The 57,671-nt window shown below is 58.6% G+C and carries 51 protein-coding genes and 4 pseudogenes (1 of these 55 only partly in view); 32 read left to right on the top strand and 23 right to left on the bottom strand.

Annotated elements, in window-relative coordinates; genetic code table 11:
- From RBH10_RS04340 to uxuA, 5 genes are all read right to left on the bottom strand, one after another.
- Positions 1-402, bottom strand: partial view of a hypothetical protein gene (locus tag RBH10_RS04340; protein ID WP_281039743.1) — the 5' portion only. It extends 648 nt beyond the left edge of the window; 402 of the gene's 1,050 nt are visible here — the first part of the coding sequence; its start codon is at positions 400-402; its stop codon lies beyond the left edge, outside the window.
- Complete coding sequence (locus RBH10_RS04335; RefSeq protein WP_281039744.1) at positions 395-1,381, bottom strand: ABC transporter permease; 987 nt, start codon at positions 1,379-1,381, stop codon at positions 395-397. Before RBH10_RS04335 ends, RBH10_RS04340 begins: the two co-directional genes overlap by 8 nt.
- Before the next feature lie 17 nt (positions 1,382-1,398).
- The gene (locus RBH10_RS04330; protein ID WP_281039745.1) at positions 1,399-2,901 is read right to left on the bottom strand and encodes a sugar ABC transporter ATP-binding protein; all 1,503 of its coding nucleotides are present in this window, start codon (positions 2,899-2,901) and stop codon (positions 1,399-1,401) included.
- A 64-nt stretch (positions 2,902-2,965) separates the two neighbouring features.
- Positions 2,966-3,916, bottom strand: a complete 951-nt coding sequence (locus tag RBH10_RS04325; protein ID WP_045023531.1) for a substrate-binding domain-containing protein — start codon at positions 3,914-3,916, stop codon at positions 2,966-2,968.
- A gap of 215 nt (positions 3,917-4,131) precedes the next feature.
- Complete coding sequence (gene uxuA, locus RBH10_RS04320) at positions 4,132-5,322, bottom strand: mannonate dehydratase (protein ID WP_281039746.1); 1,191 nt, start codon at positions 5,320-5,322, stop codon at positions 4,132-4,134.
- A 125-nt stretch (positions 5,323-5,447) separates the two neighbouring features.
- On the opposite strand from uxuA, the gene RBH10_RS04315 reads away from it, so the two are divergent.
- The 3 genes from RBH10_RS04315 to RBH10_RS04305 are packed head-to-tail and all read left to right on the top strand — an operon-like array spanning position 5,448 to position 7,684.
- Positions 5,448-6,164, top strand: coding sequence for a FadR/GntR family transcriptional regulator (locus RBH10_RS04315; RefSeq protein ID WP_306180433.1), 717 nt, complete (start codon positions 5,448-5,450; stop codon positions 6,162-6,164).
- 12 nt (positions 6,165-6,176) lie between these two features.
- Positions 6,177-6,962, top strand: a complete 786-nt coding sequence (locus tag RBH10_RS04310; protein WP_281039750.1) for an SDR family NAD(P)-dependent oxidoreductase — start codon at positions 6,177-6,179, stop codon at positions 6,960-6,962.
- Between the two features lie 23 nt (positions 6,963-6,985).
- Positions 6,986-7,684, top strand: a complete 699-nt coding sequence (locus RBH10_RS04305) for a D-lyxose/D-mannose family sugar isomerase (RefSeq protein ID WP_306180431.1) — start codon at positions 6,986-6,988, stop codon at positions 7,682-7,684.
- Positions 7,685-7,752: 68 nt separating this feature from the next.
- Here RBH10_RS04305 and RBH10_RS04300 read toward each other — a convergent pair whose 3' ends face one another.
- A complete protein-coding gene (locus RBH10_RS04300; RefSeq protein WP_281038888.1) occupies positions 7,753-8,208 on the bottom strand; it encodes an FGGY-family carbohydrate kinase in 456 nt (151 codons plus the stop codon).
- A 683-nt stretch (positions 8,209-8,891) separates the two neighbouring features.
- On the opposite strand from RBH10_RS04300, the gene RBH10_RS04295 reads away from it, so the two are divergent.
- From RBH10_RS04295 to RBH10_RS04280, 4 genes are all read left to right on the top strand, one after another.
- Positions 8,892-9,818 carry a sugar ABC transporter substrate-binding protein gene (locus tag RBH10_RS04295; protein ID WP_045024593.1) on the top strand — a complete coding sequence of 309 codons (927 nt, stop codon included), beginning with the start codon at positions 8,892-8,894 and terminating at the stop codon, positions 9,816-9,818.
- 86 nt (positions 9,819-9,904) lie between these two features.
- Positions 9,905-11,440: a sugar ABC transporter ATP-binding protein gene (locus tag RBH10_RS04290; RefSeq protein ID WP_306180430.1), complete on the top strand. Its 1,536-nt coding sequence runs from the start codon at positions 9,905-9,907 to the stop codon at positions 11,438-11,440.
- A gap of 35 nt (positions 11,441-11,475) precedes the next feature.
- On the top strand, positions 11,476-12,489 hold the full coding sequence (locus RBH10_RS04285) for an ABC transporter permease (protein WP_281038890.1): 1,014 nt from the start codon (positions 11,476-11,478) through the stop codon (positions 12,487-12,489).
- An 87-nt stretch (positions 12,490-12,576) separates the two neighbouring features.
- Positions 12,577-13,290, top strand: coding sequence for a sulfite exporter TauE/SafE family protein (locus tag RBH10_RS04280; protein ID WP_306180571.1), 714 nt, complete (start codon positions 12,577-12,579; stop codon positions 13,288-13,290).
- A 3-nt stretch (positions 13,291-13,293) separates the two neighbouring features.
- Here RBH10_RS04280 and RBH10_RS04275 read toward each other — a convergent pair whose 3' ends face one another.
- The 6 genes and pseudogenes from RBH10_RS04275 to iolG all read right to left on the bottom strand — a co-directional run bounded on the left by RBH10_RS04275 (position 13,294) and on the right by iolG (position 19,669).
- Positions 13,294-14,178, bottom strand: coding sequence for a MurR/RpiR family transcriptional regulator (locus RBH10_RS04275; protein ID WP_045024563.1), 885 nt, complete (start codon positions 14,176-14,178; stop codon positions 13,294-13,296).
- A 139-nt stretch (positions 14,179-14,317) separates the two neighbouring features.
- On the bottom strand, positions 14,318-15,442 hold the full coding sequence (locus RBH10_RS04270; RefSeq protein WP_281038892.1) for a Gfo/Idh/MocA family protein: 1,125 nt from the start codon (positions 15,440-15,442) through the stop codon (positions 14,318-14,320).
- On the bottom strand, positions 15,435-16,403 hold the full coding sequence (locus RBH10_RS04265; protein WP_281038893.1) for a hydroxyacid dehydrogenase: 969 nt from the start codon (positions 16,401-16,403) through the stop codon (positions 15,435-15,437). Before RBH10_RS04265 ends, RBH10_RS04270 begins: the two co-directional genes overlap by 8 nt.
- Positions 16,403-17,215, bottom strand: coding sequence for an HpcH/HpaI aldolase/citrate lyase family protein (locus RBH10_RS04260; RefSeq protein ID WP_045024569.1), 813 nt, complete (start codon positions 17,213-17,215; stop codon positions 16,403-16,405). Before RBH10_RS04260 ends, RBH10_RS04265 begins: the two co-directional genes overlap by 1 nt.
- An 11-nt stretch (positions 17,216-17,226) precedes the next feature.
- The gene (locus tag RBH10_RS04255) at positions 17,227-18,657 is read right to left on the bottom strand and encodes an NAD-dependent succinate-semialdehyde dehydrogenase (RefSeq protein WP_281038894.1); all 1,431 of its coding nucleotides are present in this window, start codon (positions 18,655-18,657) and stop codon (positions 17,227-17,229) included.
- 3 nt (positions 18,658-18,660) lie between these two features.
- Positions 18,661-19,669, bottom strand: a pseudogene (iolG, locus tag RBH10_RS04250) (inositol 2-dehydrogenase).
- Positions 19,670-19,774: 105 nt separating this feature from the next.
- On the opposite strand from iolG, the gene iolD reads away from it, so the two are divergent.
- The 6 genes and pseudogenes from iolD to RBH10_RS24855 form a co-directional block, all read left to right on the top strand.
- Positions 19,775-21,646 carry a 3D-(3,5/4)-trihydroxycyclohexane-1,2-dione acylhydrolase (decyclizing) gene (gene iolD / locus RBH10_RS04240; RefSeq protein ID WP_281038896.1) on the top strand — a complete coding sequence of 624 codons (1,872 nt, stop codon included), beginning with the start codon at positions 19,775-19,777 and terminating at the stop codon, positions 21,644-21,646.
- Between the two features lies 1 nt (position 21,647).
- The gene (gene iolE, locus RBH10_RS04235; RefSeq protein WP_281038897.1) at positions 21,648-22,541 is read left to right on the top strand and encodes a myo-inosose-2 dehydratase; all 894 of its coding nucleotides are present in this window, start codon (positions 21,648-21,650) and stop codon (positions 22,539-22,541) included.
- The gene (locus tag RBH10_RS04230) at positions 22,538-23,350 is read left to right on the top strand and encodes an SDR family oxidoreductase (RefSeq protein WP_045024579.1); all 813 of its coding nucleotides are present in this window, start codon (positions 22,538-22,540) and stop codon (positions 23,348-23,350) included. Before iolE ends, RBH10_RS04230 begins: the two co-directional genes overlap by 4 nt.
- Position 23,351: 1 nt before the next feature.
- On the top strand, positions 23,352-24,413 hold the full coding sequence (locus tag RBH10_RS04225; protein WP_281038898.1) for a sugar phosphate isomerase/epimerase: 1,062 nt from the start codon (positions 23,352-23,354) through the stop codon (positions 24,411-24,413).
- A gap of 23 nt (positions 24,414-24,436) precedes the next feature.
- A pseudogene (locus RBH10_RS04220) lies at positions 24,437-25,569 on the top strand (Gfo/Idh/MocA family protein).
- Positions 25,570-25,643: 74 nt separating this feature from the next.
- A pseudogene (locus RBH10_RS24855) lies at positions 25,644-25,823 on the top strand (hypothetical protein); the annotation flags it as partial.
- Between the two features lie 187 nt (positions 25,824-26,010).
- Here the strand turns inward: RBH10_RS24855 and RBH10_RS04215 are convergent.
- Positions 26,011-26,931 carry a LysR family transcriptional regulator gene (locus tag RBH10_RS04215; RefSeq protein WP_281038900.1) on the bottom strand — a complete coding sequence of 307 codons (921 nt, stop codon included), beginning with the start codon at positions 26,929-26,931 and terminating at the stop codon, positions 26,011-26,013.
- A 128-nt stretch (positions 26,932-27,059) separates the two neighbouring features.
- Here RBH10_RS04215 and RBH10_RS04210 point away from each other — a divergent pair, with 128 nt between their 5' ends.
- The 14 genes from RBH10_RS04210 (at position 27,060) to RBH10_RS04145 (ending at position 42,047) form a co-directional block, all read left to right on the top strand.
- Positions 27,060-28,610, top strand: a complete 1,551-nt coding sequence (locus tag RBH10_RS04210) for an ABC transporter substrate-binding protein (RefSeq protein ID WP_281038901.1) — start codon at positions 27,060-27,062, stop codon at positions 28,608-28,610.
- A gap of 23 nt (positions 28,611-28,633) precedes the next feature.
- Positions 28,634-29,515 (top strand): dihydrodipicolinate synthase family protein, encoded by an 882-nt coding sequence (locus tag RBH10_RS04205; RefSeq protein ID WP_281038902.1) that lies wholly within the window; start codon positions 28,634-28,636, stop codon positions 29,513-29,515.
- 40 nt (positions 29,516-29,555) lie between these two features.
- Positions 29,556-30,515 carry a nucleoside hydrolase gene (locus RBH10_RS04200; protein WP_045015515.1) on the top strand — a complete coding sequence of 320 codons (960 nt, stop codon included), beginning with the start codon at positions 29,556-29,558 and terminating at the stop codon, positions 30,513-30,515.
- Positions 30,512-31,492 carry a nucleoside hydrolase gene (locus RBH10_RS04195; RefSeq protein ID WP_281038903.1) on the top strand — a complete coding sequence of 327 codons (981 nt, stop codon included), beginning with the start codon at positions 30,512-30,514 and terminating at the stop codon, positions 31,490-31,492. The genes RBH10_RS04200 and RBH10_RS04195 overlap by 4 nt, the downstream gene beginning before the upstream one ends.
- A complete protein-coding gene (locus tag RBH10_RS04190; RefSeq protein WP_281038904.1) occupies positions 31,489-32,463 on the top strand; it encodes an ABC transporter permease in 975 nt (324 codons plus the stop codon). The genes RBH10_RS04195 and RBH10_RS04190 overlap by 4 nt, the downstream gene beginning before the upstream one ends.
- Complete coding sequence (locus RBH10_RS04185) at positions 32,463-33,401, top strand: ABC transporter permease (protein ID WP_045015518.1); 939 nt, start codon at positions 32,463-32,465, stop codon at positions 33,399-33,401. Before RBH10_RS04190 ends, RBH10_RS04185 begins: the two co-directional genes overlap by 1 nt.
- Positions 33,402-33,405: 4 nt before the next feature.
- A complete protein-coding gene (locus RBH10_RS04180) occupies positions 33,406-35,211 on the top strand; it encodes an ABC transporter ATP-binding protein (protein WP_281038905.1) in 1,806 nt (601 codons plus the stop codon).
- 12 nt (positions 35,212-35,223) lie between these two features.
- Complete coding sequence (locus tag RBH10_RS04175) at positions 35,224-36,123, top strand: ribokinase (protein WP_281038906.1); 900 nt, start codon at positions 35,224-35,226, stop codon at positions 36,121-36,123.
- 389 nt (positions 36,124-36,512) lie between these two features.
- Entirely contained in the window at positions 36,513-37,871 is a 1,359-nt protein-coding gene (locus tag RBH10_RS04170) for an NAD(P)H-dependent oxidoreductase (RefSeq protein ID WP_281038907.1), read from the top strand.
- 16 nt (positions 37,872-37,887) lie between these two features.
- Positions 37,888-38,193 (top strand): putative quinol monooxygenase, encoded by a 306-nt coding sequence (locus RBH10_RS04165; protein WP_281038908.1) that lies wholly within the window; start codon positions 37,888-37,890, stop codon positions 38,191-38,193.
- Positions 38,194-38,209: 16 nt separating this feature from the next.
- Entirely contained in the window at positions 38,210-39,094 is an 885-nt protein-coding gene (locus RBH10_RS04160) for an NAD(P)-dependent oxidoreductase (RefSeq protein ID WP_281038909.1), read from the top strand.
- Positions 39,095-39,142: 48 nt separating this feature from the next.
- On the top strand, positions 39,143-40,138 hold the full coding sequence (locus tag RBH10_RS04155) for a DctP family TRAP transporter solute-binding subunit (RefSeq protein WP_281038910.1): 996 nt from the start codon (positions 39,143-39,145) through the stop codon (positions 40,136-40,138).
- Between the two features lie 74 nt (positions 40,139-40,212).
- On the top strand, positions 40,213-40,764 hold the full coding sequence (locus RBH10_RS04150) for a TRAP transporter small permease (protein WP_281038911.1): 552 nt from the start codon (positions 40,213-40,215) through the stop codon (positions 40,762-40,764).
- 2 nt (positions 40,765-40,766) lie between these two features.
- Positions 40,767-42,047 carry a TRAP transporter large permease gene (locus RBH10_RS04145; protein WP_281038912.1) on the top strand — a complete coding sequence of 427 codons (1,281 nt, stop codon included), beginning with the start codon at positions 40,767-40,769 and terminating at the stop codon, positions 42,045-42,047.
- Positions 42,048-42,055: 8 nt separating this feature from the next.
- Here the strand turns inward: RBH10_RS04145 and RBH10_RS04140 are convergent, their stop codons facing one another.
- The 10 genes and pseudogenes from RBH10_RS04140 to RBH10_RS04095 form a co-directional block, all read right to left on the bottom strand.
- Positions 42,056-42,967: a LysR substrate-binding domain-containing protein gene (locus RBH10_RS04140; protein ID WP_281038913.1), complete on the bottom strand. Its 912-nt coding sequence runs from the start codon at positions 42,965-42,967 to the stop codon at positions 42,056-42,058.
- Between the two features lie 749 nt (positions 42,968-43,716).
- The gene (locus RBH10_RS04135) at positions 43,717-43,920 is read right to left on the bottom strand and encodes a cold-shock protein (RefSeq protein ID WP_045015529.1); all 204 of its coding nucleotides are present in this window, start codon (positions 43,918-43,920) and stop codon (positions 43,717-43,719) included.
- Positions 43,921-44,363: 443 nt separating this feature from the next.
- Complete coding sequence (locus tag RBH10_RS04130) at positions 44,364-45,779, bottom strand: hypothetical protein (protein WP_306180427.1); 1,416 nt, start codon at positions 45,777-45,779, stop codon at positions 44,364-44,366.
- 180 nt (positions 45,780-45,959) lie between these two features.
- The gene (locus tag RBH10_RS04125) at positions 45,960-46,442 is read right to left on the bottom strand and encodes a hypothetical protein (protein WP_281038915.1); all 483 of its coding nucleotides are present in this window, start codon (positions 46,440-46,442) and stop codon (positions 45,960-45,962) included.
- Between the two features lie 13 nt (positions 46,443-46,455).
- Entirely contained in the window at positions 46,456-47,499 is a 1,044-nt protein-coding gene (locus RBH10_RS04120; RefSeq protein ID WP_281038916.1) for an ABC transporter ATP-binding protein, read from the bottom strand.
- Positions 47,500-47,514: 15 nt separating this feature from the next.
- Positions 47,515-48,357: a carbohydrate ABC transporter permease gene (locus tag RBH10_RS04115; RefSeq protein ID WP_045015533.1), complete on the bottom strand. Its 843-nt coding sequence runs from the start codon at positions 48,355-48,357 to the stop codon at positions 47,515-47,517.
- On the bottom strand, positions 48,347-49,273 hold the full coding sequence (locus RBH10_RS04110; RefSeq protein ID WP_045015534.1) for a carbohydrate ABC transporter permease: 927 nt from the start codon (positions 49,271-49,273) through the stop codon (positions 48,347-48,349). Before RBH10_RS04110 ends, RBH10_RS04115 begins: the two co-directional genes overlap by 11 nt.
- 55 nt (positions 49,274-49,328) lie before the next feature.
- Positions 49,329-50,588: a sugar ABC transporter substrate-binding protein gene (locus RBH10_RS04105; protein ID WP_281038917.1), complete on the bottom strand. Its 1,260-nt coding sequence runs from the start codon at positions 50,586-50,588 to the stop codon at positions 49,329-49,331.
- Between the two features lie 29 nt (positions 50,589-50,617).
- Positions 50,618-52,228, bottom strand: coding sequence for an FAD-dependent oxidoreductase (locus RBH10_RS04100; RefSeq protein ID WP_281038918.1), 1,611 nt, complete (start codon positions 52,226-52,228; stop codon positions 50,618-50,620).
- A gap of 135 nt (positions 52,229-52,363) precedes the next feature.
- Positions 52,364-53,275, bottom strand: a pseudogene (locus RBH10_RS04095) (LacI family DNA-binding transcriptional regulator); the annotation flags it as partial.
- 431 nt (positions 53,276-53,706) lie between these two features.
- On the opposite strand from RBH10_RS04095, the gene RBH10_RS04090 reads away from it, so the two are divergent.
- Genes RBH10_RS04090 through RBH10_RS04070 form a run of 5 tightly spaced genes read left to right on the top strand, consistent with a single transcriptional unit; the run spans position 53,707 to position 57,650 of the window.
- Entirely contained in the window at positions 53,707-54,141 is a 435-nt protein-coding gene (locus RBH10_RS04090; RefSeq protein ID WP_281038920.1) for an acetyl-CoA carboxylase biotin carboxyl carrier protein subunit, read from the top strand.
- The gene (gene accC / locus RBH10_RS04085; RefSeq protein ID WP_281038921.1) at positions 54,141-55,529 is read left to right on the top strand and encodes an acetyl-CoA carboxylase biotin carboxylase subunit; all 1,389 of its coding nucleotides are present in this window, start codon (positions 54,141-54,143) and stop codon (positions 55,527-55,529) included. The genes RBH10_RS04090 and accC overlap by 1 nt, the downstream gene beginning before the upstream one ends.
- The gene (locus RBH10_RS04080; RefSeq protein ID WP_281038922.1) at positions 55,526-55,954 is read left to right on the top strand and encodes an acetyl-CoA carboxylase; all 429 of its coding nucleotides are present in this window, start codon (positions 55,526-55,528) and stop codon (positions 55,952-55,954) included. The genes accC and RBH10_RS04080 overlap by 4 nt, the downstream gene beginning before the upstream one ends.
- On the top strand, positions 55,951-56,658 hold the full coding sequence (gene pxpB, locus RBH10_RS04075) for a 5-oxoprolinase subunit PxpB (protein ID WP_281038923.1): 708 nt from the start codon (positions 55,951-55,953) through the stop codon (positions 56,656-56,658). Before RBH10_RS04080 ends, pxpB begins: the two co-directional genes overlap by 4 nt.
- On the top strand, positions 56,655-57,650 hold the full coding sequence (locus RBH10_RS04070; RefSeq protein WP_281038924.1) for a biotin-dependent carboxyltransferase family protein: 996 nt from the start codon (positions 56,655-56,657) through the stop codon (positions 57,648-57,650). Before pxpB ends, RBH10_RS04070 begins: the two co-directional genes overlap by 4 nt.
- Positions 57,651-57,671 lie beyond the last annotated feature (21 nt).

The following is a 57,671-nucleotide window of genomic DNA, read 5'->3' as shown; positions in this document are numbered from 1 at the left end:
GCTCTCTGGCGGATACTCGATGTCAGCGGTTAGCGTCAGGGTGTCGATTGATGTCACACGCCAATGGTTATTCGAGCCGAAGCCATGGGGATATGATCCGGAGACGTCCAACGGTTGCGTCGCGTGCGGATCTTCCTGTTGCCAGCGCTGTGGAAGCGCGGCCTCCGGCTGCATGCCGAACGGCACGCATGGCCACTCCCCACGCAACCGATGAAGGATAGGCGGCTGATCGCTCAGATCCTCGTTTTCCCAGGGAGCGACGTGCAAAGGCTGCACTTCGAGACCGTCCGGTAGCCGAAAGGTCACTGGCCCGAGCATACCGCCGAGGCTTTGCAGCGAGGCTTCGCCGCAATCCCAGGCAATATGTGCTGATGAATGGTCGGCGCCGTTGATGTTACGCATGGCCAAGCTGCGGGCGTTCGATGATCAGGTTGATGAAGACGGCGCCAAGGATCAGAATACCGCGGACCACTTGCTGGGCGTAAGGGTTGAAGCCCCAAAGCGTCATGGCGTTGAGGAGAACGCCGAGAAATAACACGCCAACGAACGCCCCCCAGATCGATCCCTTGCCGCCGAACAGGCTGACCCCGCCGATGATGACCGCCGAGATCACCTCCAGCTCCATCCCCTTTGCAATAGTCGGATTGCCGGAGTTGAGGAGCGAGGAGTAGACGATGCCCCCCAGCACGGCGAAGAGGCTGGTGATGACGAGGCAGGTCATTCTGGTTCGGTTGACGGCGAGGCCGGAGAGACGGGCAGCCTCTGCATTGCCGCCGATCGCGTAGACGGCGCGACCGAAGCTCGTGAAGTTTGCCAGCACATAGGAGAGAACGAAGGAGAGAAGCAGGAGATAGACCGGTACAGGGATGCTGAAGATCCGGCCGCTGCCAATAAAATAATACCACGAAGGGAAGGATTCGATCGGCGTGCCGTCGGTGATCATATTGGCAAGCCCGGCAAGCGTCGCCATCATCGCCAGTGAAGAAATGAAGGTCGGCACCATATATCGGTTTCTGAGCCAGCCATTGAAAATGCCGACAGCCGCGCCAAACGCGAAGGTCAGCACCATCGAGAGAACAACGACGAGGACACTCGGTTCGAAATCGCCGCCAGAGATCGCATTGACCAACCATGCAAGGATACAGGCAGATGCCGCCACCATGGAGCCGACCGACAGGTCGATCTCGCCAACGATGATCAGCAACGTCATGCCGAAGGCGATCATCCCCGGGACGGCAATGGTGCGCAGGATATTGAGCTGATTATCCAGTGTGAAGAAACCGCGAGCGGTGGCAGCAACCAGAATATAGAGGGCGATGAGGATGAGCAGCATCGAGTTCTGCCGCATGTATGCGCCGACTGTCCCGCGGGAAGTTGTCATCGTTGATATCCTCTTTGTCAGTTTGGCGTCCGACGCACCATGCAGCTCGCGTAGAGCGCCTTGGGGTCGAGCTGATCGTTGATGAATTCGTCGGCGATGACGCCGTCGCGTAAAATCAGGATGCGGTCGCAGCATTCGACCAGGTCTTCGAGTTCTGTCGATACGACGATGCTGGCAAGGCCGCGTGTCGCCTGTTCCCAGATGATCTGGTAGATCTGCTGTTTGGCGAGCACATCGACGCCACGGCCGGGCTCGTCGAAGAGCAGAATGCGCGGGTTGTTGTTCAGCCAGTTGCCGACGACGATTTTTTGCTGATTGCCGCCCGAAAGACTGGAAACAGGCAAAGAGGGATCGCCAACCTTGATCAGCAGGTCTTTGATCTGGCGGTCGACGAAAGGTTTTTCGCGCGCAGTGGAGACGAAGCCCATCCGGGCGATCGACTGCATTGCCGCCAGACAAAGGTTGGCGTGGCTCGACAGGATTTGAGCGAGCCCGCCGTGCTTGCGGTCTTCCGATGTGTAGCCGATTCCGAGTGCTTTCATCACCGGGATGGACACATCCTTGATGGTCTTGCCGTCGACGATGATCTCGCCTGTTTCCATCGGTCCCGCACCGTAGATGGCGCGCAGCAGTTCCGTCCGTCCCGAGCCAAGCATGCCGGCAATGCCAAGCACCTCTCCATGATGCAGATCGAAGGACACATCCTGAAGCTTCGGCGCAAGCGACAGATTGCGCACCGAAAGCACGGGTTTGCCCCTGTCCTTTTCGTGCGGCGGCCGGTTCACGGGCTGCATCTCGCCGAACATCAGCTCGAGGATCACGTCAGGCGTCGCTTCGGCGATCGGTCGCGAGCCGGTAAGGACGCCATCGCGAAGGGCGGTGACCGTGTCGGCAATCTCCGTCAGTTCTGCCAGTCTGTGGGAAATGTAGATGATGGTGACGCCGCGATCGCGCAGGCGCTTGATGAGCGTGAACAGCTGCTGCACCTCGGCCTGCGCCAGCGCCGAAGTTGGTTCGTCGAGCTGCAGGATCGATGGGTTGAACGACATCGCCTTGACGATTTCGATGACCTGTTGACGACCGATCGATAACGATCCGGCAGTCGCGTCCGGGTCAATGTCTCCGGCACCCATGTCGTCGAGCAGCGCACGCGCCTTGCGGCGAAGCGCTTTCCAGTCGATGAACGGCGTGCCTGAAATCTTGGGCAGGCGGCCGATGAAGATGTTTTCGGCAACACTCATATGTGGGACCAGGCTGAGTTCCTGGTAAACCGTGACGATCCCGGCATCCAGTGCTTCGGCTGGCCGCGCAAACCGGCAGGGTTTGTCATTCAGGATCACTTCACCGGCGGTCGGCTCCGTCGCGCCGGACATGATCTTGATGAACGTACTCTTGCCGGATCCGTTTTTTCCTAGAAGCGCGTGAACCTGTCCCCGCGCAAAGCTGTGACTGAAATCGTCGAGGGCGGTCACGGCGCCGTAGCGCTTTGTGAGTCCGCGCAGTTGAAGAACGGCCGACATGCCTGCTCCATTCAAGTCCGTGGAATTAGGCGGCGCATGCCCGCATGGGTGCGCCGCCAGATGTTTAGTTCTTCAGCGACTGGACGAAGGACTTGATGCCCTCAGGTTCGGTGCGCGAAAGCAGGATCGCCGGTACCGTGGTCTGCTGCTCGACCTTTTCGCCCTTGAGGATCGAAAGCGCTGCGTTGACACCTTCGGCGCCCATGGCGAAGGGAGACTGGGCGGTGACCGCCTGCAGCACATTGTCTTTCGCCATCAGGCCCTTGGCCAGTTGCTCGGAACCGTCGATACCGAATACATAGACCGACCCGGACTTGCCGGCATTGCGGACCGCCTGCATCGCGCCAACCGTGCCGCCTTCGTTGGCAGCATAGATGACGTTGACGTCAGGGTTTGCGGTCAGGATATCGGTTGCCACGGAGACGGCCTTTTCCGGCAGCCATGCATCCTGTTCGGTGACCACCTTTATCTGGTTTCCGGCTTCGGCGGCGGACTTGAAGCCGCCGGTGCGATCGCCGCTCTGCTCGGGCAACAACGACTTGAAACCGAGGATGGCGACATTTGCCTTGCCTGACAGCGTCGTCTTGATGAAGGCGGCAGCAGCCTTGCCGGTCGACATGCCGAGATCCTTGTTGGATGTCGAGAAGGTCGCCTGGGCGATTGTGCCGTCCGTCAGGCCGCCGTTCACAGCGACGACAGTGATGCCGGCGTCACGGGCGCGCTTCAAGGCGGCAGCCGAGTTCTTGGCGGAGACCGGTGCGATGACGATCGCGTTGACCTTGCGGGCGATATAGGTGTCGATTGCCTGCGATTCCTTGGCCTGGTCGCCATCGATGTTGGTTTCCAGGATCTCGGCGCCGGCCTTTTCGGCCGCGCTACGCATGCCGGCCTGCAACGACTTCATGAATTGATCGCCCTGGAAAACGATGCTGGCCACAACCGGCTTGTCAGCCGCGTGGACGAAGCTCGTTCCAGCCATCAGGCCCAACGCGGCAATGGTGAAAAATGTCCTCATAATTACTCCTCCCTTGAGTTGATATCGGACTGGCGGTGGATGTCATGCGTCTGGCCCGCCAGGGTTGAACGGCCGATCCGTCATCGCGAGACGAGGGGTCGGCGGGGTCTAGGCTTTGCATCCGCGGACAGCGTCACCATGCGCGTGATTGTTCGCAGTTGTCATGTAAAAATCTCGAAGCCGGATACCTTCGAGATTGTGATCCCGTTGGCCCATCAGGAGCCGATGCCGTACTCCAGTTGGTCAACGGCGGCGATGACGCCACGAAGTTCGGCCAGACCCTTCAGCCGGCCTATGCACGAATAACCTGGGTTGACCGCCTTGTTCTGGTCGTCGATCAGCAGATGCCCGTGATCCGGTCGGAACGGAATAATACTGTCCGTCCGCCCGGCGGCCACGCGGCACTGCTCCTCGCGCCGGAGTGCCGAGATCAGCGATACCATGTTGACATCGCCATCGAGGTGATCGGACTCGAAGAAGGATCCGTCCGTTTCCTTCTTCACATTGCGAAGGTGGGCAAAGTGAACGCGGCTGGAGAACCGGGTGGCCATCTCGGTCAGATCGTTGCCGGTACGTGATCCATAGGAACCCGCGCAGAGCGTAATCCCATTGACCTCATGATCGACCGCACCCAGGATCGCCTCTATGTCCCCAGAATGTGAGACAACACGCGGAAGACCGAACAGCGAGAAGGGTGGATCGTCTGGATGGATACCGAGACGGACGCCATATTCCACCGCGACCGGGACGATTTCCTTAAGGAACTCCACAAGGTTGGCACGCATATCGTCCGACGAAATATCGTCGAAACTGGCGATCTGAGCGCGGATTCCCTCGCGGGTGTGGGTGCCTTCCTTTCCGGGGAGGCCGGCAATGATATTGGTCTCGAGCGTCAGAATCTCTTCGTCCGACATTGCCTCGAACCGCTGCTGCGCCGTCTTGATCAATTCTGGCTGGTAGCTGTCTTCCGCCGCACGGCGTTTTAGTACGAACAGGTCGTAGGCGGCGAAATCCGCCATATCGAACCTCAACGCCAGGCCGCCGGTTTCCGTCGGGTAACGAAGGTTCGTACGCGTCCAGTCAACGACCGGCATGAAATTGTAGCAGACAACGGGAATTCCGGCGCGGCCGAGATTGGCCAGGCTGTCCTTCCAACTATCGACATATTGCCGCCAATCATCGTTACGCAGCTTGATCGCCGAGTTCACGGGGATGGATTCGCAGACCGACCAGACCATGCCGGCGCGCTCGATCGTCGCCTTATGCGTCAGGATGTCGTCGACGCTCCATGTGCGACCGTCATAGATGTGATGCAGTGCAGTCACGATACCGCGGGCACCGGCCTGGCGCGCGTGTGACAGGGTGACCGGATCGTTGTTTCCGAACCACCGCCAACTTTCCAGCATTGAAGTCTCCATCCCATAATGTTGGACAATAAAGACATCTGAGTCGAAAATTGGCAAGATAAAAATGGGTTTGCAAAAATAAGACCAACATATTATGCCGTACGGATGTGATGAGGAGATTTACAGTGAAAGCGCCAGATCAGGACATCAAGGCGTCTGCTGTCGATGAAGTTGTAGGCCAGATACGCGCTTTGATAAGGGAGCGGGGCCTGGGTGTCGGTGATGTGTTGCCCAGCGAGGTCGAGCTTGCCGAAATGTTCGCGTCCAGCCGCAACACGGTGCGCGAGGCGTTTCGCACGCTCAAGGCCTATGGCATCGCCGAATCTCGCCAGAAGCTCGGGGCTGTCCTGACCGACCAGCATCACAATGCGATGCGCGACCTGTTCGCCTTCGCGATGGATGTTTCGGCCGACGCGTTCCAGGACATTCAGGGTTATCGCCGGCTGACGGAAATGAACCTTTTCGATCTGCTCATCGAGCATCTGACGGCCGAGAAGCTGAGTGAAATCGAAACGGTCAATGCGTCGATCCTGACCGCGACAAGTGCCGAGGAAGCCTCCGAGATCGATTTCAAGTTCCACATGCTGCTGGTGACGGCTGCCGGAAACCGAACGCTGACGGAAACCTATGGCATGCTGAAGCCGGTGATCCAGCGGTTGATGATGGCGGGTAAATCGAAACGCTCGACCTTGAAGGGCGTATTCGGCGAACACCAGGCGATCATCGATGCATTGCGGAGTAAGGATCGGATCGCCTTCTCCTATCATATGGACCGGCATTTGAGTGCGGGTCTGGTGTTCATTCCGAACGCCACCGTGTCGCGAAATTCCAAAATCAAATAAGGGACTGGTATCGTGGGTGATTTTACCGACAAGATTGCTGTTGTGACCGGAACAACCGGTATTGGCCGCGCCGTAACGCTCAATCTTGCGCGCAGCGGGGCTCGCGTCGTCGCTCTTGGGATCGACGTTGCGGCCAATACCGAGCTCACAGGACTTGCAGCCGCCGAAAAGCTCGACGTTCTGGTGCTGGAGACAGACGTTGCCGATCCCGCAGCCGTGAGCATCTCTATCGGCAAGGCCGCAGAATTGGCCGGTGGCATCGATATCATCGTCAATTCGGCAGCAGTTCACCCCTATGGGGATGCGACCGAGACGTCTTTCGACACATTCATGCACTGCATGGCTGTCAATGTTGGCTCTATTCATCTTACCGCACAGTTCGGCGTTCCCGAGATGCGCAAGCGTGGCGGCGGCGTCATCGTCAACATTTCGAGCGTTCAGGGACATGCCTGCCAGAGTGGTGTTTCGGCTTACGTAGCGTCGAAGGGTGCTATCCATTCCATGACCCGCGCCATGGCGCTTGATTTCGCAGCCGACAAGATCAGGGTTGTTTCTGTCAGTCCGGGTTCGGTGCGTACGCCGATACTGGAACTGGCTGCGCGCACATTCGAAGGTGCGGATGCCGATATCGAGGCTGTATTCCAGCGCTTTGGTGCCGCCCATCCGCTCGGCCGCATTGGCGAACCGGAGGAGGTGGCCGATCTAGTCGCCTTTCTGGCCTCGGCTAAAGCGGCTTTCATCACCGGGACCGATCATCGCATTGACGGCGGACTGACCGCCGGCATCGGCGTGCACTAAGATCAAGCCGAAGGCGCTTCAAAATGACTACCAAACTGCTGAGAAGCGATATCAATCGTATTCTGCGTGAAGCAGAAACCTTCATGGCCTCATTCGGCTACGTGCTGCCACCGTTTGCGAACTGGACGCCAGCCGAGATGCGGGCGCGTGAGGGCGAGATCACCAATATCACGCGATCGGGTCTCGGCTGGGACATCACCGATTTCGGCATGGGAGACTTCGAAAAGACCGGTTTGTTGCTGTTCACTTCCCGCAATGGCAGGCTGGCCGATCTGAAGCGTGGCGGCGGAATGCTCTATGCCGAGAAGGCGATGATTTCGCGCCTTGATCAGATCACGCCGAGCCATACGCATATTCTGAAAACCGAAGACATCATCAATCGCGGCGGCGGTACGCTCGTTGTCGAGCTGTTCGGTGGAAGTAATGGATTGTGTGACCGCGACAGGGGCACATCGGTGGTTTGCGATGGCATCGAGAGGACGTTGCCGCCAGGTGCAAGGCTGCGGTTGCAGCCCGGTGAAAGCGTCACGTTGATGCCCGGTGACTGGCACGCATTCTGGGCCGAGACGTGCGATGTATTCGTCGCGGAAGTGTCTACCGTGAACGATGACGCGACCGACAACATCTTTGAAGACCCGAGGGTCACCCGGTTTTCCGGCATCGAGGAGGATGCTGATCCGTACCGGCTGCTGGTGTCCGACTACGCCACGTGGCTTACGTGATCATCGACGCTCTTCGGATGGTGTGATCGTGCCCGTTCTGCTTTTTGTACTTCAACGCCGGCAGCCCGTTAGAAATCCCTGATCCTGCGGAGATGCGCCTGTATAGCGCAGAAAGCCTCATAACGATTATTGTGGGTCGCCCGGATATCACCGGATACCGGTTGATAGACGCGGCCTGCCTTGCTGAGGGCCTGCATGGCCTGTTTCAGATCGGAGAAGGCATGCGCGGCTGTCGCACCCAGAAGTACTGCACCCAAAAGCACGGGTTCGGCCGTTCGGGGAGAGATGATAGGTTTGCCGCTCGTATCTGCGAGAATCTGCCGGGTCAGATCGTGCTGACCGGCTCCACCGCTGATGATGATTTGCTGTATGTCGGCGCCTGCTTTCGCCTGCGCTTCGATGATCTGTCGCAGACCATAGCCGATGCCGCAAAGACCCGCGACGTAGAGCGCCACAAGACTATCGAGATCTCTCTCCATTCCTAGCCCGGTAATGGCGGCGCGGGCGGGCGGCCAGAGCCACACCGCCCGACAGGACCACCGAAGCAGCAGTCAATGGCGCCGCTCCGCCAGTGCCAGCAACCATGTCTTTGCGCTGCTCTGCCTGGTTGGTAAGCGCTTTGCACTCTGCCTTCGCAACTTTATCGGAGGCGCCCAAGCGTCCGACCGATGGGACGTCGTGGCCGGAGCATTATCGTCCCGGCCGAATATGTTGCGTAGCTCCGGTCTCGAGTGGGCCTCAATCCGGTCGAATGGCGACGGCGGAACCTGGGCGCCCGTTGAACAGCTCGTTTGATGTCACGTAAGTGGTTTTTCGAACACGCCAACGAAGATGGCCGTCAGTGGTCTGCCTACCTAACTTTAGCCCTGGTCGTAGCCTGATAGTGTGTTCGACCCGTGTGAAAGCGCGCGTGAAACGGGAAGCATTATTGCTGTAAAAATAGTTTAGCAATTTTTATTGCATAATAGAATTTCCATCAGTATGTTGACGATGCGACGGGTCGAACCCGCCGCATGGGAGAGAAGCGCGAAGCGTTTTTAATGCTTCGCAGATGATGGTGCCGAGGAGGCCAATCGCGAGACATGATCACGTTCGAGGCGGAGCGTTTGCGCTCTACGCCAAGGCGAAGCCGTGTCTGGCGAGGAGCGGAACGAATGTTCACACCGCTTCGATGATTGCTGGGATTTAACGGAGGAAGAAATTCATGATGAAGAAGTTTGCAATGACTACCGCATTTTGCGCTCTGATGGCAGGAGCCGCGCAGGCCGAAACAATCGGCGTCGCAATGTCGTTGTTCGACGATAACTATCTCACTGTGCTTCGCCACAACATTGAGCGCCATGCAAAGGACCTTGGCGTCGAAGTCCAGATGGAAGACGCGCAGGGCGATATTGCTCGCCAGCAGTCCCAGATTGAAAACTTCGCTGCGGCAGGTGTCGACGGCATCATCACGATGCTCGTAGATGCCGACTCCGGCAAGGCAATGTCAAAGGTCGCAGAAAAGGCCGGAATTCCATTGGTCTTCGTAAACATGCTGCCTGCGAACATGGACACGTTCCCCAAAAAACAGGCTTGGGTCGGCTCCGATGAGGAGCAGGCCGGCGAGTTGCAGGCTACCGAAATCTGCAAGCTCGCAGGCGGCAAGGGCGACGCGGTCATCCTCATGGGCCAGCTCGGAACGACTGGCCAGCGCGGCCGTACGGCCGCCGTGGAACGTGTCCTGAAGAGTGATGCCTGCAAGGGCATCAAAGTGCTCGACCAGCAGACCGCAAACTGGATGCGCACCCCGGCACTCGATCTGATGACCAACTGGACGACCTCGGGCATCAAGCCAGCCATCGTTTTCGCCAATAATGACGAAATGGCGCTCGGCGCAATCCAGTCGCTCAAGTCTTCCGGCGTCAAGATGGATGACGTGATCATCGGTGGCGTCGACGCCACGCAGGACGCTCTCGCAGCGCTGGAAGCCGGCGACCTCGACGTCACTGTCTATCAGTCTGCGAAAGGTCAGGGCGAAGGCTCGCTCGATACCGTTCTCAAGATTGCCCGCGGCGAAAAGACCGAACAGCGGGTAGTCGTTCCGTTCGAGCTCGTAACGCCGGGGAACGTGGCTCAGTACAAGTCCAGCAACTAAGCACCGGGTAACGGCGACCGGGGATGTTCCCGGTCGCCACTGCCTTCGCCAACTTGGCGATGCCTGCCAGACACCACGGGTGATACATGATTTCTACCGCGACCTTGCAAGCGATCGAGCATTTCAAAGCGATCGCAGGACCGTATCTTCTGGAGATCGAAGGGATACGTAAGGAGTTTCCGGGAGTGGTTGCGCTGGATAACGTGCAATTTCGCCTCCGTCCGGGCACCGTTCATGCCCTGATGGGCGAGAATGGTGCGGGGAAGAGCACCCTTATGAAGATCATCGCGGGCGTCTATACGCCGGATGACGGCATTATGAAGCTGAGGGGCGAGGAAGTTCGTTTGAAAAGCCCAAGGGATGCCTTGGAGCGGGGGATCGCGATGATCCACCAGGAACTCGCCCTTATGACATCGATGACGGTCGCCGAAAACATCTGGATTCGGCGCGAACCAAGGAATGCGCTCGGCCTCATCGATCACAAGCGCATGATTGGAAATACGAGGGAGTTGTTCGCTCAGCTGAAGATCAAGATCGACCCGACCGCGGAAGTGAGTACGCTGACGGTGGCGCAAAAGCAGATGATCGAGATCGCCAAGGCAGTCAGTTACAGATCCAACGTCCTGATCATGGATGAGCCCACATCGGCCCTCACGGAATCGGAAGTGACGCATCTCTTCGAGATCATCCGGGACCTCAGGTCCCGAAACATCGGCATAGTCTACATCACCCATAAAATGAACGAACTGTTCGAGATCGCCGATGAATTCTCGGTGTTCCGGGACGGCCAATATGTCGGGACCCACGCCAGCACCGACGTTACCCGCGACGACATCATCCGGATGATGGTCGGACGCGAAATCACGAACATGTTTCCCAAGGAGGAAGCGCCGATCGGCGATGTGATCCTGGAAGTCAAAGACCTCGGGCTATGCGGTGTATTTAGCGGTGTCAGCTTCGACTTGCACCGCGGCGAAATTCTAGGCGTGGCGGGGCTGGTTGGCTCGGGCCGCTCCAATGTTGCCGAAGCCATTTTTGGTGTCGTGCCGGCCACGGAAGGATCGATCACGATCAATGGCAGGGAGACAACGATCAATTCACCCGCTGACGCGATGCGCGCCGGCATGGCGCTTCTTACGGAAGACCGCAAGGAAACGGGTTGCTTCCTGCCGCTGACCATTCTCGAGAACATGCAGATCGCGGCGCTACAACACGGCCATTCCCAGTTGGGTTACGTGGATGAGAGCGGTCTGCGCATTTTGTGCGACGAGATGAAAAAGGCGATGCGCATCAAGACACCAAACCTTGATGAACGTATCGAAAACCTTTCCGGCGGAAATCAGCAAAAGGTGTTGATCGCCCGATGGCTGCTGACAAAGCCGAAGATATTGATCCTCGACGAGCCGACGCGGGGAATTGATGTCGGCGCCAAGGCCGAAATTCATCGTCTGATTTCCAATCTGGCGAAGCAGGGCGTGGCCGTCATCATGATCTCGTCGGAACTGCCCGAGGTTCTCGGCATGTCGGACCGCATTCTCGTCATGCATGAGGGACACATGACAGGAATCCTGGATCGGGCCGACGCCGATCAAGTCAAGATAATGGAACTTGCGGCCCGCTGAGGTCGCAACGACGAAAATGCCGAGGAGGAAACAAGATGGAAAACGTGCAAACGGAGCCAGTCGGCCGAACCCAACGAAAACTGCCGCAGGAGTTGAACATCCTGACAGTGCTGATCGGGGTGGCGCTGGTTTTTGAACTCCTGGGCTGGTTCGTTCAGGGGCAGAGCTTTCTGGGAAATCCGCAACGTCTCACGATCATGATCCTGCAGGTCTCTGTCGTTGGCATCATCGCCATTGGAGTAACGCAGGTCATCATCACGGGCGGTATCGACCTCAGCTCCGGTTCTGTCGTTGCGATGACCGCGATGATCGCCATGAGCTTTGCGCAAACGAGTGAATTCGCCCGCGCCATCTATCCGGGGCTCACCGATTTGCCTGTAATCGTGCCTGTCATGATCGGCGTCGGTCTCGGATTGATCGCGGGAGTTATCAATGGCGCACTGATCGCAATGACCGGAATACCGCCCTTTATCGCAACCCTCGGGATGATGGTTACCGCGCGCGGTATAGCAAAGTGGTACACCAAGGGGCAGCCGATTTCATTCCCCACCGATGGCTTTGCGACCATCGGTTCGGGAGCGTGGCCAGTTGCCATCTTCCTGCTCGTGGCTGTGTTTTTCCATCTCGCACTTCGTTACACCCGCTACGGAAAGTTCACCTACGCCATTGGCGCGAATGCACAGGCTGCTCGTGTTTCGGGCATCAACGTGCAGGCGCACCTTGTTAAGGTCTACGCCATCGCGGGCCTTCTGGCTGGCCTTGCCGGGGTCGTAACGGCCGCCCGCGCCGAAACCGCACAGGCGGGCATGGGTATGATGTATGAGCTGGATGCGATTGCGGCCGCCGTTATCGGCGGGACATCCCTCTCGGGCGGACGTGGCCGGATATTCGGCACCGTCATTGGCACGATCATCCTCGGTCTGATGATGTCCGGCTTTACCTTCCTACGCGTTGACGCCTACTATCAGGAAATAGTCAAAGGCCTGATTATCGTTGCTGCTGTCGTAACCGACGTCTATCGGCAGAAGGCACGGGTCAAGAAGAGCTGAATTGTCTTCACCCAGAGCTTAACAGTCTTCGAGGCGCAACATGGCCTATGGGTTCTTTACCACCCCCTGGAATTGGCCGTCACAATAGTGGCGGTTTTCCTTGTGGGCCTTTCCAAGGGTGGGCTCGGCGGAATGAGCCTTCTCGGGGTGCCGTTGATGGCTTTGGTAATGTCGCCAATTACCGCGGCGGCAATCCTTCTGCCAATTCTGGTCGTCATGGACGTCGTCAGCGTCGCGGCTTGGAAGAATTGGGTGAGCTGGAGAATACTCCTGCTCGTTTTGCCGGCCGCGCTCGGCGGAATTGGACTGGGCTGGTTGACGGCCGAAATCACATCCGATGCGGCCGTGCGGCTGATCGTGGGATTGGTGTCTTTGGCGTTCGTTTTTCGCGCTGTCTTCGGAAGAAACGCGACCAAGGCGATCCCCGGTGAACGTCCAGTGGCTGCCAGCTTTTGGGGAACCCTCGCGGGCTATACCAGTTTCGTGGCACATGCGGGCTCTCCGCCTCTGCAGGTCTACATGTTACCGCTGCGACTTGACCCTAAGATCTTCACGGGTACGACGGTGATGTTCTTTGCGATCACCAACGCCCTGAAGCTGGTGCCCTATGCCGCGCTTGGCGGATTTGGTTTCCAGAATCTCGGCCGTGCTGCCATCATGATGCCCCTTGCGGTTGCTTCGACATGGCTCGGTGCGTGGACCGTCCGCCGCATGGACGCCGCCATTTTTTATCCGATGACCTACATCTCGGTCACCGTTGTCGGGGCAAAACTCGTATGGGATGGCGTGGTTGGCCTGTAGCCGCTAAAGCCCTGTCACCGTTGGAATTCGAGGAGCGGTCGTGTTCTTTTGAACCCGGGCCGCCACGGCGACAGTCAATGCCTGGGCGAGACACATGGGCGCGGCAAGCGAGCGGGAGAAGGTGTAGTCGTGTTCAGGAACAGCAAACAGGACCTTGGCGGACTTCGCCAGCGGAGAGAGTGTGCTGTCTGAGATCGCGACGACGGGAACGCCGATCTTCTGCGCCTCTTCAACGATGTTGACCACTTCGTTTGCGTAGAATCGGAACGATACCGCGATCAACGCATCGGTGCTCTTCATCGTGCGCGCCATGTGCGTGGCCAAGCCGCCACCGGGATCAAGCAGTACACAGCGCTTGCCAAGCATTGTGAGGATGTAGCGCAAGAGTTCCACGACGGGGGCCGAGCGTAACTGGCCGATCAGGTAAATCGTGTCGGCTCCATCGATGACGTCAGCGGCCATTGCGAGGTCTTCGCCACTGGTCCGTTCGAGTATGTCCTGCAGGGAGGCAATGTCGCGCACGACCAGATCGTGGAGAAAGCCGTATTCGGAACGGTCTTCTCGGTTCTGCAGTTCGTTGTCGAGTGCCCGGACCCTGGCCTCGAAGCCCGGCGCAGCCGTCGCCAGCCGCTTTTGAAACAGAAGCTGAAGCTCTTTGAAACCCTTATATCCAAGGGCCTGAGCGAACCGGACGAAGCTCGATGCGTGCATACCGCATCGGTCGGCGATCGTATTGACCGACTGAACGGCCACTTCATTGGGATTTTGAGTGAGATAGACCGATATCTTCTGATAGGTTTTGCTCATCTGATCATGGCGTTCATGGATCAGACGGATCAACTCTTCATAGTCCCTGGGCGATTCGGTGGGCGAGGGTTGTTGCTTCATGACAAAACCTTGCAATATCTGTTGCGAAAAACCAAGGGGTATCGGGTCTATTCGATCGCATCGGAGCCTTCATAAAGGAGCGGACGTCCGGGGGAGGGTCCGGACGTCCGGGAGTAGGGCATGCCGCCTTTCAAACCGCTCAGGCTGGTACGCCGATCCACTGACGCGTGGATGACGAGCGCTGGATCGTCTCGACCAGTGTTTGAATGCGAAGCCCGGCGGCGAAGCCGAACGGTTCTTCGATGGTGCCGGCGATCGCGTGGATGTAGCCGGCGACTTCGATTGCCTTGAGATCGTTGAACCCAAGCTGATGGCCGGGTGCTACGCAGAAGCGACCATAGGGCTCGTGGTCGGGAGCCGCCTCGATCTTACGGAAGCCGCGGCGTCCGACCGGGTCGCGGCTGGAGTAGAAGTGGAGCTCGTTGAAGCGCTCTTGGCTAAAATGGAGCGCACCCTCGGTGCCATAGACCTCGAAATCATGCTGCATCTTTCGTCCGGTGGCGATCCAGTTGCCTTCGATCGATCCCTGCGCTCCATTGGCGAAGCGGACAAAGGCGCGTCCGACGTCGTCGACTTCCACCTTTTTTGTGCCGCCCCTGCCGTCAGGACGTTCGCCGATCATGGTAATGCAATCGCCCATGACCTCGGTGATCGGGCCAAGCAGGAATTCAGCGGTTGCCAATGCATGCGATCCGATATCGGCAAGAGCACCCCCGCCGGCCGGATCGTGCCGGAAGGTGAACGCCCCTGCCGCATCGACCATGTAGTCTTCGGCATGTAACCCACGGTATCCGCGAATTTCACCCAGCTCACCGTTGACAATCATTTCTTTTGCAAGCCGAAGCATGGGATTGCAGAGGTAGTTGAAGCCGACCTGGGTTTTCACGCCCCGAGCTGACGCGGCCTGTGCCATCTCAAGGGCATCCGCAGCAAGCGGTGCCAGAGGCTTCTCACAATAAACATGCTTGCCAGCATCAATGGCCGCCAGGGCCATTTCCTTGTGCAGGGCGTTTGGCGCGGTGATATCGATGACGTCGATATCCGGATTGGTGATCAGCGACCGCCAGTCGGATGTCGAATGTGCAAAGCCGAAGTCGGCAGCCGCACGCGCCGCGGCCTCGTCGGTAATGTCGGCGACGGTGTGCAGCTCAATCTCATAGGGAAGGTCGAACACCTTTTGTGCGGAGGCGAAACCGAAGACGTGGGCTTTGCCCATGAAACCGGTACCGATCAGTCCAACGCGAAGAACAGGTTTGTTAGGCATATGTGTATTCCGGATTGACGATGAGGGCGCGGTCTATGGTGCCTGCCAGAAAATTCACGGCGTTCTGGATCGCGGCGATGGCCATGCGCTCTCCGCATTCGGCGGTGAGGCCAGCGATATGCGGAGACAGGATGGCGTTGTAGTGTGCAAGCAGCGGCGAATCGTTGGCCGGGGGTTCGTCGTCGAAGACATCCAGCCCAACCGCACCGATGCGCCCGCTCACCAGAGCCTCGTTCAAGGCACGTTCGCAGACCACGCCGCCCCGTGCGGTGTTCGCCAACACCACACCGCGCTTCATTGAGGCGATTTCCGCCACTCCGATGGCGGGCTTCGGACCTTTCGGAATGTGAACGGAAATGTAGTCCGCCCACGGAAGCCCGTCTTCAAGTGTGGTCGGTGCGACCGCACCTTCCGGCCAGCCTGACTGTTGAAGGAAGGGATCGTAAGCCCGGATCTGCATGCCGAATCCCGATGCCATTCGGGCCAGATGTCGGCCTATACGACCATAGCCTAGAATGAGAAGGTTCTTGCCGGAGACTTCCTGTTGCTCGAGTTTGTTGCGCCAGCCCCATTGCCCGGCTTCACGCACGGACCTGTCAGCCAAAATGGCGCGTTTGGCACCCGCCAGAAGCTGCATCATCGCGTGTTCGGCAACCGAGACCGAGTTCACGTCGCCGACGATGGTCAGCGCGATCTTTCTGCGGTTGAGTTCTGCGAGGTCAACTGAATCGTAGCCGACGCCGTGTCGAGATACGACCTTCAGGCGCCCGGCTTTGGCAATGGTTGCTGCTGACAGGGGCTGGGTGCGGATGACGATCGCGTCGGCCGTATCGATGAACGGCGCATACGAGGCTTCCGATACCTCTTCGACGTAGTTTACCGAGTAGCCGTGCGCGGGCAGTTCACGCAATATGGCCTCGCCGGAAGGGTGCATTTTCCCGGCAACAAGAAGGTTTGGCATCAATATCCTCCTGGCCGTTCAGTGGAGGCGGTGACCTTCGTCGTGAGTTTGCGGAAAGTGGCTACGGATTCGGCCGCGGCTGCCGCAATGAGACGGCTGTCGCCAGACACCGTCGTCATGTTGAAACCCCACTCGACGGCACGCGCTGCATACTCGGCCGTGCCGCAATGAATCGCCGCCTTGATGCCATTACGGTGGCAGGCGTCCTTGATACGCTTGATGGCCTCGATGACTTCCGGTTCTTCCCGGTCGAAGGCCGGCGTCAGCTGTCCCTTGGAGAGTGAGAAACTGAGGTCCGCCGGGCCGACATAGATGCCGTCGAGACCGGGAGTGGAAGCGATCTCCTCCAGATTTTCCATTGCCTCGGCAGTTTCGATCATTGCGAAAGCGAGGATTTCGTCATTCGCCTCCGCCGAATAGTTCGCTCCGGCGGCGTAGATGGCGCGCGTTGGCCCAAAGCTCCGTTCCCCAATTGGGGGGTAGCGCATGTAACGAACGAATTGTTCGGCCTGCGCGCGGGTGTTGATCATCGGGCAGATGATTCCGTATGCGCCAGCGTCCAGAACCTTGGATATCCAGGAGGGGTCCAGCCACGGTACGCGCGCCATCAGAACCTTGTCCGACGCACGCATCGCCTGGAACATCCCCAACACGTCCTTGTAATCGATCGCACCGTGCTGGATGTCGATGGAGATGGCGTCGTAGTCCTGGGCGGCCATGATCTCGGCCGTGAACGGGCTTGCGATCGAAAGCCATCCGTGGAGGACAGGGCGTCCTTCAGCCCAGATTTGTCTCAGCTTGTTCTTTTTCATGATCTTGATCCTTAGAAAACGAGCTGAGCGAGTTTGGTGTCGAGGTAATCATCGATGCCCTCAATGCCGCCCTCGCGCCCCATGCCGGAGTGATTGGTCCCGCCAAACGGCGCTTCAGACGCCGCAAGAGCAAAGCTGTTGATGCCGACCATGCCTGACTTCAAAGCCGCAACGGTACGGCGCGCCCTGTCGGGTGAGCGGGTGAATGCGTAGGCCGACAATCCCATGTTCGAGGCGTTCGCGCGCGCAAGGGCTTCCTCCTCGCTGCTGAACCGGGTGATTGCCGCGATTGGCCCGAAGTTCTCTTCGGCAAAGACCTTCATGTCATCGGTGACATTGGTCAGCACCGTCGGCTCGAAGAAAAAGCCGTGGTTCAACTGGGCAGGCCGCTTGCCGCCATGGGCGAGAGTCGCGCCTGCCCGGGTGGCATCGGCGACAGTCTCCTCAATTTCCTGCAGGCGGCGAGCGTTGATCAACGGCCCCATCCCCGTCTCCGCGTCCAGACCGTCGCCGAGTTTGATCTTGGCGGCACGCTCAACGAAACCTTCGACAAAGGCGTCGTGCAGGCTGTCGTGGACGAAGATGCGATCCGGCGTGACGCAGACCTGTCCGCAGTTGGCGAACTTGGTCGGCACGGTCAGATCAAGAGCGTTCTTGAGATCGGCGTCGTCGTAGATGATCAACGGTGCGTTGCCACCCAACTCCATCGATACCTTTTTGACCGTTGCCGCCGCGTCCCGGATCATCTGCTGGCCGATGCGGGTGGAGCCCGTCAGCGACACTTTGCGGACGCGGGTGTCGGCCATGATCGGACCGTAGGTATTGTCTGTCGAACCGACAACCAGATTGACCGCGCCGTCCGGAAGCCCGGCTGCGCGAAGGCAATCGACCATGACCATGGCAACGCCCGGCGTCTGCGAAGACGGTCGAAGGACGACAGAGCAACCTGCCGCAAGTGCCGGAGCAAGCTTGCGCGCGGGCAAGGCTGCGGGGAAGTTCCAGGCGGTGAACGCCCCGACAATGCCGACGGCTTCGCGGCTGACTTCGAACCGTCCACCCGGCACACGACTGTCGATGATGCGCCCGTAGATGCGACGCGCCTCTTCGGCGAACCAGCGAAACTGATCGCAGGCAAGGGCCCATTCACGCCCGGCCTGCGCTATGGGCTTGCCGGTTTCCATTGAAATCATCCGTGCGGCTTCATCCGTACGACGAAGCATTTCATCCGCGGCTTTGTGCAGGGCCTCGGCCCGGCCGAAGCCGCCCATTTCCCGCAATTTCGGCAGAGCGCTTGCCGCGGCGTCGATGGCCTGGCGAGTCTCTGAAGCCGTCGCGAGCGGTACGGTTCCGATCGTCTTTTCGCTGACTGGGGAGATGACATCTCCCGTAACAGCGCCGGGCACCCAGCTCCCGTTGATGAACAATCCAAATTTCGCGTACATGGCTTACCCGATTTCGTTCGTGTTGACGGAGCGTCCTTCGGCAATCGAGAGCATGGCGGCTTCGGCAAGGATAAGCGCCTGGCGTCCGTCCTCGAACCCGACTTCCGTGGGTGTGCCCTTTTCGACCGCATCGACAAACGAGCTGATTTCCGCGGCGAATGCGTCGGCATAGCGCTCGATGAAGAAGTTCATCAAAGGAGCAGCCTGATCGGTGAAGCTCTCACTATAGAGACGCATAGTGTTGAGCGGCCTGTTCTCGGAGATCGCCATTCCACCGCTGCCGAGCGCCTCGACGCGCTGGTCGTATCCGTAGATGGCGCGCCGCGAATTGTTGATGATGCACTGCTTGCCCGAGGCGGTTTTGAGGACGACGGTCACGGTGTCGTAGTCACCGCATTTCTGCATCAGCGCCGGATCAACGAGCCTTGATCCCGTCGCGCTGACCGCTGTGACGTCTTCACCGAGGATGAAGCGTGCCATATCGAAATCATGGATTGTCATGTCCCGAAAAATCCCGCCGGACACCTCTATATATGAGGCGGGTGCCATGCCGGGGTCGCGTGACGTGATGATCACCTGATGCAGATCGCCGATGGCTCCGGATTCAATTGCCTGGCGAACCGCGCGATGCCCGGTGTCAAAGCGGCGGACGAAGCCGAGCATGATCGGAATGCTGGTCCCTGCAATTTTTGCTGCACAGGCGTTTACGCGTTCAAGGGAGAGGTCGATCGGCTTTTCGCAGAGAACCGGTTTTCCAGCCGCTATCGCCTTTTCGAGAAGGTCGGCGTGGGTGGGTGTCGAAGTCGCGATCAACACGGCGTCGACTTCGCCCGAAGCGAACACAGCTTCGGCCGATTCTGAATTGTTTTACGCCCAGTTTCTGGGATACTTCCTGCGCCGATGGCCCATGCACATCGAAGACCCCCGCAAGAGCCGCGCTGGGGTGCGCAGCGATGTTTTCCGCATGCATCCGACCAATACGACCCACGCCTAGAACGGCTATTTTCAGCATCTGAATTCCTCCCGAGATATTTTCGCAATAATCATTGCAAACTATTCCATTTGTCAATATGCATTCCAGAACAAACCGAAATTCACATCCGCAGGAGGAGGCGAGATGACCGCGAAGACCATACGCCTGACCATGGCTCAGGCTCTTGTACGCTACCTATGCAATCAGTTTACCGAGATCGATGGCGAGCGCGTTCCCCTGTTTGCCGGGGTGTTTGCGATCTTCGGCCACGGTAATGTAACGTGCCTTTCCGAAGCGCTTGAAACCGTTCAGGATCAGCTGCCGACATGGCGCGGCCAGAACGAACAATCCATGGCATTGGCGGCAATCGGCTTTGCCAAAGCGAAGCGTCGGCGGCAACTGATGGTCGCCGCGACATCCATTGGTCCCGGCGCGCTCAATATGGTGACAGCTGCGGGCGTGGCGATGGCGAACCGCCTTCCCGTGCTCCTTATTGCGGGGGATACATTCGCAAGCCGATTGCCGGACCCGGTTCTTCAGCAGGTGGAACATTTCGGTGATCCGACGCTGACCGCAAACGATGCCTTCAAGTCCGTTGTTCGCTACTGGGATCGCATCGTCCTTCCGGAGCAATTGCTCCAGTCGTTACCCCAGGCGGTCGCGACGATGCTTGATCCGGCCGACTGCGGCCCGGCGTTCATTGGTCTTGCCCAGGACACCCAGGAACTCGCCTATGACTACCCGGAGGTGTTCTTCGAACCCAGGCTATGGAAGATTCCGCGCCCGCGCCCCGATCGGGACGCGGTTGCCGCAGCGGCTGAACTCCTCGCGAAGGCGAAGCGCCCGCTCATTATCTCTGGCGGCGGCGTTCGATACTCGGGAGCCGAAGATAAGCTCGCGGAGTTTGCCGAAAAGCGCGGAATTCCCGTTGTCGAAACGATCGCCGGCAAGGGTGCATTCACCCACCATCATCCGGTTCATGCCGGACCGATCGGCATCGTGGGGTCAACCTCGGCCAATGCGCTGGCGAAGGATGCCGACGTGATCGTCGCGATCGGCACGCGCCTGCAGGATTTCACGACAGGGTCCTGGACCGCATTTTCACGTGACGCCCAGTTTATCTCGATCAATGCGGCCCGCTACGACGCCATCAAGCACCGCGCGCTCGCGGTTGTCGGCGATGCGCTTGAAGCCGTCTCAGAGCTGGACGAGGCCCTCGGGAGCTACAAGGCCGACGCATCTCTCATGCAGCGCGCGAAATCGCTGTTCGCGGAGTGGAACCAGTTGCTCGACGAACATCAGGCTCCCACCAATGTTCCGGTTCCATCCTACGCACAGGTGGTTGGGGTCCTCAATAAGGTTGCCCGTCCCGAAGATACCCTGATCGCGGCTGCCGGTGGTACACCCGGCGAAGTCACCAAGGGCTGGCGCGTCAAGAACCCGAACACCTTCGACTGCGAATTCGGTTTCTCGTGCATGGGCTATGAAATCGCTGCGGGTTGGGGTTGCTCGATGGCTCAGGACGGTCCGGGCGGCGCTGGCGGCACCCCGATCGTCATGCTCGGCGACGGCACCTACATGATGATGAACTCCGACATCTATTCGGCCGCCCTCACGGGCCACAGGATGATCGTCGTCGTTTGCGACAATGGTGGTTATGCCGTCATCAACCGGCTTCAACAGGCCAAGGGTGTTCCCGGCTTCAACAATCTTCTGGCCGACTGCCGCATTCAGGATCGTGAAAATCCGCTCCATGTCGACTTCGTCAAACATGCCGAGGCCATGGGTGCCAAGGCGCGCAAGGTGGAGAGCCTTGGTGACCTCGAGGATGCGATGAACTGGGCGCAGGGCAATGAAGGCGCGACGCTGATCTCGATCGTTTCCGACGCGTGGAAATGGGTTCCTGGCGACGCGGATTGGGATGTGGGCGTTCCGGCCGTCTCGACCTTCGAAAGCGTGCGTGCTGCTCGCGCCGCTCAGGAAAAAATCCGCGAAGCGCAGCGTTTGGGAGTTTGAAATGAAAGCAAGACTTGGAATCGCGCCCATCGCCTGGTGGAACGACGATCTCGCCGAACTGTCTGACGATGTCAGTCTCGAAGAATGCCTAAGACAGGCGTCTGAGGCAGGCTTCACGGGCATGGAAACCGGACGTCGGTTTCCGATGGATATGGCGGAGCTCGGACCAATCCTTGATCGCTACGGGATTTCCGTCTGCGGTGGCTGGTTCTCTGGCCTGCTGCTGGATGGCGACATCGAAGCAGAGAAAGACCGCATTGCGCAGCAGATGGAATTCTTCATCGCGGCAGGAGCGCCATGCATCGTCTACGGCGAAACAGCGCGCTCGATCCAGGGCGTGCGCTCTGCTCCTCTTTCGACCAAGCCCAGGCTCGATGAGCGAGAAATGGCGGCTTACGGGCGGAAGCTGTCAGAATTTGCTGACTGGTGCGCCGGGCAGGGGATGCCAATCTCCTATCATCATCATATGGCGGCGGCCGTCGAGACGGAAAGTGAACTGGACCTGCTGATGAAGCATTCGTCCGTTCCGCTGCTCTTCGATGCCGGACATATGGCATTTGCGGGTGGTGACGTGCTGCGCGTGATCGAAAACCACCACGCGCGCATCACCCATGTCCATACCAAGGACATTCGTCGTGAAGTGGTGGACGTGCTCGACCGTAGCGCCGAGAGCTTCCTCGATGCGGTTATCAAGGGGGCCTTTACCGTTCCCGGCGATGGCAGCCTGGACTTCGAGACGATCGCCAAAGCCTTGGCTTCCAAAGGCTACGAGGGCTGGTTCGTCGTCGAAGCCGAACAGGACCCCGTCAAAAATCCACCACTGGATATGGCCCAAAAGGGACACAAAGAGCTTCTCCGCGTCATGGACGCTGCAGGGTATGAGGTCATGAAATGAGCAGGATTGAAGGAAAAGTCGCGGTTATCACCGGTGGCACGCAAGGCTTGGGAGCGGCAATCGCCGAGCAATTTGCCGACGCTGGGGCAACCGGCATCGTCATCGTCGGTCGCGGTGTGGAAAAAGGCCAGGCCGTTGCAAAGCGCATCACGGACAAAACCGGAGTGCCGGTTGAACTGGTCGCCGCTGATCTCGGCGAGATCAAAGACGTCCAGGCGATCATTCCTGCTGCCGACAAGCGTTTCGGCCGCGTCGATATACTGGTGAATGCCGCAGGTCTGACCGACCGCGGCAATATGCTGAACACCACGCCGGACCTCTTCGACCGCATGTTTGCGGTCAATGCCCGCGCGCCGTTCTTCCTTATCCAGGACGCGGCCAAGCTGATGATCCGCGATGGCATCGAGGGCAGGATCGTCAACATCGGGTCGATGTCAGGTCTGGCTGGTCAGCCTTTCCTCGCACCCTACGCGGCCTCGAAGGGCGCCCTGTCGACAGTCACGCGTCATGCGGGCTTCTCGCTCATGCGTCACCGCATCCATGTGAACCAGCTGGATATCGGCTGGATGAACTCCGACCATGAGCGCAAGCTGATACTCTCGGAAACCGGCGATCCGCACTTCATCGACCGGGCCGCTGCCGCCAAACCGTTCGGCCGTATTCTTGACCCCAAGGAAGTCGCCCGCACGGTCCTGTGGATGGCGTCCGACGAGAGCGGCATGATGACAGGGGCAGTCATCCCGTTCGATCAATCGGTATACGGCGGCTACGACGACGCCCCCGTACCAGCAAGCAAGCTGGAGGCCTGAGGTGCGCACGATCAAGGGACCAGGTGTATTCCTGGCACAGTTTGCGGCGGACGAGGCCCCGTACAATTCCCTGCCGTCTCTCGCCCGCTGGGCAGCAGACAAGGGTTTCAAAGGCGTGCAGATCCCCACTTGGGATACTCGCCTGATCGATATGAAGCAGGCCGCCGAGAGCCAGACCTATTGCGATGATCTCAAGGGCCTGCTTGGCGAGCACGGCTTGGAAATCACGGAGCTGGCATCCCACATCACGGGCCAGCTCGTGGCGGTGCATCCCGCCCATGACAAGATCATGGACAGCTTTGCACCCGAACACGTCCGCGGAAACCCCGGCGCGCGACGCGCCTGGGCGGAAGAGCAGCTGCGGTTTGCGGCCCGCGCGTCAAAGCGTTTCGGCATTGATCGCCATGTGACATTTCCCGGCGCTCTCCTTTGGCCTTACCTCTACCCTTACCCGCAATGGCCGGAAGGTCTCGTTGAGGAAGGCTTCGACGAGCTGGCTCGCCGCTGGAAGCCGATCCTGAACGATTTCGACGAGTATGGTGTGGACGTCTGTTACGAAATCCATCCGAGCGAGGACCTGCACGATGGTCATAGCTGGGAGCTGTTCCTCGACAAGGTCGATGAGCATCCCCGCGCCAATCTGATGTACGACCCGTCGCATCTGGTTCTGCAGGGCATGGATTATCTGGCCTTCATCGACCACTACCACGAGCGGATCAAGACGTTCCATGTGAAGGATGCCGAGTTCCGTCCCGACGGAAAATCGGGTGCCTATGGCGGCTACCAGCCATGGTCCAAACGGGCGGGCCGCTTCAGGAGCCCCGGCGATGGCCAGATCGACTTCGGTGCGATTTTCACCAAGCTGACGACATACGGTTTCGATGGCTGGGCAGTGCTCGAATGGGAATGCTTCGTCAAGAACCCCGAGGATGGTGCGGCTGAAGGCGCACGCTTCATCGCCGACCACATCATACGCGTTTCGGACCGCGCCTTCGATGATTTCGTCAAGTCCGGCGCAAATCGCAGCGCCAACCGGGCAATGCTCGGACTGGAGGAACAATGAGTAAGAGACCTCTTCGCTTAGGCATGGTCGGGGGTGGCCAGGGTGCCTATATCGGCAATATCCATCGCCTGGCATCGCGCCTGGACGGTAACTGGACACTGGTCGCAGGCGCATTTGATGTCGATCCGGACCGAGGGCGTGAATTCGCCATCAATGAAGGTCTCGATCCTGCTCGAAGCTATGGGACCTTCCAGGACCTGATTGCGGGTGAGAGTGCGCGCGAAGACCGTGTCGACGCGGTGGCGATCTGCACGCCGAACTTCACCCACTATCCGATTGCGAAGGCGCTGATCGAAGCTGGCTTCGATGTCATATGCGAAAAGCCCCTGACGGCGACGCTCGAGGATGCCGTCGCCCTCGAGACGCTGTCGCGGGAATCCGGGAGGTTTGTCGGCGTGACCTACACCTATTCCGGTTATCCCATGGTTCATGAGGCGCGGGTTCGCGTTGGCCGTGGCGAGATTGGTGACATCCGCACGGTGCAGGTCGAGTATCCGCTGGAATGGATGGCGACCGCGATCGAGCAGAAGGGCAATGCTCAAGCCGCCTGGCGTACCGATCCGAAGAAAAATGGCCGTGGCGGATCGATTGGCGACATAGGCACCCACGCCTATCATCTTGCAGGGTTCGTGACCGGGCTGACGCTTGAAAAGCTCGCAGCCGACCTTGCGACCTTTGTCCCGGGACGCGCCCTTGATGACAACGCTCACGTCTTGATGCGGTACGAAGGCGGCGCGCGGGGCCTTCTCTGGTCATCGCAGGTCGCGCTTGGGAATTCCAACGGCGTGCGGCTGCGGGTATTCGGCGCAACTGGATCGTTTCAGTGGTTTCAGGAACAACCGAACGAACTGATCTATGCGCCGCTCGACGGCCGCGTGCAGACCATCAAGCGGGGAGCAGACGATCTGTCCGAAGACGCCAAGGTTCGCTCTCGAACACCGCCTGGCCACCCTGAAGGGTACCTCGAAGCCTTTGCCAATCTTTACTGTGGTTTTGCGGAAGCTATTCGTGCACGACTGGCAGGGCGCGAACCCACGGCGATTGGGCGCAACATTCCCCTGGCGTATGATGGATTGAAAGGCGTGGCCTTCGTGGAAGCGGTTGTTGATAGCGCCGAAAGCGACACCCCCGCTGGATCAAACCCATCGCGGTTTGACGAAGCCTGTCACGTTGTTCGACGACAAAGAAGGCGGATGCAACGTTGGAAGCATCCGCCTTTTCGATGTAAGCGGTATCTCGGAAAAACATGTCCGCATCATCCGGAAACTGATCCTGACCCGCGAGGCGGTCCGCAAGATACTGAAAGCTCAGAAGTTCGACCGACCGTGGAAAGACCTGTCTGTCAAGCTGCGCGTCGCCTGGTCGGGCTTCGTGCGCGATTTCGGGCGGATCATGAACTCGACGATTTCAAGGGCGAGCGGGAGCGCTATTGCCAGCGGTTGGCTGATTGCACGCCGGTCGCTTTCATGTCGTCCGTCTCTCATGGTTCCGCTCTGTCGCTATCGCGATAGGCGGTGTTCATCGTCGCCCTCAGCGCGACTACGCAGCATGGCAAAGATTTGCCAAACGCACCACGGGGTCGAAGGTTTGAGTCCTTTCAAGGCCCCCGTAATGTTAAATGCGAACCAAGGTCTCCTGCGGTGCTCATCATTTGGCGTATGCGCTTAATCAACTCATCAAGGACAGCAATTCTCTGTGCACCAATAGGTCGTATCGCGTAGTAGGACACTTCGATCTTTGGTTCGAATGGTATCGCCACCACTTCGGCGCCGGCAGAACGCAGACTGGTATGATCCACGATGCCGACGCCCATGCCCGCCGATGCAAAGTGGCAGCAGTTCAGCATTGATGTTTCCATCGTGCTTATCGGTTGGTGGTCTTCGATTGAGAAGGCGCGGTCGAGCGCCAGCCTGAGCGGAGAATTGCGGCCGGGAATGAGCACTCGTTCATCGAGAAGGTCATTAGGCGTGACAACCCGGCGGGATGCCAGGCGATGATCTGCCGTCATTGCCGCGACGGCATGGGAACTGTGTAGAAGCGTGGCGTTTTTGTCTGCCATTCTGGGAGAACCGAAAACCAGACCGAGATCGTAGCGGTTCTGATCGACCATGTCCCAGATGTGGCGGCTGTTTTCGACGTCGATGACCAGCGGAATGTCCAGCCGGTCACCAATCACCTCGACAATTGCCTTGTGAAGATAAGGTCTTACCAATGATGTGACAGTGCCGATCCGCAAGACAGTGTTCTTGTGTGCTCGTATGTCATCGGCCGCCTGGGCGATCTGGTCCAGACCGAGATACAGTCGTTCGACCTCCCGGTAAAACTGCGTGGCTTCGGCGGTTGGAACCAACCTGGCACCGACCCGTTCAAACAACCGCATCTGCACGATATCTTCGAGATCGCGGATAAGACGACTGACGGCCGGCTGGGTGACGTTCATGGCTTCGGCGGCGGCAGTAATGCCACCGGTCATCATCACGGCTCGAAACGCTTCGACCTGCCTCGGTTTCAGCCTCACTTGGTTTCCTCCATAACATTGCGGCATGGTTTAAGTACAAAATGCAATTTTTCTTTTGCTAGGTAAAACGTTAATTCGTCTTTTACCCGCAGGGAGCGCGGGTTGGACAACCCGGAGGAGTCCCCGTTATGAAGTTTTCTGTTTTCGCAGCCGCAGTGGCAGCGTCCGTTTTTGCCATGCCGCTCGCAAGCCAGGCGAGGGATCTGACCGTTGGCCTGTCTGCCTCAACGACATCCATGGACCCGCAATTTTATGTTGTCGGCCCGAACAGCGCGATGGCGCGCAATATTTTCGATGGTCTCGTCAACCAGGATGATAAGCAACAGATCCAGCCTGCGCTTGCGGTTTCTTGGAAAATCGTCGACGACACAACCTGGGAATTCAAGCTGCGTGAAGGTGTGAAGTTCCACGACGGTAGCGATTTTACCGCTGAAGACGTGATCGCCAGCATCAGGCGCATTCCACTTGCCTCGACCAACAGCCCAAGCTCGTTTGCCGCTTACGTGAAGGCCATCACCGAGGTGGAAGCCGTCGATCCGCTGACGGTTCGTATCAAGACCGCCGGTCCGACACCGCTTCTTCTCAACAACCTCAGCCGTATCGCCATTCTTCCGGCCGAAATGGAAAAGGTCGCGACTGGAGAAATGAACACAGGCAAGGGTGTCATCGGCACCGGCCCGTTCAAGTTTGTTTCCTGGTCGCCGGACGACAATGTCGTTGTTGCACGCAATGATGCCTATTGGGGCGAAAAGGCCGCATGGGACAAGGTAACCTTCCGCGTCTTCAAGAACCCGAGCGCCCGCGTTGCCGCCATGCTTTCTGGCGATGTCGACATGATCGAAAGTATCCCGACGGCCGATACCCGCCGGTTTGAGGCGTCGGACAAGCTGAAGGTTGTCAATATCGCCGGCAACCGCATCATGTATCTGCACATGGATCAGGCCCGCGAGGAGTCGCCGTTCGCCAAGGGACCTGATGGCAAGAACCCACTTCTGAAACCGGAAGTCCGTCGCGCATTGTCGCTCTCGATCAACCGTGAAGCACTTGTCGATCGTATCATGGACGGACAGGGTGTTCCGGCCGGTCAGGTCGTCCCGGAAGGTTATTTCGGTTACGACCCGGCAATCAAGGTCGATGCCTATGATCCGACAAAGGCCAAGCAGCTGCTTGCCGATGCGGGTTATCCGAACGGTTTCTCGCTGACCTTCCACGCCTCGAATGACCGTTATCCGAATGACAGCAAGGTTGCGCAGGCCATCGGCCAGTTCTTCAGCCGTGTCGGCGTGAAGACCGAAGTCGCCACCCTGCCGGGCAGCGTCTATTTCACACGCGCCTCGAACCTCGAGTTCTCGTTCATCATGGGGGGAGCGGCCGTGGAAACCGGCGAAGCCTCCGGCGTTCTTGGCCCGATCCTCGAAACCTATGGCGAGAAGGCCGGGCAGGGCAATCGTGGCCGTTATTCCAACCCGGAATTCGACAAGGCGCTGAACGAAGCCCGTTCGACCCTGGACGATGCCAAGCGCGAGGTACTGTTGAAGAAGGCGACGGAAATCGCGATGACCGATCTCGGCGTCATACCGGTTTTCTATCTTGCCAACACCTGGGCGGTGAAGAGCGACATCAATTATGCCGGCCGCTCCGACGGTTATACGCTTCCCTACTACGTGAAGCCGAACTGATCGAAGAAAAGGAGCGGTCCACCATGTCTTTCAGCGGTGTATTTCCCTATCTCGTTTCCCCTGTCGATAGCGCTGGCCAGGTGATGCAAGGTGTGCTGACGGATCTGGTGGATCACCTGATCGACGCGGGCGTGCATGGTCTGGCGCCGCTCGGAAGCACGGGTGAATTTGCCTATCTCTCCCAGGAGCAAAGACGCCGCGTCGTCGATACCGTGATTTCGGCCAATCGTGGCCGGGTTCCCGTCGTTGCCGGCGTGGCGTCCACGTCCACCGCCGATGCCGTCGCCCAGACGGAATATATGGTCGAGGCTGGCGCGGATGGTATTTTGGCAATCCTCGAAGCCTACTTCCCGGTCAGCGACGAGGGTGTAGAGGCGTATTTTACGGCAATCGCCAAGGCGGCCAAAGGCCGTCCGGTGGTGCTCTATACCAATCCGCAGTTCCAGCGTTCCGATCTCTCTCTGCCGGTAATTGAACGGCTGAGCCACGTCGATAATATCAGCTACATCAAGGATGCTTCGACCAATACCGGCCGCCTGCTTTCCATCATCGAACGAACCCGCGGACGAATGCAGGTATTTGCCGCCTCCGCGCATATTCCGGTTTGCGTGATGATGATCGGCGGGGTGGGCTGGATGGCGGGACCCGCCTGCATCGTACCCCGGCAGAGCATAGCGCTCTATGAAGCCGCAAGGGCAGGAAACTGGATGCTGGCGATGGAGATGCAGCGGCCGATGTGGAAGGTCAACGAGATATTCGCGAAATATTCGATTGCCGCCTGCATCAAGACGGCACTCGAGTTGCAGGGTTTCGCCGTTGGTGCGCCGGTCCATCCGCAGTTGCCGCTCGGGGACGCCGCGCGGGCCGAGATTGCCGACGTGCTGCGCGATGTCGGCGCGCTCTGAACTCTTCCGATCCCACACCACACATTGAAGGCATTTGAGAATGAAGCCGATTTCGATCATCGTCGATTGTGATCCCGGTATCGACGACACCATTGCGCTCCTCACCGCATTCGTGTCGCCGGAACTCAAGATCCTTGGCATCACGCCGGTCTGCGGCAACCAGCCGTTGGAGCGGACGGTGCGCAACGCCCTGCAGGTCTGCGAACTTGGTGGGCGAACCGATATCCCGGTCTATGCCGGCTGTTTCCGGCCGATGCTGCGCGAGCCGATCCACGGCCAGTTCCACGGCAAGACCGGGCTCGGAAACACCGTTCTGCCTGAGCCGGCCAAGAAGGTGGAAACCATGTCCGCCGTCGATTTCCTGATCGAAGCGCTGGGCGGAGCGGCTGAAAAGGGCGAGCGTATCACGCTCTGCTGTCTCGGCCCGATGACCAACGTTGCGGTCGCGCTGCGCATGAAGCCGCAGATCGCCGAAGGCATCGAGCGTATCGTGATGATGGGCGGCGCCTATCGGGAGCCCGGCAACCGCACGATGACCTCGGAATACAATGTTCTGGCCGATCCGCACGCCGTCCACGTGGTATTTTCAAGCGGTATCCCGATTGTCGCATTGGCGCTCGATGCCACCCATCAGGTCATGCTGAAGCCGGAACATGTCACTGAGTTTTCGCGCGTCAGCGGACGCATTTCGCAGACGCTAGCCGAGTTGATGGCTTTCTGGGACCGCAATGACGTTCCCCGCTACGGTTCGCGCGGCGGCCCGCTGCATGATCCGCTGGTCATGGCCTATATTCTTGCACCGCATCTGTTCGAAACCCAGAAGGCGCGTGTCTTCGTCGAATATGAAAGCGAACTCTGCATGGGACAGACGATTGCCGATTGGTACGGCAAGAGCGGTCTTAAACCCAACGCCGACATCGTCACCAAGGTTGATGCCGAAGGCGTGATCGCCTTCTTCCTCGAACGCCTGTCGCGTTACGCTGAAAAGGCCATCGCATGAGTATCCACAAGGTCATCATCGATGCGGACCCTGGCGTGGACGATGCTGCGGCTATCCTGATGGCGCTTGCCTCGCCGGAAATCGAGGTGCTCGGTCTGTCGATCGTTGCCGGCAACGTGCCGCTGCACGACACTGTCGCCAATGCCTGCAAGCTGGTGGGCCTGAGCGGCAAGCGCGGCGTGCCAGTCTATGCGGGCGCCAGCGGACCGCTGGTGCGCGAGCAGGTGCTTGGCAAATATGCCCGCATTGGTGCCTTCGATGACGGGTTGGTCAAGGCCGGCGGGATCGTGCCGGAGGAAGAAAATGCGGTGCAGTTCATCGTGCGAACCGCACGTGCTGCAGTAGATGCCGGCGAACAGATCACCATCTGCGCCATCGGGCCGATGACCAATATCGCGCTTGCACTCGTCCAGCATCCGGATGTCGCGCGTGGCATCGGCCGGATCGTTGCCATGGGCGGTGCTTTCACCGCACTTGGCCACCGCACGCCATGGGCGGAGTTCAATATCTATGCCGACCCGCATGCGGCCGAGATCGTCTTCCAGTCGGGTGTGCCGATCGTGCTGATGCCGCTCGACATGACATTCAAGGCGCTGTTCACCGCCGAACATTTTGCAAAATTCCGCGCCGGTGGCGAAGCGGGCAATGCGCTCTTCAACCTTTTCTCCACCTTCGACCGCAGCGACGTGAAACGTTTCGGTCGCCCGGGCGGGCCGATCCACGATGCGACCACCATCGCCTGGTTGATCCGCCCCGAACTGTTCACCAGTTGCGAAGCTTTTGTCGGCGTTCAGGTCACCGGCCTTACAATGGGTTATACCTATGCCGATTTCTACAAGAAGATGGACCGGGCGGCTAACGCCACCGTCGTCACCGATATCGACGAGACCGGTTTCATCGAATTGCTGATCGAGCGCATCTCCCGCCATGGCGGCGAAGCGCTCGACGGACAAACCCCGGGAGGCTCAAGCTCATGAGCGGATATATCCTAAGCCGGTCCATGCAGACCGTGCTCACCCTTCTCGTCATGTCGGTTCTGGTCTTTGCCGGCCTCTATCTCGTCGGCAATCCGGTCGACGTGCTGCTGAGCTCGACGGCGACGCCGGCTGAACGGCTGCAGGTCATCCAGTCTTTCGGTCTCGACAAGCCGGTATGGGAACAATATTGGCTGTTTCTGACCCGCGCACTCTCCGGCGATCTTGGCAATTCCTTCGTGTTCAACCAGCCGGCGCTGACGCTGATCCTGAACCGCATGCCCGCCACGCTGGAGCTTGCCTTCGTTGCGCTGTTCATGGCGCTTGTCATCGGCATTCCGCTCGGCGTTTATGCCGGCCTGAAGCCGAAGGGTCTCATCTCCAAGTCGATCATGACCTTCTCCATCCTCGGCTTCAGCCTGCCGACCTTCTGGATCGGTCTTGTGATGATAATGTTCTTCAGCGTCTATCTGGGCTGGCTGCCGGCATCAGGCCGAGGCGACACGGTATCCGCGCTCGGCATGCCGCTCAGCCTCTTCACGCTGGACGGTCTGTCGCATCTTCTCCTGCCGGCGTTCAATCTGGCGCTGTTCAAGATTTCGCTCGTCATCCGTTTGACCCGCGCTGGCGTCATGGAAACCATGCAGCTCGATTTTGTCCGTTTCGCCCGCGCCAAGGGTTTGCCGGAACGCCGCATCGTCACCGTCCACGTTCTCAAGAACACCCTGATCCCGCTGATCACGGTCATCGGGCTGGAACTCGGTTCGCTGATTGCCTTTGCCGTTGTGACCGAAACCATCTTTGCATGGCCAGGCATGGGCAAGTTGATCATTGACGCCATCGGCGTTCTCGATCGCCCGGTTATTCTCGCCTATCTGATGATCACCGTCGTTATGTTCAGCGTCATCAACCTTCTGGTCGACATCCTCTATTCGATCGTCGATCCCCGCGTCCGTCTTGAGGGGAACTCGTGATGACCGACAACAACAGCTCGACCATTTCGGTCCATGCCGCCGCAAACAGCGGCGCAAAATCCACCTCGCGTTCGCCTGCGCGCGAACTCATCTCTGCTTTGCTGAACGACAAGCTGGCGCTGTTCGGCATCGTGCTGGTAACGATCTTCATTCTCGCTGCCATCTTCGCACCGATCATTGCGCCGCAGAACCCGTATGATCTGGCGCAGCTGGATATTCTCGATGGTCGCCTGCCGCCCGGTTCGGAAAGCATGTCGGGCACGACCTACCTGATCGGCACTGACACCCAGGGCCGTGATCTGTTCAGCGCCATTCTCTACGGTTTGCGCACGAGTATTCTTGTCGGCCTTTCCAGTGCAGCGATCGCGCTTGTCATCGGTGCGTCGATCGGTCTGACCAGTGCTTATGTCGGTGGCCGGCTGGACTCGGTGCTGATGCGTATCGTCGATATTCAGCTCAGCTTCCCGGCCATCCTGATTGCCCTCATTTTCCTCGCCATTCTCGGTCAGGGCGTCGACAAGATCATTCTGGCGCTGGTGGTAACGCAATGGGCCTATTATGCCCGTACGATCCGCGGTTCTGCACTGGTGGAACGCAAGCGTGCATATGTTGACGCCGCTCGTTCGATGGCGCTGCCGGACCGCAGCATCCTGTTCCGGCATATTCTACCGAACTGCCTGCCACCGCTGATCGTCGTCGCTACCATGCGCGTCGCCTATGCTATCATGCTGGAAGCAACGCTTTCGTTCCTGGGCATCGGCTTGCCGGTCACCGAACCGTCGCTCGGCCTGTTGATTTCGAACGGCTTCGAATACCTGCTTTCCGGCGACTACTGGATCAGCTTCTTCCCGGGCATCGCCCTACTGTTGCTCATCGTCGCGATCAATCTGATCGGCGATTCCCTGCGCGACATCCTCAATCCGCGTCGTGAGGGCTAAGATCATGTCCAAACCTATTCTCTCGATTTCCAACCTCAACACAGCATTCCGTGTTGGCGGTGAGTGGCGCAACGTCGTGCATGATGTCAGCTTCGATATTGCGCCAAAAGAAACAGTTGCGGTCGTTGGTGAATCCGGCTCGGGCAAGAGTGTTACCGCCATGTCGATCATGCGGCTCTTGTCGCCCGCCAACTCGCGCGTTACCGGAAAGATCGAATTCGAAGGCAGGGATCTTCTGTCGATCCCGCTCGACGACATGCAGAAGATCCGTGGCAACCGTATTGGCATGATCTTCCAGGAGCCGATGACGTCGCTCAATCCGGTGCTGAAGATCGGCGCACAGATCACCGAGGTGCTGCGTCAGCATCGCGGCATGTCGGAAGCGCAGGCACAGGCGGAAGCCGTGCGGCTTCTCGAAAAGGTCCGCATTCCCTCGGCCAAGTCGCGTCTCAACGAATACCCGATGAGCTTTTCGGGCGGCATGCGCCAGCGCGTCGTCATCGCCATTGCGCTTGCCTGTGATCCCAAGCTTCTGATCGCCGACGAACCGACGACGGCGCTCGATGTGACGATCCAGGCGCAGATCCTCGAGCTGATCAAGACGCTGCAGGAAGAGGAGGGCATGTCGGTCCTCTTCATCACCCACGACATGGGGGTGGTCGCCGAAATCTCCGACCGCACGGTGGTGATGTTCCGTGGCGAGCAGGTCGAAACCGGCACGACGCACGATCTTTTTGCGGGCGCCAGCCACCCCTATACGCGGGCACTTCTGTCGGCCGTGCCGCAGCTCGGGTCGATGACGGGCAAAGACCGGCCATTGCGCTTCCCGCTGGTGGACATGGCGACGGGGGAAATCCAGCCGGTCAAGCCAACCGAGGATACGGTCAAGCACGATCAGCCACCGATCCTCAAGGTCGACAACCTCATCACACGCTTTTCGATCAAGAAAGGCTTCCTGCGCAAGACTGTTGGCCGCATCCACGCGGTCGAAGGCGTGTCACTGGAACTGCGTCAGGGAGAAACCCTGTCGTTGGTCGGCGAATCCGGTTGCGGTAAATCCACCACCGGTCGATCGATCATCCGTCTTACCGATGCGGTATCCGGTAACGTGCAGATCGACGGCAAGAACGTGCTCACGGCTGGCAAGAGCGATCTTGCCGATATCCGCCGCGAAGCACAAATGATCTTCCAGGACCCGTTCGAAAGCCTCAATCCGCGCATCCGCGTCGGCCAGGCGATTGCCGAGCCGATCATCACCCATGGCCTGGCGCCGGCCTCGCAAGCGCGTCAGCGGGTCGGCGAGCTTCTGGAACGTGTCGGTCTTTCCGCTTCGATGGCGGATCGTTTCCCACATGAGTTTTCCGGCGGCCAGCGTCAACGCGTCTGTATCGCCCGTGCACTGGCGCTCGAACCGAAGCTGCTGATCGCCGACGAGTCCGTCTCAGCACTCGATGTGTCGGTCAAGGCGCAGGTCATCAATCTGATGCTCGACCTGCAGGAAAAATACGGCCTCGGCTACCTCTTCATCAGCCACGACATGGCGGTTGTCGAGCGCATCAGCCACCGGGTCGCGGTCATGTATCTCGGCGAGATCGTCGAGATCGGCCCGCGCCAGGCGGTGTTCGAAAACCCGCAACATGAATACACGAAGCGGCTGATGGCGGCGGTTCCGATTGCTGATCCGTCGCGCCGACAGACGCGTCGCATCTCCAATGACGAGATCAAGAGCCCCTTCCGCCCTGCAGATTACGTGCCTCCTAAGCGGATCTACGAAGAAGCCACCGAAGGCCACTTTGTTCAGATTGCGTAAGGAAAACAGGCCATGATCATCACCTTCGGCTCAATCAATGTCGACTTCGTTTATGAGGTCGAAGACATGCCGCAGCCGGGTCAGACCCCGTTGACCAAAAGTTTCCGGACGGAAGCCGGTGGCAAAGGCGCCAACCAGGCGCTGGCGGCTGCCCGCGATGGTGCCGAAGTGGTGATGGTGGGGGCCGTAGGGCGAGATGGTCTGGCGGAGATTGGCTTGCAGAACCTGAAGAGCGCAACGGATATTACCCGGGTGGCTTCGATCGACGGACCGACCGGTAATGCCTCGATCCATATCGATGCCCAGGGCCGGAACATGATTGTGGTGGCGGCGGGGGCCAATCTGGTGGCCTCCTCGGGCACTGTGGAGGAGGATCTGTTGCTGCGCGCCAATATCGTGCTCATGCAAATGGAAAACGACGTACTGGAAGTGGAAAAACTCATCCGCCGCACGCTCGTCTCGAAGGCGACCTCGATCCTTAACCTTGCGCCGGCTTTTCCCCTGTCGGAAGAGGTTCTGTCGTTATGCGATCTGATCGTCGTCAATGAGGACGAAGCAGAGGCTCTGGCAGGTTGGCTGGGCTGCGCCCCTTCGGCAGAAGCATTGTCTGCACGGCTCGACACCGGTGTTCTGCGGACACTTGGTGGTGAGGGTGCTGAAGCCTGCGCGTTTGGCGAGCATGTCCGTATCGCGGCCATGTCGGTTGACGTACAGGACACAACGGCAGCTGGCGATTGTTTCGTCGGGGTGCTTGCCTCAGGATTGGACTGCGGCTTGCCACTCAAAGCGGCCATGCAGCGGGCGTCGGTCGCCGCGGCGCTGACATGCTCACGAAAAGGTAGTCAGAGCAGTATCCCCGAGCGGCGGGCTACGGATTCCGTCGAAACAGGTGCAACTAGCCCAGCTGCATGACGTTGCCAGCACTTTTCCAACGTGGTTCGGATCGGTCTTCTCGATTGTATTAATCTATCCGCCGAACTGGCATGGCCGATGCTTCGATACTGTTCAAGAACGAACATGGCTCTTGACCCATAAGCAGCCTCCTCGGAGCTCTCATTGCTTAGAAAAACTAACGAAAGTCTCTGACTTTCTAAATTGAGCTAAGTTTCGAGGAAGCGTACGTTATGGTCAAGCTGCTCGGGAGGCAGCTGGAGTGGCAGATCGCACTGCTATCCCGCAGAGGAGGAAGGTCCATTCGATCCGAGCAAGTGACGGGGCGTGATGCCTCGGCACAGGGTCTAGATATGTGCCGAAACCAGCGGGGCTCCTCACATTTGTCCCTAGCTGAGGATGTAATCACGATGAATCTTTCTTCCCTTCTGTCGCTTCGCGCTGCCAACGGCCGCCCGGTCAGAGTGGCCTTGATCGGCGCCGGCAAATTCGGCTCCATGGTTCTTGCCCAGGCTCAGAGGATCAGCGGTCTCCACATGGTCGCAGTCGTTGACCTAGATGTCGGCAAAGCGCGTGAATCCATGCAGCGTGTCGGCTGGCCGAAAGAACGCTATGAGGCGAAAAGCTGCGGTGACGCAATCAAAACCGGCCAGACATATGTGACCGGCGACGTCAAAGAAGTATTCGGTTGCGACGAGATCGAATGCGTGATCGAGGCGACCGGCCATCCGATTGCCGGCACGCGCCATGCGTTAGGTGCAATCGAGGCCAAGAAGCATGTCGTCATGGTCAACGTCGAAGCGGATGTCATGGTTGGCCCAATCCTTGCGGAAAAAGCGCGTGCCGCTGGTGTCATCTATTCAATGGCTTACGGCGACCAGCCGGCACTTATATGCGAACTTGTCGATTGGGCGCGTGCAACCGGATTTGAGATCACCTCTGCCGGCAAGGGCATGAATTTCGAACCGCGTTACCGCTATTCCACGCCGGATACGGTCTGGGGACTGTTCGGCTGGACGGAGGAACAGGTAGCGGCTGACAATCTCAATCCGAAACTCTACAATTCCTTCACCGACGGAACCAAGGCGGCCATCGAAATGGCGGCCGTTGCTAATGGCACCGGGCTCGATTGCCCGGACGATGGTTTGGCCTTCCCGCCTGCAGGTCTTCACGATCTCGCCCGCGTCTTCCGTCCGGTGTCCGATGGCGGACGCATGGCGCGGTCCGGCCTGGTTGATATTGCCGCCAGTCAGGAGCCCGATGGTCGCGAGGTGTTTAATAACATCCGCTACGGCGTCTTCGTCACATTCAAGGCACATAACGAATATGCCCGTGCCTGCTTCAAGCAGTATGGCCTGCTGACTGACCCGTCTGGCTGGTACGCTTCCATGTGGCGGCCATTCCACATCATCGGCCTTGAAACATCGGTCAGCGTATTGTCCGCCGTGCTCAGGAACGAACCGACGGGTTGCTCGTCGGAGTTTCGTGGAGATGCGGTGGCAACAGCAAAGAAGGATATGCAGCCAGGCGAAATGCTGGACGGCGAGGGTGGCTACGCGGTGTGGGCTAACGCCATCCCGGCGAACCGAAGTCTGGACCTCAAGGCGCTGCCGATCGGCCTTGCCCATAATGTCAAGCTCAAGCGGCCGATCAAAAAGGACCAGATCGTCTCCTTTGATGATGTAGAGATCGTCAAGGATCTGGATGTCGTCGGCCTGCGTCGGGAGATGGAAGATCGCTTCCGTCCGGCCAAGATGGCAGCAGAGTGATCGGGGAGGGCAGCAAATGGACACGAAAGCCTTCGTCGTGATCGCCGAATTTCAGGTCAAGCCCGGCAAGCTCGAGGCTTTCCTGGCTGCCGCCATGGACGACGCTTTGCATTCGATCGCAGATGAGGATGGCTGCCGGCAGTTCGACATCGCATGCTCGCAGAGCGAGCCCGATACGGTTGTTTTCTACGAAGTCTATGATAGCCGTGCAGCGTTCGATGGCCATCTGAAAACGCCGCACCTGCGGCGTTTTCAAGACGCTTTCCCGTCACTTGTCATCGAGGAAAGGCCGATCCGCTTCCTGCAGCGGCGGTACCCTTGATGCGGAGGGAAGGCTGATGGTCGACACTATCCGCAACATCGCCGTCATCGGCACGGGCATCATGGGCGGTCCCATGGCCGGGCGGCTGGCGGAAGCCGGATTTCCGGTGCGTGCCTGGAACAGGACCTTGGACAAAGCTGCCGCATTGCGGGAAAGCGGGGTAGTCGTCGCCGATCATGCCATCGACGCCGTCAGCAACGCAGATGCAGTCATCTGTATGCTGAGTTCCGGTCCGGTTTGCGAGGCGTTGCTCACGGGGCCGGCAGGCGTCATCGCCGCTATGCGGCCAGGCTCCACGCTTGTCGTGATGAGTTCCATCCCGGTGGAAACCGCAATAGCGATCGCAGATGCCGCGTCTGAACACGATGTCGGATGCCTTGACGCTCCAGTCTCCGGCGGTGAGAAGGGTGCCCGGGAAGGGACACTGGCGATCATGGCGGGTGGTGACGCGACGCTCGTGGACGCGATGCGACCCGTTCTTGCCTATCTCGGGCGTGTCACGCACGTCGGTCCGGTTGGAAGTGGATCGCTGACCAAGCTCGCAAATCAGTTGATCGTCGCTTCGACGATCTGTTCGGTGGCCGAAGCACTGACGCTTGCCAAGAGCGGCGGGGCAGATCCGGCGCGGGTGCGCGAGGCCCTGCTCGGGGGTTTCGCGGATTCGACGGTGTTCCGCCAACATGGGCTTCGAATGGTAGAGGGAAATTTCGAGCCCGGTGGTCCGGCGAAATATCAGGTGAAGGATACATCCACGGCTCTGGGTTTTGCCCGAAACCGCGGTTTGAGATTGCCGGTCAGCGAGGAGGTTGACCGACTATTCCAGGCTATGGTCGATAATGGCGATGGCGATCTGGACCACAGCGGGATTATCCGCGAACTGCAGCGAATGAACGCAAGCTGAGCATGCCATCGGCATTCTCGAATCGACGAACAATGGGAGGAGAAACCAATGAACTATCTGAGCATCCGTAGCCTTATCGCCGCCGCCGCCATTTTCACGGCCGGTGTGGTGCAGGCCGAGACCTTGACACTGTCGACACCCGATCCGGATACGTCCGAAATTACCCTTGCGGCAAAGAAATTCGCCGAACTCGTTTCTGCAAAGACCAACGGGGAGCTCACGGTCAAGGTCTTCCCTAACGGCACACTCTATGGTGGAGATCCGTCCGCCGGGGTCAAGCAGCTGGCGGGTGGTTCGCTGGATATGCTGCTCAATTCCACATCGCTTTACGCGACCTTCAATCCCAAGTTCACGGCCATCGCCATCCCCTATCAGTTCCGGGATATCGACCAGCTGCGGGCTTACCTCGACAGCGATCTCGGCAAGGAACTTCAGTCCGACCTTAGCAAGATCGGTATCCAGGGGCTGGACCTCTGGTCCCGCCCTTTGCGTCAGATCACAAATTCCAAGATCGCCATCACCTCGCCGGCAGATATGAAGGGTATGAAGCTGCGTGTTCCCAATAATCCGCTCTGGGTGGAATTCTTCGGCGCGATGGGGGCGGCCCCGACGCCTATGGCATTTGCCGAGGTCTACAATGCCTTGCAGTTGAAAGTTGTCGACGGCCAGGAAAACCCGATCAATGTTCCGGTCAGCGCAAAACTCTACGAAGTGCAGAAGTATGCGACGATCAGCAACCATATCGCTGATGCCTGGGTGCTTGGCATGAACCCGGCCCGCTATAGTGGCCTGAGTGACACTTTTAAAGCTGCGTTGAACGATGCAGCAAAGGAAACCGAGGCCTGGAAGGCCGGAAATGATGCCGCTGATATCGAAAAATCGCTGGCGACACTCAAGAGCAACGGCATGGAGGTCAACGAACTGACCCAAGAGCAGCGCAAGGCCTTTGTCGATGTCGCTGCCAGCCTTTCCGACAAGTTTTCGGCGCTGATCAAGGACAAATCTTTCTTCGAGCGTACCCGCAGCTTCATCGCGACGAACTGATGTTTCCTCGGCACTTTGCCTGAAGGCAAAGTGCCGGCATCGGATTTTTATCTCTGTTTGAAAAGGGTAACGTGATGCGCGCCTCCCTGGGTTCGTCGCTTGGAACATTCGTCAGGATCATTGCAGATGTCGCCGCAGGGGCAGCTTGCTTTGGGATACTGGTCGTCGTCTTGCTGCAGGTTATCGGACGACTGACCGGTCATCCGCTACCCTGGACAGAGGAGGCGACCCGCTTCCTCTTTATCTGGATGGTGTTTCTGGGCTTGGCCGCCGGCTTTCGAACGGTCGAAAGCGCCCGCGTCGTAGTTTTTCTCGTCATGGGCCGGCGCCTGTTCCAGCATCTGGCGGTACCGATCTATGTGGCTTCTTCGGTCTTCTTTTTCGGTTTGATGGGCTGGACGGGTCTGACATTGGTTCGCCAGCAGATCATGATGACCGAGACAGCTGCAACCCTCCCCATTCCAATGTGGCTGATCGGCATGGTGATGCCCGTTTCCGCCGTCATCGCGGTCCTTGCTATCGTCGAATCGCTGCGTAGCCGTCGGGATCTGATCGCGCTTCCCGAACTCGGTTTGCCGGAGGGCGAAATCGCCCATGCCGACATTTCCATCACTGCGAGGCATTAGTTATGTCGGTATTTCTTCTCGTTGCTTTTTTCGGATTGAGCATGCTTGGCATCCCTCTTGCCGTCGCCCTGGCGTTGGCGAGCGTTGTCACACTCTGGCTCTTCACGTCAATGCCGATGGACCTCATGGCCCAGACCATGTTTTCGTCCATGAACTCATTCCTGCTGGTCGCGGTGCCGCTGTTCATTCTCGTTGGAACTGTCATGGAACGAGGGCGGGTAGCGGAGAGGATCTTCGATTTCGCGGAGGCGATCGTCGGCTGGCTCCCTGGCGGACTTGGCCATGTGAATGTCATCTCGTCCGTCATCTTTTCCGGTGTATCGGGTTCGTCGGTGGCCGATATCGCGTCCGTTGGTGCAATCGAGATCAAGGCGATGGAACGGCACGGGTTTCCGAAAGGTTACGCCGTCGGCATGACGCTTTGCACGTCGACCCTGTCTTCCATCATTCCGCCGTCGATCCTTGTTGTCATCGCTGGCTCGATCGCCAACGTGTCGATCGGAACGCTTTTGGTCGCAGGCCTGGTACCCGGCCTGTTCATCGCCTTCGCTTTCCTCGTTTTCAATCATTTCTATTCCGTCTATTACGGCTATAACCCGCCATCACCGTTCAGCATGCGCATGGTCGTTGTTACAGGCCTGCGTGCCGTCTTGCCGATGTTGACGCCTTTGATCCTGATCGTGGGGATCGCCAGCGGGCTGTTCACGCCAACGGAAGCGGCCGCCATCGCTGTGGTGTATGTCGCGATCCTCGGTATTCTCGTTTATCGAACGCTTCCGGTCAGCGAACTGCCGGAAATCCTTATCTCGACGGCGCGTATCTCGGGTACGATCCTCTTCATCGCGGCCACGTCGCAAATCGCCGCCTGGGTGTTTACCTATGATGGATTACCGGAAAAGGTTGCCGAAGCTTTCCAGGCAATGCATCTCGGCCCGATGACGGGAATGCTTGTGATCTTTGTCTTCCTGCTGATCATCGGCATCTTCATGGAGGCTATCCCCGCCATGTTCATCCTGATCCCGGTGCTGATGCCACCGGTGCAGGCGATTGGCATCGATCCCATTCACTTTCTTATTGTCACCGTCATGACGCTTACCCTTGGCCTTGTGACGCCGCCCGTCGGGGTCTGCCTGTTTGCGGCCGCCCAGGTTGCCAACATGAAGGTCGAAGATGTCATACGGGGATCGCTAGCGCCGATGACAGTGCTGACACTTGCCATCTTCGCGCTGGTTCTCTTCCCCATCCTGACGCTTGGGCCCATCCGGTTGTTGGGAATGTATTAGGCTGAACGTCAGTCCAGCAGGCAGCCTGAAGGATGGGCTGCCTGCCACTCGGCACGTTCAAGTCGCAGCCAGTCCAGGAATACACGAACCTTTTTTTGTCGTAGGTGATCACGCGGGCAGACAATCCACTGAGTAACCAACTCGACGCGAGGCGGCGCAATCACAGGGCAGACAAGCCGACCGTTTTTCAGCTCATCGCCCATCATGAGATTGCTTTCCAGTGCGATGCCCATACCCCTGACGGCAGCGTCGATCGCCATATGGCTGCGGTCGAAAAGTACCCGCTGCCATCGCTGCTGTGTCGAGATACCCGCCAGCGGAAACCAACTGTTCCATTGGGCCTGCGATTTTGCGGAATGGATCAGCCGATGATGAAGCAGATCCGCCGCAGCCATGCTTCCGGTCGCGGCATAGTCGGGTGAACAAACAGGGTAGAACCGTTCGTCGGCCACGGCTTCGACGAAGAGGCCGGGCCACCGACCATCACCATGCCTTATCTCGATGTCGACCAGTTCCTGGCTGAAGTCCGTTGGCTCGTTGGTGCCATCAAGCCTGAGTTCGAGATCGGGATGTTGGTTGAGGAGATTTCCCAGCCGAGGCAGGAGCCACTTGTTGGAGAAGGTAGGAGTCGCGCGAACAGTCAGAGTCGTGACCGAGCGAAATCCACGGATTGTGCCTGTCGCCTCCTCGATACCCTCAATTCTGTCGGCAATCATCGAAAAATAGCGTTCACCAGCTTCGGTCAAAGCAACTCCGCGCCCGGCCTTGGTCAGAAGCGTGACACCAAGCTGCACTTCCAGCACTTGGATCTGTTGGCTGACGGCCGATGGTGTTACGCCCAGCTCCGCCGCGGCGCGGGCTATACTTCCCGCACGTGCTGCGGAATGAAACACCAGAATTGCCTTGATCGGGATTTGCATTTCTATCCTGTCTGCTCTCTGCAGAATTTAAGTCAATGCCCGAGATCGTAAGCTGTACGGATGATCATCAGGCGAAAACGCATTGCTGGGTTGCAGTCGCAGAGCCTACTATGCAGGGACTTGTTGGTCTATTTGTATGCTGGCAACTTCAGATCGCAAGGCATATCAATGAACATCCATTCAAATCTTAACCGCTGGGTCGGAGCGCAGAAAGTTTGGCAGGCGTTCGTCTCTGGCCGGACGCGGGAAGCGAAGCGGATGCTTATGCAGGTCGCCCGGACCTCGGGCGAAGGCTGACGCCTCATAGTCGAGGTGTTTGCTTCTGTCGCTCCTAATTAAACGGAGGTTGACCTTGATGCCTACAGGTCTTCAAAGGGGATGCTGGAAGACGGTAATTCGCCTGACGATTGGGCCGCGCTCCATAAGGTGGCGTTGGAGCAGGTTGCGGTTGATCGGCTGGAAAAAGCCTCGCCCCCAAATTCGTGACCGTCCATTGCGTTCTTGCCGTCTGTGTAGGCAAATTGCTGGACTGGTTGGAAGGAATGCTCCAGCAAGCATTCCTTCCGCAATAGATGGCTTGACGCTGGCCGTGCCATAGGTGGCGATCTCCGCCAGAAGTCCGGGGATGTGTCGGTCCTCAGTCAAACCTCTTCCACCCAGCCGTGCTTCCTCAAGCCGTCGAGAGCAAGCGCCACACTGCACTTCGCTTAAGCCAGATCGACAGGCTGTGCAGTAGCGACGCCCGCAAATTACAGGACCGAGACATTCTCCGCCTTGGACTTCCCGGTCTTTCTATCCTGTCCAACTTCGAAGCTAACCTTGTCACCTTCACGAAGTGAATCGCCGCGTTGCAGGGCAGAGACATGGACAAAGACGTCCTGTCCGCCATTTTCAGGCGTAATGAAGCCGAAGCCTTTATCATCGTTGAAGAATTTAACCGTTCCGGTTGCCATGGAATTCCGTTCCTACGTCTTGTGCTAAGATTACGAAGCGGAAACTACAATGAGAACTGGATCGCATCAACCTAACCTTTTGAGAAGGTACGTCGGCTCAGCGATCATCGACTACTATAGCGGCATGAGTTATCTTCAGAGTGTTGAAGCTCTCAAAAAATCAGGGGCGGCAGGAAGATCCGGTGCTACCCGGATTCGTTTCTTACCGTGCGCCGTGGTCGCCGGTACACACTGGCGCAAGTATCCGGCGCTTCTGCGATTCAGTCCAGGACAGTGTGGTGACGACTTACTCTACGATCTACGCGCGGTCGCTACTGGTAGAAGAAGGTCTCACGCGCGAAGAGCGAGATGGCTTGCTCTCGGCAAAATCAAAGAAAGTGAACCCTGGTTCCCGCGACTTCGATGAGGATCGGTCCGATTATGAAGATAATGGAGATCGAGGATTATGGCGCCAACCGCACGATGATCGTGGCCTCGGAAGACGACAATTTCCGCTCGACGACCAGAGCTTGTGCTGAATCAAGGCCATTGATGGTGACGCTGCCGCCCATAATCGGCTCTCTCACGACCGGCTCGAAGATGACTTCTCCATCAACCAGCAACTGGGTCTTTTGCCCGAGAGCTGCACGTGTGAAATCCTCGAAGGTCTTGGCGCTTTCCGGTGTCAGCGCAATTTCCACCGCAGGTCCGACAGCGGGATCGACCGAGGTTTTCACCTTTGCGACCTTGAGCGAAATCGGTGCAATGTCCCCGCCGCTGTCGGCAGAGGTTTTGCCACCATCATTCTGTTTGGGAGAGGAAGCGGTATTGGCATCGGTCTTCGGGCGGTACTGGTCCAGATCGATCGAAGTTTGCGTATTGTTTTCGGGTAACGGCTCAACGCGTTGACCAGACAGGGTCTCGGCAGTCCAGGCATGCGGCGCAGGCAGGACCGGTGGCTGATCCTCTCGCCAGATATGCACAGCCACGGTGACCTTCATGCCGTCAACACTTGCGACCGTGTTTTCCAGCACTTCGATTGTTGAGCCGTCGCGTGTTGAATTCACATAGGTCACAGTCCGCGACTTGCCGGCGTTTCTGGCCTGCGCTAGTTGCGCATCGGTCAGTTGCTTCGCCCGGTCTGCGAAGCTTGCGATCATGCCATCGATCGAAGATTGCTGGGATTGCAGCAGGGCAACCGGATCGTAGGTTACCTTCGCGCTGAATGTGGCTGTTTGCCGGGCCTTGTCGGCGGCTTCGAGTTTCCAGAGGGTGCTTGTCGGAACAAGCAGCCCCTTCAGTTCTTCGCTTCCCGCAACCGTCCATTCCTGCCCGATATCTGTCGTGAAAGCTTCGGAGGATTGCCCAAGCGCAAGGATCATGCTTTCCGGCGCAAGCACGTCGATAACGACAAGAGGATTACCTTTAACGGTCTGGAGCATGCGAGAGGCCGTGTTATCTGACGCGGACGTGGACAGAAGCATTTCCATATTGGCAATGATCTGATCGGCGCCGATAAGCTCCGTCGGAGCACCGCTCAGATCTGCGTCGAATTCCAGCTCCTTAACACCATAAGCGGCGAGCGAATTGCGAAACATGGCGTTCATCGCATAGGAATCCGCAGCGCCTGTCGCGTCCGGAGGAGTGTCCGCGGAAAGCCTCCATTTCATCCGCATCCCCTCGTCGTTTCGCGACAGGACCGTTGCCGATTGACGGAAATCGCCACGCATGACAACGGGCGATGCTTCCGGCCGGTCGAACCAAAGCGACATGTCGGTCTCGGTCGTCTTTTGGACGCGATAATGACGCTCAGCCCCGATGGCAGGTTCATAAGGTGGAACGGTCACGCTCTCCGCCGCCTGGGCCGGGCTGACTGCCATCGTTGCCTGGAATATCAGCCCGGCAGCGAGAAAGAGGGAGGGACCAGACCGATGTTACGGCGCGTTGCGTTCGTGCAAATTTGCATGTCCCTCCGATGACGGCTTTCCAACACCTGACACGTTGATTTCATACTGTCTATTCCGAGTTCAACGCCACCCGCCTCCAATAAACAGTGATTTTTAATCATTGAATTCTGTCTTGCGCTGCGATTCCGCGATCATTGCACCCAGGCGGTGTTGCAGCATGGGCGGCTCAAATTCCATCCGCACGCAGCCGAGGGCGTAGCACATTGCGGGAGTGAACGGCATCCAGGCTCTCAAAAGATCGAGCAGCTCATCGGACATCATGTTCTCCAAGGGATCGACACCCAATTGGCCGAGAGCCCGTTCGTGATCGGGCATCTTTGCTCGTGTGATAATGGCGAGGGTACGTTTTAACGCTAAATCTCTTGGCTCGTGATGCAGGTTCGTTGACCACCACCATGCATCAACGTCGGCAAGATATGCGGCAATATAGGTTTCCGCAGTCATCGCCGGCTCGCCTAAAACAGCCATATCCGGAACCCATGAGGGATCCGATGCAATTTCGGATGGTGAAAATATGCCGAGAGGTGGCGTGTCGGCGCGGTGCGTCTTCAGACCCGGTTTGCGATGGCGTGTCATGGCGAGCGGTCCGCTAGTTGAGGCGTTGACTTGTCCTGGCATCGAACAGGTGGATCGATGCCAGATCTGGTTGAACCTGGATGGTCGCGCCCGGCTGCGCTTGTACGCGCTCGCGGAAAACACCGATGACCTGGTGATGGCCGATCATCATCGTGACCTGCGTTTCCGACCCCATCGGCTCCACCAATAAAACGGTCGCGGGAAGGCCATGTGTGACCAGTTCGAAATGTTCCGGGCGGATGCCGTATATCGCTTCGCCTGTGACGGGACCGGGCGGGAGGGGCAAAGCGACGCCGTCAGCCTCGAAGCCATCAGCGGTAAGTCGTCCCTTGATGAAATTCATCGCTGGCGAACCGATGAAGCCGGCGACGAAGGGATTGGCGGGCCGGTCATAAAGCTCGAGCGGTGCTCCGCATTGTTCGACCCGTCCGGCATTCATCACCACGATCTTGTCGGCCATGGTCATGGCTTCCACCTGGTCATGCGTGACATAAACGGTCGTGACCCCCAGACGCTGGTGCAACCCCTTGATTTCACCGCGCATCACCACGCGCAATTTGGCATCGAGATTGCTGAGCGGTTCGTCGAACAGAAAAACCTGAGGATTGCGGACGATTGCGCGGCCCATGGCGACACGCTGCCGTTGCCCGCCGGAAAGCTGGCGGGGGAACCGTTCGAGCAATGGCGTCAGCCCCAATATCTCCGCTGCCCAGCTCACCCGCTCGGCGATCTCGGCCTTGCTGCCGCCGCGATGCTCGAGCGAGAATGCCATGTTTCTGGCCACGCTCATGTGCGGATAAAGCGCGTAGTTCTGGAAGACCATGGCGATGTCGCGGTCTTTCGGTTCGATCTCGTTGACGACACGGCTGCTGATCGAAATATCGCCACTGGTAACGGTCTCAAGGCCTGCGATCATCCGCAGCAGGGTGGATTTGCCGCAGCCCGAAGGGCCGACGAGGACAACGAATTCGCCATCGGCAATATCGATATCGACACCATGGATGGTGGCGAGTGCGCCATAGCTTTTCTTGACGGATTTAAGGGTAACGGGTGCCATGGGTCAGCCTTTCGATTAGCCCTTAAGCCCGGTATGGGCGAGGCCTTCGACGAATTGTTTCTGCGCAACGATGAAGACGACGAGTACGGGGATGGCGGTCATCGTTGCGGCGGCAAGCTGGATGTTCCACATCGGTCCGCCATAGGCGTCGGTAAATTGTGTCAACGCCTGGGGCAGCGTGAACTTGTCGGGGCTGGAAAGAAAGACGATGGGTTCGAGATAAAGGTTCCAGCTGCCGAGAAATGTGAAGATCGCAACGGCGGCAAGCGCCGGACGGGCAAGCGGCAGGGCGATGGTCCAGAATATCTTGAACCGGCCGAGGCCATCGACCCGGGCGGCTTCCTCCAGTTCCACGGGCAGGGAGATGAAGAACTGGCGCATGATGAAGGTGGCGAAGACCGCCGGCGCGCCGAAGATCGGTACCAGGATCAGCGGCCAGTGCGTGTTGATCATGCCCCATCTGAGAAACATCCGGAACAGCGGAACCAGCGTCACTTCGGACGGGATCAGCAATCCCACCAGCACCACCATGAAGATGGCGTTGGCGAAGGGGAACCTGATGCGCGCAAAGGCATATCCGGCCATCGATGCCACAGCCATGGTGCCGATGGTGACGATTGCGGCGATATAGGCGGAGTTCCAGTATTGCAGCGCGAAGGGCTGTATTCTGAAGACCTCGGAATAGGACGAGAAATCGAAGGCCCGCGGCCAGATGTCCGGCGGAAAGGCAAATATCTGGCTGACAGGTTTGACCGACGACGTGACCATCCACCAGGTCGGAAAGACAAAGGGGACAAGCAGCACGCAGAGTATGAAATAGATCAGCGTCTGCGCGCGTGGGCTGAGTTCAGTTTTCATAGAATACGAACTTTCTGCGCAGGTGCCATTGGATGAAGGTGAGAGCGCCGACAATGACCAGCAGGATGATGGAGAGTGTCGAGCCATAACCGAAGAGGTAGAACTGGAAGGCCTGCTGATAGAGGTAATAAACGAGAACCGTCGTGGAAAAACCCGGCCCGCCCTGCGTAAGGATCATGATCTGCGCAAAGACCTGCAACGCGCCGACGATGGTGACGATGGAGGCCAGCAGGATCGTCGGGCTGATCATCGGCAGGGTGAGGCGATAGAACTGCTTGAAGCGCGGCACGCCATCGACGCGCGCGGCTTCGAACAGTTCCCGCGGCACGCCCTGTAGCGCGGCGAGAAACAGGATCATGTTGAGACCGAGATTTTTGAGTGCCTGCACGACGACGACCGAGATCATCGCCGTTGTGGGGTGGCGCAACCAGTTGGGACCTTCGACGCCGATCATTTGCAGGAGGCCGTTGATCCCGCCATTGTTCTGCAGCAAAAAGCCCCAGACGATTGTCCAGGCGACCAGCGACACCACGACAGGGGAAAAGAACAGCGTGCGGAACACGGTCATGAAGGCCAGTTTCTGGTTCAAGAGCAACGCAAGCCCCAGCGCCAGGCTCATATTGAGCAGGGCAAGTCCGGCCGAGAACACGGCGGTCACGGCCAGCACTTCGCCTATGGCCGGATCGCTGAGCAGTTTCTGGTAATTGGCGACGCCGGTGAACCGGAAAGATCCCGCCAGCACGTTCCACTCATGCAGCGAATACCAGAAGACCAACACCAGCGGAACGAGCACGAAGACAACGATACCGATGAGTTGCGGCGCTATGAACAGATATCCGGTGGCGGCGTCGCGGCGCGCCATGGTCCAGAAGCTGCGCCTAGCCTGTGTTTGCGCTGTTTGGAGGGCAAGCGTCATGGCTTTTCTTCCTTTTGCCTTTCGCATCCATGGAAAATCGGATGACTACAAAGCGTTAATTGGCCGCCAGCAACGGGTTGAGACGGCTGCAAAGCGCTTGCAGGACAGCCGCGACATCGGCATCGGGACGCCAGAGACCGTCGAGGCCAGCGCGAACGGTCTGTTGCAGCCGGGCAAAATTGCGAACCTGCTGCGTCGACTGGCCGGTGGCGACGCCGCGAATGACCACGGCCTCTATCTGTTTGCGCGACAGCGATGGGTTGGCGGCCGCGAGCACATCGGCAGTGAGCAGGCTCTGCCGTGCCGGCGGGAAAAACCGCGCGAGCTTGGCCACATTCGGCTTGGAGGAGAAAAACGCGAGGAATTCCGCCGCCAGCTTCGGGTTTTTGCCGCTGGCCATGACGCCAATGCCTGCCCGACCTGTAAAGGCATAGTCACCTGCAGGTCCTGTAGGCAAAGGCACGAGATCCCAGTCGAAGGCCTTGTCGCCTTTCGGCAGCAGCGCTGCGCGGCTGATCTGGGTGGTCGTCATCGCCGCATCCCCGGCAAAGAAATCGGCTGAAACACCAGGGCCCGGTATGGCTTTCTTCACGAAGATCGCATCGTGGATGAAGCGCATGGCATCAACCATCTCCGGGCTGGCAAAAGCGCAGGACTTGGTGTCTTTCGACCAGGGATAGGCATTCCAGCCGGTATAGACTTCGGCAAGGTTCTCCCAGGCCTTGTATTCAAAATCACGAATGATCAATCCCTGTTTGCCTGTGGCCGCGACTTTCGCGGCCGTCGCAATGGCATTGTCCCAGTTCCAGTCGCCGGCAGCGATCATCTCGGCGGGTGTCTTTGCGCCTGCCGCCCGGATCAAGTCGTTGTTGACGAAGACGCCGAAGGGCGATGTCGAGAAGGGATAGAGATATTGTATTCCTTCATACGACCAGGCGGTGAGTGTTGCCGGGGGGAAGTCGCCCATGTCGTAACCTTCAGTACTGGCAAAGGTTTCGGTGAGGGGATAAAGCGCCCCGGCCGCCATGAAGTCAGGCGCGGTCGTGTCGAACAGCCAGGCCAGATCGGGGGGATTGCCGCCGGCGATCTGGGTGGTCAAGGTGGTAGCATAGCCTTCGTAGGCAAGCGAATCGTAGGTGATCTTGACGCCGGGATGGCTGGCCTCGAACTCTTCCGCAATCTCGTTGAACAGGGCCAGATGGGCTTCGTTGGCGCTCCAGATCGCCATCCGCAATTCCTGCGACAACGCCGGCGAAACCAGCCCGGATGTGATCAGAAAACCGGTCAGTGCAATTTTGACTATGGTCCTGCGCATGAATAATCCTCCCAGATTATACGTGTTAGCTAGTAGCCGCGAATATCAGGCCAATGGCGCTCCACCCCTTGGCGTTCGATATGGGTGTGGAATTCCGCCAGCCGCTTTTCGTCAGCATGCACGCCATGCGGGGTCTCGCCCCTGTCGAGGCAATAGGCGGCCAGCATGCCAGCTACTTCGCCGATGTTCCATTCGACCGGATGCAGCCTGTAGCAACCATTGGTGATATGCGTGGTGCCAATGTTCTTGGCCGCGGCCAGCAGATTTGTTTTATGGCGGGGAATAAGAGCACCCAACGGAATCTCGAATGGGCAGGCGCCGACATCGATATAATTATCGCCGCCTGTCGAGGGGTGCAGGTCGATGCGGTACATGCCGACACCGATGCTATCAGGGTAATGCACCGCGCCGCGATCGCCGCGCACTGCAAGCGACAAATCCTGTTCGAGCACCGTGGTCAGGGCACGAATGCGACGGCTTTCACGTATATAGGGCGCCATTGCCAGGCCATGCTCCGTGCCGGTAATGTCACCGCGCAGGCGCAGGCCCGGAAAGCCCTGGCCACCATCCGGGCGAGGTGCCTCGGTCTGCATCCAGTAGAACATGGAATAGGACAGGCTTGCCGCGTCGGCCAGCCGCTCAGCATATTGTTCGGGGGTAACGTCGATGATCGGCGCCTCGAAATAATCGATCATCGGCCAGTTCACGAGGCAGATATCGCTGGCATAGGCGCCGGGCCGAAATGTATGGCGGGCGGCAATGCGGCGGAATATCCACAGGCTCATATCGCCAGCGCTGTGGCGCTGGTCGGCAACATCGCGTGTTGCGTTGTCGACCGGGTTGGGATCGAAAAATCGGCGGCTGCGCTCCAGTGTACGTGGATTGGGTGAGTCCCAGCTCAATAGCGGGCCGCCCCAGAATTCGGGGGCAACCTGACGCCAGTGGTCGTACCGGGCGGGTTTGTCGATGACATGATTGCCGTCAACCTGATCGACGGCGAAGCAGATCGAGACGGCCTGCTGATTGTGCGGTTGCGCCTCCGCCGGTGCGCTCGGCTCGCCGGTTTCGGATTGGGCTTCGAAACCCGTGACATAGTCGGTTGCGGTCAGTGGCAGCAGATCGCCCAATTCGGTGGCGTCGATAATGTAGCGGGCCGAGCAGGAAATGAGATTGCCCGTATTGCAATGGCGCAGCGTCACGGCGCGCACAGTGTCGCCGTCGACCTCTGCGGCGATCGGCTCATAGGGCTTGAGGAGGGTCAGCTTGCCACCGGCCGCGTAAGGGGCAAGCATTGCCTCCATCACCGCCAGCGAAACGCGCGGCTCGTGGCACAGGCGAGATACATTGCCGTCACCGGGGTTGAGCGTCAGATCCGCCCGGGCGGCGTCTGTCAGCGGATAGTGGTCGCGGTAATATTGCCGCACGCCCGTGCGCAGGGCGCGATAGCTGGCCGTGATCCCGAACTGCTCGACCCAGCTGTGCTCGTCGGGCGGCACGGCCTGGCTGGTCAGCTGACCGCCAATCCAGTCGAACGCTTCTGTCAGAATAACGCTGCGACCGTTGCGTAGGGCCCCAAGCGCCGCGGCCACGCCGCCAAGTCCGCCGCCAACCACAAGAATATCTGCATTGTATTCTCTCACGTCAGGCTCTCTTTCCTTGAGTTGGGGAAGCAAGCGTTTCGCCCGCCACGATGTCGCAGCCCAGCAATACCTGTCGTACGGGGCCGGGGGGCTGGTAAGGGTTTCCACCAGCATGGAGGTCGCCTGCCTGCCCATCTCTTCGCGGGGGATGGCATAGGAGGTGAAGACGCGTTGCAAGCGGAGCGTATGCGTGCGCGTGCCGCTGCCCAGCACCACGATGGAAACATCGCCGGGGACGCTCACCCCCTGGGCACGGGCATGATTGTCGAAGACCACCGCTTCGGCCACCTCGGCAAAAAAAACGACACTTGCTCCGCTGGCGCGAACGGCGGCCAGTTGCTCGGCCGGATCGCCATTTTCACTTTCGTGGGAATAGACCAGTTCCGCTGCGCCCTCGATTGCGGCCAGAAAACCACGCCAGCGGTCGCTGATGGATTCCGCCGGACCCGTCGCGCCGATAAAGGCGAAGCGGTGATGGCCGGCGACAAGTGCCTCTCGGACAAGAGCATGGGTGGCTGTGACGTAATCCGCGCCAACATAACGCACCGGCCCGCCGGCATCGTCACGGCGGCCGACTGCGACATAGGGATAGTCACCGGCAACCAGTCGGGCCAATTCATCGCGATCGAACTGACTGCCCAGAATCAGGCATCCGTCAGCAAGTCGAAGCCGCCCCGTTTCCCCGAAGATCTGCTTGCGGCCGTTATCGTCGCGCGTCGCCGCCGTCATCAGCAGCAGGTCGTAGCCCAGCTTCTCCGCCTCCTCCTCAATTCCCATCAAAAACGGCGTGTAGAAATCCGCCTGCGCAATCGGGAAAGCCGGCTGATAGGTGAATACACCCAGAATCCGGTTGGCGCCTTTGACCATGCTGCGCGCGACGGGATCCGCCACATAACCGGTGTCGCGAATGGCCTTCAGCACGCGCTCTCGCGTTTCAGGCGGGATACGGCCTTCAGCGGATTTCGCCTCGTTGAGCACGAGCGAAACCGTTGCCTGGCTGACCCCCGCAAAGATCGCAATGTCACGTTGCGTCAAGCGCCTAACCATCGAAACCTCATTTTTTGTCTGCTAATTCGTATTAGCTGCTTATGCGTATAAACAAGGTTTGCGAGAGGATGTCAAGAGTGAGACGCTGCACGATGGTGTCTCAGAGCGAACCGTTCCATTTCCGGGGTTTATCAGACATTTCCCAGCCATAGACTTGGTGCCGCCAGCAGCACCGTGCTGGCTGATGGCGATTTTTGTCTGATGGGTTCTAGTTCGAAGCTCATCAAGGCGAGAGTTTCTTGAAGTATGTGATACTTGCTTGTCGCCGAGCGTAGAGAACTCAATAGCTCATCGCCCCAATTAATCGAACGTCTCCATCAAAAGTTCTTCTGACCCCATCAAATAGCCTATCGTGTTAGGGCTACGGCAGCTGAAAGTAATCCGGATTGTGCTGGATTACCGGGTGGCTTTGGACAATGCCGAGTACGCTTATGGACCTGCCGAAGATAAAGACGCTGATTGATTTTGTCGGGCGAACGAACGTCACCGAACTCATGGTGACGGAGAAAAACGTGACTGTGCGGATATTCAAAACCGCACTCCAAACAGATGCTACCAGCAATATCTCGGTGACAACCGGGAGTGATGCTCTAAGCGATGAGCCTGCATCTGGGCTTCACGTCAGCCCATCGGCCACCTCCGTCCTCGCCCCGATTTTCGGCATTTTGCATCGCGCGTCCGCGCCAGGGCAGCCTTCGTTTGTCGAGGCCGGAGATACGGTCGAGGAGGGGCAGACCCTCTTCATTATTGAAGCCATGAAAGTGTTCAACAAGATTGTTGCGCCGCGTGCGGGCCGCATCACCTATCTTACGGAGGTTGATGGCGGCGAGGTCGAGGTGAACGATTTGCTGGCGGAGATCTCGTGATGACGGAAGGTCTCAACCCCAGATCCGATACACGGGGCTTCGATACGGTTCTGATCGCCAACCGGGGTGAAATTGCTGCGCGCATTCAGCGCGCTTGCCGCGAATTGGGCTTGAAGACCGTGGCGATCTGCTCGGAGGCGGACAGGCAGACCCCATATGGCAAAACGGCTGACACTTTCCTTTGTGTTGGCCCGGCGAATGCCGCCAAGAGCTATCTCAATCAAAACGCCATTCTAATCGCCGCCCGTTTGACGGGTGCGGGTGCGATCCATCCCGGTTATGGGTTTCTCTCTGAAAATGCTGCCTTTTCGCAGGCTGTTGAAGACGCCGGTCTCGTATTCATCGGGCCGGACGCTAGATCAATCTCCGCGATGGGCGACAAAATCGCTGCCAAACGGGCAATGATCGAGGCGGGTGTGCCATGCGTACCGGGACCGGATACAGCGCTTCCCGAAGATGCCGGGACGGTGGAGCGTATCGCCAATGAGATCGGCTATCCAGTCATCATCAAAGCCGCGGGCGGTGGTGGTGGACGTGGCATGCGGGTGGTGCAGGAACCAGCCTTGCTTCATGAAGCGATTTCCTTGACGAGGGAGGAGGCGAGGCAAGCTTTTGGCTCTGCAGCCCTTTACATGGAAAAGTTTCTCCAGCATCCCCGTCACATCGAGATACAGGTCCTGTGCGATACGCACGGCAATGCCGTATGGCTCGGCCACCGCGACTGTTCGATGCAGCGCCGCCATCAAAAGGTGGTGGAAGAAGCGCCAGCGCCTGGAATTCCGGCCGATGTGATCCAGCCAGTCGGAATGGCATGCGTCGAGGCTTGCCGGCAGATCGGCTATCGCGGCGTGGGAACTTTCGAATTCCTGTTTGAAGACGGCAAGTTCTATTTCATCGAGATGAATACGCGCTTGCAGGTTGAGCACCCCGTCACGGAAATGACGAGCGGCATTGACATCGTTCAGGCCCAGATCAAGGCGGCGCAGGGTAAACCTCTGGATCTGCAACAGGCCGACGTTACCTGCGCCGGGCATTCCTTCGAATGCCGTATCAATGCCGAGGATCCCGATAGCTTTTTACCGTCGGCAGGCGTCGTGACCGATCTTGTGCTGCCGGAAGGAGAGGGGATTCGCGTCGATACCCACATCCATGTCGGTTACCGAGTGTCACCCTATTATGATTCCCTGATCGCCAAGTTGATCGTGCATGCGCCGACCCGCGCTGAGGCCATGGTGAGGATGCGCGAAGCGCTTGAGGGCACACATGTGGAGGGTATTTCAACCAATCTGCCCCTCCTGCGCGCCCTGTTTAAGGACGAAGCTTTCGCGCAGGGCGAAAGAGACATTCATTATCTTGAACAATGGCTAAAAGAACGGAGGGCGGCATGAGCAGGCCTGACTTCAGCGACCCCGGCTCACTCATAGCCTTGACCAACATGCTGACGGACGCGGGCGTGGACGGAGTAGAAATCACGACGCCTGACGGACAGGTACGCATTATCGTTTCTGCCCCGGCAAAAACTGCGATTTCCGTCTCCGATACTGCTTGCTCACCAACGGCCGCTGTTTCGAAAGTGGTGGTAAAAGCGCCGATTGCCGGTCACTTCTGTTTTTCTCACCCTTCTCTGCCCATCGAAACGGAAAATCTTCCGCGTTTGGTTGCCGCAGATGACGTGATTGGATTTATCCGCATCGATCAGATTCTCATTCCGGTCATCGCCGGTCGTAACGGTTCTCTCGCCAATCAGCTTGCGACGCAGGATGCTCTGGTTGGTTTCGGTGATCCGCTGTTCGAAATCGAGCTTCAATCATGATTGTTACATCGAACCCCCTTGCACCGCGCCACAAAATTCAGCCCGCAATCAAAGGACAGGCGCGCGTTTCCTTCATAGGCTCCCGGTCGTTTTTGCTAGAAGCGTCCGGCGAGTTCGACCTGCCCGCACAACGCTGGATCTGGGCTCTAGCGCAAGCGGTAAAAGCCTGGGCAGGTGTCGCCGAAGTCATTCCCGGCATGACGAACCTTCTGGCGATTTTTGAGGAAACGCCTGAAGATCCGCAGCTCATCGTTTCCCAGTTGCTCGACGCCTGGGATGAGGTCGCCAGTCTGGACCTTGTCGGGAAAACGGTTGAAATACCGGTACATTATGGTGGTGAATACGCCGCCGATCTTCCCGCTCTCTGTGATTTTTCAGGGCTGAGCGACCGGGAAGTCGTACGGATTCACCACGAGGCGACCTACCGCGTCTTCGCGCTTGGCAGTGCACCGGGCTTTGGTTACCTGCATGGTCTCGATGCCCGCATTTACATGCCGCGAAAAACCGTGCCGTCGATCAAGATGGAAAAGGGTTGCGTGACCATCGGTGGAATGCAGACGGGTGTGGCGATGTTGACCGGGCCGAATGGGTGGAATTCCATCGGTTACGCGGACCTGCAGATGTTCGATCCTTCTTCCTCTACACCAGCACTTTTGGCGCCGGGAGATACGGTTCGCTTCATACCGACGGGGATCGAGCTATGATCGAGATCATCGAAACCGGCCCGTTCAATACAGTGCAAGACCTCGGTCGCCCCGGTTACCGCGATATCGGTGTTTCCGCCGGCGGTGCCATGGACCCTCTTTCGGTCAAGATCGGTAATATTCTGGCTGGTAATGCGGCAGATGCTGCCGTCATCGAGGTCCAAACTTTTCCATTCAAATTGCGTTTTACAGGGGCGGCGATATTTGCCGTTACCGGGACGGATGGGCGTCCCTTGCTGGATGGGAAAGAGTTGCTTTCCTGGTGCGCTCATATCGGCAAGGAAGACCAGATACTGGAACTGAAGCAGCCGCCGAAACTCGCCCGTGCCTATATCGCCGTTGCGGGTGGGGTGGATGTTCCGGTTCTGATGGGATCCCGAAGCACGGCGCTGCGCGGTAGTTTCGGCGGTCACGATGGACGACCGCTTGCAAAAGGTGACAGGCTGGAAATCGGGACTTCTGCCGATCTGTTGCCGCTGCCATCCAACGGACTTGCAGTGGTCGAACCTTCCGTGGCTTTGAGCGATATCTTCCCGCCTGTGGTGGACGGCGTATTGCCAATACGTGCCATTCCGGCCGGCGAACACGAGCTGTTTGCCAATGACGGCGAGGCGTTCTGGAGCCAGATCTGGCGGATATCTTCCCGCAGCGACCGGACCGGCTACCGGCTGTCGGGTGATCCCGTCAAGCCGACCGAAACCATCGAAATGCGCTCCCACGGTGTGGTGCCGGGCGTTGTGCAGATGCCGCCAGGTGGCGAGCCGATCATCCAGATGAGCGATGCAAATACGGCGGGCGGTTATCCCAAGATTGCGGGTGTGATCGAGGCTGACCTGTGGCGGCTAGGACAGGCACGCGCGGGCGGGAAGATCAAATTCGTGCGATCAAATCATGAGGAAGCACGCATGGCCGAGCGGGCAGTTGCGAAATATGTCGATGATGTTCGCCAGACCTCACAGATGGTCAAGCGGGCGCTGAATGCGATGGGTTGACGGAAAACAGGGGAGCAAAGG

This window comes from Rhizobium sp. AN73 (genome assembly GCF_030757975.1).
Classification (GTDB): Bacteria; Pseudomonadota; Alphaproteobacteria; order Rhizobiales; family Rhizobiaceae; genus Agrobacterium; species Agrobacterium arsenijevicii.
This window is presented reverse-complemented; position numbering and strand designations above follow the sequence as displayed.

Excerpts from the sequence above, each read along its gene's own strand:
- RBH10_RS04335 (WP_281039744.1), bottom strand. The coding sequence starts at position 1,381 with ATGACAACTTCCCGCGGGACAGTCGGCGCATACATGCGGCAGAACTCG.
- RBH10_RS04330 (WP_281039745.1), bottom strand. The coding sequence starts at position 2,901 with ATGTCGGCCGTTCTTCAACTGCGCGGACTCACAAAGCGCTACGGCGCC.
- RBH10_RS04325 (WP_045023531.1), bottom strand. The coding sequence starts at position 3,916 with ATGAGGACATTTTTCACCATTGCCGCGTTGGGCCTGATGGCTGGAACG.
- uxuA (WP_281039746.1), bottom strand. The coding sequence starts at position 5,322 with ATGCTGGAAAGTTGGCGGTGGTTCGGAAACAACGATCCGGTCACCCTG.
- RBH10_RS04305 (WP_306180431.1), top strand. The coding sequence starts at position 6,986 with ATGACTACCAAACTGCTGAGAAGCGATATCAATCGTATTCTGCGTGAA.
- RBH10_RS04295 (WP_045024593.1), top strand. The coding sequence starts at position 8,892 with ATGAAGAAGTTTGCAATGACTACCGCATTTTGCGCTCTGATGGCAGGA.
- RBH10_RS04290 (WP_306180430.1), top strand. The coding sequence starts at position 9,905 with ATGATTTCTACCGCGACCTTGCAAGCGATCGAGCATTTCAAAGCGATC.
- RBH10_RS04285 (WP_281038890.1), top strand. The coding sequence starts at position 11,476 with ATGGAAAACGTGCAAACGGAGCCAGTCGGCCGAACCCAACGAAAACTG.
- RBH10_RS04275 (WP_045024563.1), bottom strand. The coding sequence starts at position 14,178 with ATGAAGCAACAACCCTCGCCCACCGAATCGCCCAGGGACTATGAAGAG.
- RBH10_RS04270 (WP_281038892.1), bottom strand. The coding sequence starts at position 15,442 with ATGCCTAACAAACCTGTTCTTCGCGTTGGACTGATCGGTACCGGTTTC.
- RBH10_RS04265 (WP_281038893.1), bottom strand. The coding sequence starts at position 16,403 with ATGCCAAACCTTCTTGTTGCCGGGAAAATGCACCCTTCCGGCGAGGCC.
- RBH10_RS04260 (WP_045024569.1), bottom strand. The coding sequence starts at position 17,215 with ATGAAAAAGAACAAGCTGAGACAAATCTGGGCTGAAGGACGCCCTGTC.
- RBH10_RS04255 (WP_281038894.1), bottom strand. The coding sequence starts at position 18,657 with ATGTACGCGAAATTTGGATTGTTCATCAACGGGAGCTGGGTGCCCGGC.
- iolD (WP_281038896.1), top strand. The coding sequence starts at position 19,775 with ATGACCGCGAAGACCATACGCCTGACCATGGCTCAGGCTCTTGTACGC.
- iolE (WP_281038897.1), top strand. The coding sequence starts at position 21,648 with ATGAAAGCAAGACTTGGAATCGCGCCCATCGCCTGGTGGAACGACGAT.
- RBH10_RS04230 (WP_045024579.1), top strand. The coding sequence starts at position 22,538 with ATGAGCAGGATTGAAGGAAAAGTCGCGGTTATCACCGGTGGCACGCAA.
- RBH10_RS04210 (WP_281038901.1), top strand. The coding sequence starts at position 27,060 with ATGAAGTTTTCTGTTTTCGCAGCCGCAGTGGCAGCGTCCGTTTTTGCC.
- RBH10_RS04205 (WP_281038902.1), top strand. The coding sequence starts at position 28,634 with ATGTCTTTCAGCGGTGTATTTCCCTATCTCGTTTCCCCTGTCGATAGC.
- RBH10_RS04200 (WP_045015515.1), top strand. The coding sequence starts at position 29,556 with ATGAAGCCGATTTCGATCATCGTCGATTGTGATCCCGGTATCGACGAC.
- RBH10_RS04195 (WP_281038903.1), top strand. The coding sequence starts at position 30,512 with ATGAGTATCCACAAGGTCATCATCGATGCGGACCCTGGCGTGGACGAT.
- RBH10_RS04190 (WP_281038904.1), top strand. The coding sequence starts at position 31,489 with ATGAGCGGATATATCCTAAGCCGGTCCATGCAGACCGTGCTCACCCTT.
- RBH10_RS04185 (WP_045015518.1), top strand. The coding sequence starts at position 32,463 with ATGACCGACAACAACAGCTCGACCATTTCGGTCCATGCCGCCGCAAAC.
- RBH10_RS04180 (WP_281038905.1), top strand. The coding sequence starts at position 33,406 with ATGTCCAAACCTATTCTCTCGATTTCCAACCTCAACACAGCATTCCGT.
- RBH10_RS04175 (WP_281038906.1), top strand. The coding sequence starts at position 35,224 with ATGATCATCACCTTCGGCTCAATCAATGTCGACTTCGTTTATGAGGTC.
- RBH10_RS04170 (WP_281038907.1), top strand. The coding sequence starts at position 36,513 with ATGAATCTTTCTTCCCTTCTGTCGCTTCGCGCTGCCAACGGCCGCCCG.
- RBH10_RS04165 (WP_281038908.1), top strand. The coding sequence starts at position 37,888 with ATGGACACGAAAGCCTTCGTCGTGATCGCCGAATTTCAGGTCAAGCCC.
- RBH10_RS04160 (WP_281038909.1), top strand. The coding sequence starts at position 38,210 with ATGGTCGACACTATCCGCAACATCGCCGTCATCGGCACGGGCATCATG.
- RBH10_RS04155 (WP_281038910.1), top strand. The coding sequence starts at position 39,143 with ATGAACTATCTGAGCATCCGTAGCCTTATCGCCGCCGCCGCCATTTTC.
- RBH10_RS04150 (WP_281038911.1), top strand. The coding sequence starts at position 40,213 with ATGCGCGCCTCCCTGGGTTCGTCGCTTGGAACATTCGTCAGGATCATT.
- RBH10_RS04145 (WP_281038912.1), top strand. The coding sequence starts at position 40,767 with ATGTCGGTATTTCTTCTCGTTGCTTTTTTCGGATTGAGCATGCTTGGC.
- RBH10_RS04140 (WP_281038913.1), bottom strand. The coding sequence starts at position 42,967 with ATGCAAATCCCGATCAAGGCAATTCTGGTGTTTCATTCCGCAGCACGT.
- RBH10_RS04135 (WP_045015529.1), bottom strand. The coding sequence starts at position 43,920 with ATGGCAACCGGAACGGTTAAATTCTTCAACGATGATAAAGGCTTCGGC.
- RBH10_RS04130 (WP_306180427.1), bottom strand. The coding sequence starts at position 45,779 with ATGGCAGTCAGCCCGGCCCAGGCGGCGGAGAGCGTGACCGTTCCACCT.
- RBH10_RS04125 (WP_281038915.1), bottom strand. The coding sequence starts at position 46,442 with ATGACACGCCATCGCAAACCGGGTCTGAAGACGCACCGCGCCGACACG.
- RBH10_RS04120 (WP_281038916.1), bottom strand. The coding sequence starts at position 47,499 with ATGGCACCCGTTACCCTTAAATCCGTCAAGAAAAGCTATGGCGCACTC.
- RBH10_RS04115 (WP_045015533.1), bottom strand. The coding sequence starts at position 48,357 with ATGAAAACTGAACTCAGCCCACGCGCGCAGACGCTGATCTATTTCATA.
- RBH10_RS04110 (WP_045015534.1), bottom strand. The coding sequence starts at position 49,273 with ATGACGCTTGCCCTCCAAACAGCGCAAACACAGGCTAGGCGCAGCTTC.
- RBH10_RS04105 (WP_281038917.1), bottom strand. The coding sequence starts at position 50,588 with ATGCGCAGGACCATAGTCAAAATTGCACTGACCGGTTTTCTGATCACA.
- RBH10_RS04090 (WP_281038920.1), top strand. The coding sequence starts at position 53,707 with ATGGACCTGCCGAAGATAAAGACGCTGATTGATTTTGTCGGGCGAACG.
- accC (WP_281038921.1), top strand. The coding sequence starts at position 54,141 with ATGACGGAAGGTCTCAACCCCAGATCCGATACACGGGGCTTCGATACG.
- RBH10_RS04080 (WP_281038922.1), top strand. The coding sequence starts at position 55,526 with ATGAGCAGGCCTGACTTCAGCGACCCCGGCTCACTCATAGCCTTGACC.
- pxpB (WP_281038923.1), top strand. The coding sequence starts at position 55,951 with ATGATTGTTACATCGAACCCCCTTGCACCGCGCCACAAAATTCAGCCC.
- RBH10_RS04070 (WP_281038924.1), top strand. The coding sequence starts at position 56,655 with ATGATCGAGATCATCGAAACCGGCCCGTTCAATACAGTGCAAGACCTC.